Source organism: Chthoniobacter flavus Ellin428 (assembly GCF_000173075.1).
Taxonomy (GTDB): Bacteria; Verrucomicrobiota; Verrucomicrobiia; order Chthoniobacterales; family Chthoniobacteraceae; genus Chthoniobacter; species Chthoniobacter flavus.
Map to the genome: position 1 here is coordinate 57,672 of NZ_ABVL01000003.1, position 57,671 is coordinate 115,342.

Genomic DNA, 57,671 nt, shown 5'->3' on the forward strand with positions numbered 1-57,671 from the left:
ATGGGGGCGCTGTCGACAATCGTCCAGGTTACCCCGTCCGTGGACTCATAGCCGTAAAGCTTGCCGCCAGTGCGAACCACGCGCACCCAGATGTTAGGCGGGGTGCCAGTGCCTTTGGTATAGGAAGCGGTACCGCCGCCGGTCGAACTGCGGCGCCGCCAGGTGAAAGTATTGCTTCCATCGACCCCCATGAAGGCAAACTCCGCGCCAGTCGTGAGCGTGTCGCGGACCATGACTCCGACTCGCGTGTTAGTGCCGGTGTTTTGCGGCACCGTGATCCGCGCCGTGATCTGTCCGTCCCCGCTCATCGTCTGATAGACAAATCGGCAGATGTCCGCGGTGCCGCTCAGGTTGCCCGCGCCTTTGACCGCGAAGACGGAGTTGAAATACTCCGCGCTGCCTTGCACCCCCGGCGTGCCGATATCAACGGTCTGCCACGGCGCCGGGAAGGGTGTCACGGTCAGATTGTCGAAGGTCGCGGTGCCCATTTGCGTATTATCGTGACTGGTCACGGCCAACCCCGCATTGATGCTCGAGGCCATGCTAATGACCGCCGTGCCGACTTGCGTCCACGTCGCGCCGTCCGCCGAGACATAGCCCGTGATCAACGTGCCGCTGCGCGTCAGGCGCACCCAATTGTTCGGCGCGGCGTTCAAGGCTGGTCCCGGCACGGAGGCACTCGATCCGCCGGTGGTGGCGCGATACTGGAAACTGAAGCCATTTCCCGGAGTGATCGCCATCATGGCCTCGGTCGAACCGGCGGCCGTGGTTTCGCGCAGCATCACCCCCGCTTTTGCCCAGGCGTTCGTATTCGTCTGCGAAACGACACGGGCACGAATTTCACCATCCCCACTCAGCGTCTGGGACACGAACTGGAATGCGTCTGCTGAGTTCCAGATGTCAGCTCCGGAGCCGTTCACGGTATAGGTTCCCCCGCTCTGCCCGGCGCTGCCCGGCAGCCCAACGCTGCCGATGTCCGTCGAACTCGAGCCCGCCGGAACCACGCCGTTGACGAAGACATTCAAGGTCGCCGTGGCCGTAGCACCCTGGCTATCCGTCACCCGGACTGTCCACGAGTTGATCCCCACATCCGTGCTAGCCGGCGTGCCGGAAAGCGTGCCATTGGCCGCCACGCTCAGCCAGGCGGGCCCACTCACTTTGGAATAAGTCTGCGTATCCCCCACATCGTGATCGGCCGCCGTGCCAGCCAGCGTTTGCGAATAGGCGCTGCCTTGCATAGCGTTGGGTTGGTTGATCGGGCTGACCATGAAATACGGCGGGTGATTCACCGGCGTCACAGTGACGGTGACGGTCGCCGACGCGGTGGCCCCCACATTGTTGGCGATCGTGTAAGTGAAGCTATCCGTGCCATTCCAATACCTCGCGGGCGTGTAAATCACATTGGATCCGGAGATCGCTACCGTGCCATTCGCGCCTTGAGTCACGGATTGCAGGGTGAGCGCACTGCCGCCCGGGTCGCTATCATTGGCCAGCACCGGAATGGTCACTGCGGTATCTCCCGGCGTGGTCGCGGTATCGGCCACTGCCACCGGCGCGTCACTGAGCAGATGCACATGCACAGCAAACCCATGCTGGGTCGTGACGCGCACGGTCGTGCTCGTCGCCGTCGCCGCGACGATGCTCATGTTCGTATCTGACGAGTCGAGAATCCAAGGTCCGTTGACGGTAATGTCGAGCGTGCGCGCCACACTGGCGTCCGGCGGCAAATTGTAGCCCGATTGGGAGTTGGTAAAATTCAGGTCGGGATCGACCACGCTCATCCAGGCGTCGTTATTGGTGCCAGGCTGCGTCATGACGAGGCAGGGGCGCTGGACGGCGCTGAGCAAGCCGGCGCTTTGGGTGTCGGCGGGCAATGCGGTGGTAGAGAAGACGGCGTAGCCGACCTGGCCGGTCGCATTCCATTTCACCACATGCGCAGTACTATCCTGCTCGATGACCTGGTAAGGCTTGGTCGACGGATTGCCATGCTGGCTGGCCGCGGAAGCCATGGCCGTGGCATTTGTGCTTGGGAAGACGGAGTATTCATAGCTGGCCCCGCTCGGTGCCATCCCGTGGTTGAGCCAGACCTTGGCGAAGTTGCCGGTGGTCAGCGTGCCATTGCCCGATTGATCCTGAGAATTTTGGGTGGCGCGGCTGATGTTGATATCCGCACCCGGTTGCGTGATGTAGCCGGTGCCATAGGCGTCCAACAGCCAGTGCGCATTCGCCCCGCTGGCCGTGCTGCTGTAGGGGAAGGCGGTCAGCGCATTGCCATCGAGCGTGACGGCCGTGGATTGCGAGGCCAACGCGCCCTGGAACAGCGTGGTGACGGTTGGGTCGGAGGTGTCGTTGTCGGCGATGTTCGAGCCGAGGCAGACGATTTCGGAACCAAAGGCAAACCATGACTTGCGCCACATGAATGTGGTATTGGAATTCGCGTCATCATTGCTCTCCTGGAAATTGGCGGCGTAGAGGCCGCTCTGCCCGTCGTGGAAGGCAAGGGCGCCGGAGAAGTTGAGCTGCGAGTAGATGTATTCGTCCGCCGAGTAATATGTAAGCAGAGCGGCTAGCTTGCTGTCCGGCAGCGCGATGGTGGTGGTGCCGGGCGGTTGATTCCAATCCCAGCCATTGATCTGCTCCCCGCTGTTGGCCATGCCGCCATTGTAGAGGATTTCCAGCGCGCCGTAGGATTGATACCGGCCGTAGATGTTGGCGCCGGCGTTCGGGGGGCCAAAGACTTCCGAGGACCAGAAGTAGTGCTCCGGTGCACGCATGGATGCCACCCAGTTGGCGCGCCGGAAGATACCCAACGGGCTGTAGTTATATTGATAGAATCCGTCCGGGGTATTCTCCACGCCATAGGGAACGAAGGTTGAGTAACTATTGGAACCACTCGTCCCGAAGCGGCGGTTGTAATAGCGGGCCACGACCGGATCGGCGCTTTGTCCGTAGAACACTCCACCGAGGACACCGAGCGGTTGCATGTCCCACATGGAAACCGAAACTCCGGTGGAGAATGTCTTCCGTCCGGAGAGCGCGTTGGCGTAGTAGCCCGTGTTGGTTCCCGTATCGTCGGCGGACATGCGCAGCATGGCGAATACGGCCGTCCGCAGACTCTCATAACTGGGCTGATCGATTTGATACCCGGTGCCGCGCAGGTCATAGAGTGCGCTGATCAGCGGCTTGTAGGCGTACATATACCCATTGTAATGGGAGTTGTGGTGGAAGCTGACGCCATCGGGCTTGATAACACCGGCGCAGCCTTGCGTGGGAACGAGCCAGCGCTCCAACCAGCGCTGAAGTCCCTTGAGTTGGCGAACGGCTTCGGTGTCGTTGGGCGTGAGGAACAGGATCGCGCCCAACATGGAATTGATCCCACAGTAGACGTCGTCGGAGTTTGGATCCCAATTCGTGGTCCAGAATTCCCCCGTCGTATAAAAATTCCAGCGAAAATAATCCCAAAGCCGCGCCTTGGTGGCCGGGTCATACGCGGGTGCCGTCAGGATCAGCGCCGTGGGAATATTGACGTAGTTATACCAGATACCAGGAACAAGGTTACTGTTCGCCGCGAACCCCTGATCCATGAAGTGCTGGGCGAGCAGCACCACATCATTGCCGCTCGTCGTTCCGGTGGACGTGCCCCAAACGTAGTCTTTCGCCAGCGTAACCGGCCAGCCAGCGGCATCGATCGACGTGGGATCGTTGACGACCTGGCCTCGGATGCCGTTGGCGTCCTGGACAATATTCATTGCGGCGAAGGAACTCTGGGCCGAGGTCACCGATGAGGCGCTCGGAGCGGAGCCACCCTTGGCGGAGGCCAGCCAGCGACTGCGCAAAGTGGCGAGATCGGAAAGCTCGACCGCGGTGGGCGAGTCGGTCGCGATGTCCGGCGCGTTGCCGTACATGGAATACCAGAGGGAACTCGAATTGTAGCCGGTGGTATCCACGTTCTGCGCATCTTGAACTCGCTGAATACCGCTCCCCACCCAGGTCACCGCATCGAGGTACACGGTACCGCTTCCCGAAGCCGGCGCAGAGATCTGCACGGAGGTGAAAGTCGTCGAGGCATTGGCGATGTGCCCCATGTCATACCGGTAGCTACGCAGCGCACGCCGCCAACCGGTGTAGTTGACATAGAAATCGAACCAATACTGCGCGACGTTACCGTTCATGAACGCGACGTGCAGTTTACCGCCCGGAATGGGCGTGCCGTTCCAGACCCAGAAGTTGCAGGTGTTCTGACCCCAGGCCAGGACGTTCGCGGCGTTGATACCGGGGTTACTGACGGTAATGACATCGCCGCCTGTCCAGTTCCAACGCAGCGACTGCGAACCCATCTTGTAATGGTTGGAAGAAATGGAGAGCGTGCCTGTGCTGGCTGCCCAATTTGCCGGAACCGTGTTTTCCAGATCCTGCTGGGCGTGAAGCAATCCTCCGCCCCCCAAAACCAAAACAAACAGGATCGCAAATACGCGGAGAATCGCACTGCATCGTTTCACCTTGGCGACGCATGGATGCCCTCCTCCTTCTGGGGCGGAAATCGCGGAGAGCGGGCGATCGGCAGCAGGGCCGCGGCCGAATATCGCGAATGCTACGAAAGTAGACGATGCGCGGGAACGCAGTTGGAGGACGAGGGGGAGCTGTTGCATAGTTCTGGGGGCATTGCACTCGACTGGTGTCGGGCTATTCCGCCCGTCGGGCCGAATGGGGGTGGGGAGAATCTGCAGTCATTCCACGTAAAAATGCCCAATCCGTATATAGCGTAAACTCGCCATGCTCCCTCACTTGACTTCAGCCCCATTCGTCACCTCCGTGCGAGGCGCCGTTCCGCGTATAGCGAGTTTTGGCTACAGGCAGAAATCCCGAATTTCCGCCATGATTGGAGTCGATGCCTCCCTCGTCTTCGCCTTCACGCTCCCAGCAGAGATCCATATCCCGCCGCGGCCGGTCGACGGTGGTTGCCTTGCTCGCCAGTGGATTTGCGCTCTTCGTCGGGCAAGCGAATAGCTCCGGCGAGGCGGTCAGCGGGAATCCTGAGCCTGAGTCGCCAGGCATCAACGCCGCCGAAGCGGCGCATTGGCGACTCGTCTGGCGCGATGAATTCGACGGCACTGCGCTCGACGAGACGAAATGGACTGCGCAAGCCACGCCACGCAAAGACACCCAAAACACGCCGGATGCCGTGAGCGTGCGCGACGGTATCATGACGATCACGACCTGGACCGAGGAAGGGAAGCACCGCACCGGTTTCCTGAATTCCCGGGGGAAGTTTGAGACGACCTACGGCTGCTTCGAGGCGCGTATCCGGTTTCACAATTCACCCGGCCAATGGGGAGCTTTCTGGCTCTCCTCGCCATCCCTCGGCAACCCGCTCGGCGACGTGGCCAAGGCCGGCGCGGAGATCGACATCGTAGAGCATCGCGCGGTCTATGGCCTCGGCACCGGTGCCGGCAACGACGCGACCAATCTGCAAGGGATGGCGTTGCACTGGGACGGCTACGGGGAGCACCACCAATCCACGGGCCACCCCGGCCACCCCGCACCCGGGGCGCCGTCTCTGCAGGACAACTGGCATACCTATGCGGTGCTCTGGACGCCCGAGAAATATGTCTTCTACCTCGACGGCCACGAGCAGTGGACCACGGACAAGGCCGTCTCGCAGCGGCCGGAGTTTCTCCTGTTCACCTGCGAAGTGGCGGACCGCGGCTGGGCTGGTGCTGTCCCGGAGGGTGGCTTTGGGAGTCGCCAAAAGAGCCAGACGAAAATGGAAGTCGATTGGGTGCGCGTCTGGCAAAAATCCTCGGAACCGCAGGGGTCACCGGTGTCTGTTTCGTCGCAGCCGCAGGCCCCCGAACTTTATCCGGGGGCTGAATAGGAGACAGACCGATGGAAGACCCAATCCGAGAACAACCCCCTGTCACAGAATAGAGATTTCACCTGGGCTCGGCCCGGAACGTGTGCCTCCAAGCAAGCGCGATTTACCGATGGGGACTTCCGCCCTATCCGTCTGAAAGCCAGCCGGCCAAAAGGAGCGCACGACTCTCTACACAGCGATGGCCCCGAAGGCCTCTCCAGCAGGAAAAATAGAACGTCCGGACCATGCGAACCAAAGTCAGATTCCGGGAACAGACATTTGCTTCGCTCCCATCTCCTCCGCCTCACTCCCCCTATTGCCCGGTGAAAATCGGTAATCCCGCCATCCGGGCGACCGCTTATGTTCATCACGATCCAATGGCTTTGACTGTCGCACGAGCACGGTGCGCCCGTTTTTTGTAGCGAATTCATGTTACACGACAAAATCGCGCCATTGTTCTAAATTCTCTGCGTGCCCCGCCTTTTTTCACCTTCCTTATCCGTCTCAAAAAGATCGTCCTCTCTTTCCTGCCGCCGATGGCTGGCTGGGACGGTGTTGTCGCTGACGGGGCTTCTGTCCTTCGCGCCAAAATCTGAAAGCGCGGAGGCTTCGCCCGAAATCGCGACCAGCGTCTCGGAATCGGAACTCATCCCACCGGGCGTCTCCGCCGCCGACGCCGGCCAATGGCGGATGGTGTGGCACGACGAATTCGACGGCGGCACGCTGGACGAAACCAAATGGAGCTATCGCTCTCTCGGGAAGCGGGAAAATGCCGTGCTCTCCAAAGACTGTATCTCGCTCGATGGCCACGGCTTGCTCCACGTGTGGGTGAAGGACAAGGACGGCGTCTTGCAAAACGGCATGATCGGCACCCAGAAGAAGTTTGAAGCCACGTACGGCATCATGGCCGCGCGCATCCAGTTTCCCCGCCAGCAGGGCCAGCACGGAAGTTTTTGGATGCAGCCCGGCAAGGCCGAAAAAGACGCGAGCGATGCCGCAGGCAGCGGCGCCGAGGTTGATGTGGTCGAATGGTTTGGCGCGGATCGCAAAGACAGTTCCACCGCCTCGAATGTCTATTGGGGAAAACCCGAGGATCGCAAAAAGAATCGGATCGGTCACATGGTCGATTTGCACGGCATCCTCGAGCCGGGCGAACTGACGAGCGATGACTTCCACATCTTTTCCGTCGAGTGGTCGCCCGAGAGTTACATCTTTCGCGTCGATGGCCACGAAACGATGCGCGTCACCGAGGGTGTTTCTCATCAGCCTGAATACCTGATTCTGAGCCTGTTCACTGCCGATTGGGAAGCGGGCCGCCTCGATCGCAGCAAGTTGCCGAACAGCATGGACGTGGATTGGGTGCGCGTCTGGCAGAAGGCCGAAGAATCAACCGCTTCGATCCAGAGATAATTTCTCCATTCCCATCCCCGCTTATGGTCCGTTTAGCGACACCACAGGAAGAATCCGCAACCCACACTGAAGAAGCCGCTCTCGCGACTTTTGCCTCATCCCATTCGCCAACGATCCCTTTCGATCCCGCGTTTGAAACCACGCTGAAAAAGCTGGTCGCCGAAGCAGTGGCGGAGCACATCGCGAAGATCACCGAAATAGCAGCGACGCGGGCGCTCGCGGCCCTCGATCGACCCTCCCGCGTGCTCCCGAACCACACCCCGATCCGGGACCTGCCTTTGCCCACGCGGATCGCCAATGGCCTGCGGCGCATGGGGGTCCGGACGCTGGGAGAACTGACTGCTTTACACGCCGAAGATATCCTGTTGTCGCCCAACCTGGGTGAGCGTTCGCTCGATCAGCTCCGGCACGTCCTCGGCCTCATCGGCCGCAGTCTTTCCGAATCGCGCGGGACCAGATAACTCCGGGCTCCGGTTCAGATTTCAACGCTTACTGGATCTGGCGGTTCACTTGGGCTTCGTGTCTCCCCGGAGAATGGTCCAGATGAGAAGAGCCGCACCGGCCGTCGCGCCGAGGAAAAAGAGAATGGCCAGGCCGGGATATCCGAAGATGCGGAAATCCGTCTGCACTCGCATCAGCATCGCAGCGCCGACAATGAGTGCGGCCAGAATGAGGCCAAGCGTAATCCGATTGGCAACTTTCTGCATTCCAGCCATGAGCAGATCTTCGTCAATGGCTTCCACGTTTAGTCGCAGCTTGTTCGTCGCGAGTAATTCCAGGAGCTGATTCAGGCGCATGGGCAGCTTTTCGATCAATTCCCGGGTCTCGAGCATGGCGGTGAAAAAAGTACCGCTGTTGAAGGTCTTCATCGTTCGCTGACGAAAGATTTCCGCGGCATTGCGGCGAATGGATTCGTTCGGATCGAAATCGGGGGCGAGCGTGCGACCCACCAGATCGAGGTTGAGCAAAGTTTTGCCCAACATGGTGAGCTGGGGCGGCACCCGGATACCAGCATCGGCGGCGATGAGCTTGATCTGCATGACTTCCTTTCCCACCTGCCTTTGGCTCACCGTGGCGTCCTGCTGCTCCGCGACCATTTCGGCCATCCGCCGCCGAAACTGCAGTTCGTCAAAATCCTCTTTGGGCTCGCCGATCCGAATGGCCAGGTCGGCCGCCCGGTCGCTTTGCCCCTCCGACATGGCGAGCAACAACTTCAGCAACTGTTCCTGCAATGTGCCATCGATTCGCGCCGTCATGCCGAGATCCAGCAAGGCAATACGCCCGTCGTTGGTCAGGAAGACGTTGCCGGGATGCGGGTCGGCGTGAAAGAAGCCATCGACCAGGATTTGCTGGAGATAGGCGCGGAATAGTTCCTCGGCGAGGGCTTCGCCATCGATGTCGAGTTTGGCCAGCGGACTGAGTTTGGTGATCTTCCGGCCGGTGACGTACTCCATCGTCAGGACGCGGCTCGTGGAATAGTCGTCGATCGGTTGCGGAACGACGATCTTGGTGAAGCCAGCCAATTTTTCACCGAGCAGCCGGAGATTGCCCGCCTCGAGCCGATAATCGAGCTCCCGCAGGAGCGATTTGCGAAGCTCCTCCACCATTCGAGTGAATCCGTAGCGACGCCCCGCTTCGGTATGATCGTCGAGGATCTGCGCCACTTCCTGCATGGCCTCCAAATCTTCGGCCACTTGCTCGCGCACGTGGGGGGCGTTGAACCTTTACGGCCACGGGACGGCCGTCGCGCAACGCCGCACGGTGGACCTGGCCGAGCGAAGCTCCCGCGATGGGCGTGCTTTCAAATTCCGAAAATGCCTTGGAAAGGCGGGCGCCGATTTCCACCGCGACGATGGCCTCCACCTCGCCAAAAGAGAACGGCTCCACATTGTCCTGCAAACGCGAAAGCGCGTTCATGTACGAAGGCGGAACAAAATCCGCGCGGGTGGAAATCAACTGGCCGAACTTGACGAAAGTCGGGCCGAGCTTTTCCAGGTCCGCGGCCAATTCCTTCGCCTCCGCCGGCACTGGTGGCGGCGAACCGTAGTCCAGCGAATCGTCAATGATCGGGGCGCCTTTTACCAAATCCCCATGCCCGTATTTTACCAGCAACAGCAGAACGTCTTTGTAAAGCTGCAGGTGTTTCGGCTTCAGTGAAATGCCCATACGTTTGTTATTCGCGTGTGCGTGAGGAATCGCCCGTATTTGCCGGCCGGTTATCAACCCAATCGCGACAAGACCATGGAGCGCGCCCCGCCCGAACCGATTTAAATAGCCCCTCACGACATCGTTAATTTCCTGTGTGGGATCTCCACTTCACCACGAACTATTGGCTGACGCGCCTCTGTTTCCAGCGCGGACTGGGGGCGATCTATCTCATCGCATTCCTAATTGCGGCCAATCAATTCATCCCGCTCCTGGGGATGCGCGGTCTGCTGCCGGTCGCTCGCTTTCTGCCCCGTCTTCGGTTCTGGGATGCACCGAGTATTTTTTGGATGAATCACTCCGATCGGTTTGTGACGACCATCATCTGGTGTGGAGTCGTTCTCTCGATCGCCGCCGTAACCGGCTTCTCGGAATCATTTGGCCTCGGTGTTTCGACGGCCGTCTGGTTTCTGCTCTGGCTAATCTATCTATCTCTCGTGAACGCAGGGCAGGTCTTTTACGGCTTCGGGTGGGAAACGATGCTGCTGGAATCCGGTTTCCTCGCCATTTTCCTCGGTTCCTCAGACTCGCCCCCTCCCACCGTGCTGATGTGGCTTATCACCTGGCTGCTCTTTCGGGTCATGTTCGGCGCGGGAATGATCAAGCTCCGCGCCGATCCTTGCTGGCGTAATCTGACTTGTCTCTTTTACCACTACGAGACCCAGCCTTCACCCAATCCGCTGAGCCGCTCTTTTCATCGGCTGCCCCCTGCGGTCCACAAGGCCGGCGTCATTTTCAATCACTTCGTGGAGTTGGTGGTTCCCTGGTTTTACTTCGCGCCTCATCCGCTTTGCAATTTTGCCGGCGCTCTGACGATCTTTTTCCAGCTCACACTGATCTTCAGTGGCAACCTCTCCTGGCTCAACTATCTCACGATCGTCCTTTGCATTCCGTGTTTCGACGATCGCTGCCTCGGCCACTTCCTTTCGGTTCCGTCTTTGGAATCGCAGATGATCAATAGGCCGCATGAGATCGCCGTGGCCTGCCTGGTCGTGCTGGTGATCTGGCGCAGCGTTGAACCCGCTCGCAATTTGTTCTCAGCCCGCCAAGTGATGAACGCGAGTTTTGAGCCGCTGCATTTGGTTAACACCTATGGAGCCTTTGGTGCGGTCACTCGCCAGCGGTTGGAGATCGTCATCAAAGGCACCCTCGCTGGATATCCAGACGACTCGGCTGAATGGCGGGAGTATGAGTTCAAGGCGAAACCGGGCAACCCTCGGCGCCCACCGTCATTCGTTTCGCCCTACCATTACAAGCTCGACTGGCAGATGTGGTTTTTACCGGGTTCCCTCCCCCAATTGAATCCGTGGTTCATGTGCCTCGTGCAGAAACTTCTCCAGGGCGACGCCGGGATTTTAGCGCTCTTGAGACACAATCCCTTTCCCGGCGAACCACCAAAACAGATCCGGGCGGATTGTTACCGATATCAGTTCACGCAGGATGAAGAGCGAAATGCCGGCTACTGGAAACGCTCCTACGCGTGGGAATATCTTCCGCCGATGTCCGAAATCGATTTCGAGGGGGAATAGTGTGCGGCACCAATAAGGGAGCTCTTTGCCATTGGGAGTAAGTGGCCTACAACCTGACGTACGCGCGCGGTGAAATCGCGGCAGTGAGCGCGAAGCGCCCCAACCACCCTCTTTGTCATCCTGAGCGGAGCGGGGAAGCATGGGCGGAGTCGAAGGACCTCCAATATCTGTGGGTTTTCGCGCGGAGCTTCAAGTGCGGCACTGTATCCACGGCCTGATTTCTCTCACCGCCTTCGCCCGGGATATTGGAGGTCCTTCGACTCCGTTCTGTCGCTTAGGCTCCTTCTCTGCGCTCAGGATGACAAAGAGAGTGGTTGGGGCGCTTCGCGCTCACTGCCACGAATTTCACCACCATCATCATTTGTCGCAGTTCACCACGTCGTAAGCCACCCACTCGAACCAGCGGAGAGCTGACAACGGAGGTTTCGGCAGAACCGCGGAACATCTCCGCCACGAAGCTTTTCTATCGGATGAACGCGACAATTCGTTCCCCGAAAACACCCGTGAATTCTTCAACACATTCCGAACGACCGGTGGAATCGGAGTCTTCCGATTCCAAATCAAATAGGGATACCGTCCACGAGCGGCAAAAAGGCCGGGGTTCCCGATGGACAGACTATATTCCTCTGCTGGTCATCGTGGCCGCCGCGCTGGCGGCGGCGGCGGCCAAGGAGATTGCTTATGGCACCTGGCACTGGATGGAGTGGATGCAGGATTTCATGGGATTCTTCCTCGTCATCTTCTCCCTTTTCAAATTCTTCGACATGGAGGGATTCGCCGATGGATTCCAGATGTACGATCTTCTGGCGAAACGCCTGCGCTTTTACGCTCACGTTTATCCGTTCATCGAATGCGGACTTGGTCTGGGCTATCTGGCCCGCTGGCACCTGGAAGCGATTTATGCCATCACCGTGGTGGTAATGATCTTCGGTGCGCTCGGAGTCTGCAATGCGCTGCGCAAAGGGCTCGACCTCGAATGTGCGTGCATGGGCAATGTCCTGAAAGTGCCGCTTTCGACTGTCGCCTTGGTGGAAGACTTGGGAATGGCTGCGATGGCCGCGGCGATGTGGTGGATCGGTCGACCCTAGCGTCTGGCAGAATGACTATTGGGGCGGCTAAATCGGAGAATCGTGCAGCAGTTTTCGACGCACGACGGTGAGCAAACTTCCGGCAAGGATCACTTCTGCCTGCCGGTCACTCAGTTGATGTTTAACCTTCAGCCTTTCCCCTGTCCGCTGATGAGTCACCTCAATCGGTTGGCGCTTGGTGACGCACGTTCGCAGCTCCGGCAGAACGAGAATATCGCCCAGCTCGATGCTTTCCAAATCCCTGGCGTCGGTAAAGATCAGCGGCAGAATCCCGAAGTTGACGAGATTGTGCCAGTGAATGCGCGCGAAACTCACGGCGATGACGACTCGCAGACCCAGATAACGTGGAGCCAGGGCGGCGTGCTCACGACTGGAACCTTGTCCGTAGTTCTCCCCTGCCACGATGATCGATGGACGATGTTGGTGCTCGTCCGTTCGCTTGACGTAATCCTTGTCGACGTCACGGAAGACGAATTGGCTGATCGCCGGAATGTTACTCCGATACGGAAGCACCTGCATTCCCGCGGGCATGATTTCGTCCGTGGAGATGTTATCGCCTACTTTCAAAAGCACCGGGCACTCGAGTTCGTCGGGAAGTGGATCAAAGTCAGGCAAAGGTTGAATATTCGGCCCTTTTTCGAGCGTCGCAGTCGTGCCGGCCGGAGGCGGGGGCTGCATCATCGATGTATTCACGCGCACGGTTTTCGGTTCCGAGAAACGAGGGTATTTCATCGGCAAGGTGCGAGGATCGGTGATGACTCCCAGGAGTGCGGAAGCCGCGGCCGTCTCTGGACTGCAGAGATAGACTTGGTCTTCCCTGGTTCCGGAGCGTCCCGGAAAATTGCGCGGAACGGTGCGCAGACTGATGCGCCCCTGTCGCCGGGGCCTGCCCCCATGCCCGATGCAACCCATTGCAGCCCGCCTGGTGAATGCGCGCACCTGCATGGATCAATTTTCCCGAGAAAGCCGAGTTCCACGAGGTTCTCCAGAATCTGCCGCGAGGTGGGATTCACGTCGAAAGACACTCGATTGTCGATCTGCCGCCCATCCACCATCATCGCCGGCACGGCAAAATCCCGCAGTCCCGGATTGGCTGACGAACCGATGTAGGTTTGATAGATTTCGCGCCCAGCGACTTCATGCACCGGGACGACATTTCCCGGACTGCTCGGGCAGGCGATGAGCGGTTCGAGGCGCGAAAGATCGATTTCGTCCTGCTCATCATAGGCAGCATCCGTATCCGCGAGAATCTCCCGCCATTCGTCACCGCGCTGTTGCGTTTGCATGAATTGCCGCACTGCTTCGTCGGATGGGAATACCGAAGTCGTCGCTCCCAGTTCCGCGCCCATGTTGGCAATCACGTGACGATCCATCGCCGAGAGACATGCTAGGCCGTCTCCGAAATATTCGAAGATGCAACCGACCCCGCCCTTTACGCCATGACGACGGAGCATCTCGAGAATTACATCCTTGGCGCTCACCCAATCTGGCAGCGTCCCGGTAAGACGAATGCCCCAGATTTTCGGCATGCGAACATGGAACGGCAGGCCGGCCATGGCCAGAGCGACCTCGAGACCGCCGGCGCCAATCGCCAACATGCCGAGGGCGCCGGACGCCGGAGTGTGGCTATCCGAGCCAAGCAGTGATTTTCCTGGGACTCCAAAACGCTCCATGTGCACTGGATGGCTCACGCCATTGCCCGGACGGCTGAACCAGAGTCCGTACCGCTGGCACGCACTGCGCAGGAACACATGATCGTCGGCGTTCCGAAAATCGTCCTGCACGAGATTGTGATCGACGTATTGGGCGGATAACTCCGTCCGCACTCGATCCAGTCCCGCCGCTTCCAGTTCCAGCATGACGAGCGTTCCCGTGGCATCCTGAGTGAGTGTCTGATCGATCTTCAGCGCTATCTCGTCGCCAGGGTCCATGCGTCCGGCGACAAGATGACTTTCAATCAACTTTTGGGCGACGTTCCGGCTCATAGATATTCTGATCTTCTGCGCACAAACAGAATGCGGCGCCGCGGATCGTCGAGGGGCGAAGGTTGACGCACGTGAAATTCGTCACCGGAGGCCACCGCGCGCTTCAGGTCCGTCCCCGATTCCAAGGTCCAAAAACAAAAGGAGCTCCACCCTTCCGGGTAAAGCCCCCTTCTTTATTCCTGCTTCTGCGTGAACCTACCAGTGGTGCAGGTGATGGTGCAGCGCCGCCTGGAGACGGCCGCCAAGCGACATTCCCGTGAACCAGGTAGCGCACCCCACACACAGAAACGCCACCAGGGTGAGCGTCATCCAGCTAAAGCCCACCAACGCCAGAATACCCAGCGCGATACTGGCAAAGCCCACGAGCAACTGCGTTCCCGCCGCGCTCGAGGTCGTCTGACGCGCCACATAATCCGTGTGCGTTTCACCCTCCATAAAGGTCGGGTATTTGTTCAACCGGCCGACCGCGCCAATGCCGACGAGCAGGCCGCCGCCCAGGACGATGGCCGCGATGGGCAATAGAGTCGCCGGAACGATGCCGATGAGCGACAAAATACCTAACACGACACCGCCCAACCCGGCGAGGAACTCGCCACCCATGCCTTCGCTCAATTCCCCGAATTTCGCTTCATTAGCCGCATGGGCGCGCAGGTAATCCAGCCGGCTGGCGATGGAAGCGCCACCCAGCAACAAGCCCGCGCCAGCCACGATCGCTGCAATGGCCGTCATGTAAGCCGGTATCACACCCGCCAGGCCCAGGATCGCCAGAACGACTGTCCCAATCCCGGCGATCGCCTCGATACCCATACCGCCACTCAGAAATTCCAGCGATTTGTCTTTTTCAGGCTGGTCCATATACGATCGCGCCTGAGTTGTTTGTTCTCTTATTTCTTGCATTGCTAATTTACCTCCCAATCTATGTTCGTTTGTGACTCCCGGAGTTTTCTCGGGGCCACATAGTTTGGACAATTGGGGCGGGTAATTGTGCGATCTTCGTCACCCAAACTTTTCACTCCGCGGATTTCAGGCCGGCATCCGAGGGATCACGGTGTTAGAGACTGTGAAATCAGCCGGAGATCGGCTGGGGTATCAATATCTCTGATCCCATCGGGGAACGAGACTGCGTCACAATCGTCTGCAAACCGTTGGAACAATTGGCGCGCTCCGTGGTCTCCCTCCAGCGCCGTCAGGGCCGGATAGTAGTTGGCGGCGAAAAGCGCGGGAACGCCGAGGATTCCCGCATAATGCGATGCCACGATCCCGCAACCCGTCACCCTATGTGTCTCAAGGAGGCGGTTGATCAAATCGGCGTCCAGGCCGGGTTGGTCGCAAACCAACAACACCACACAATCCGGCATCAACGCCCGCTCCGCGATCACCGCCATGCCAGCGCGGATCGAACTGGAAAGACCCTCGGCCCATCGTGGGTTGTGCCGAACGGTGACGGGCATACCGGCGACCTCTGAAGCACATCGCTCGCCATGAGCTCCGGTCACTACGATGACGTTGCTACATCGTGAACTCAGAGCGGCTCGCGCCGCATGGCGCAGCAGCGTCTCCCCTCGAAAGCGCACCAACTGCTTGGGCGTGTGCAATCGGCTCGAGGTCCCGGCGGCCAGGATGAGGGCGGCAGCGTTCACGTCAGGACAGGCGATGCCAGCGCCGCTACTTCGGTGGCGTGAATCGGAGCGCGAGAGTCCCGCAGAAAGCCCGCGCGCCGACTGGCGAACACCGCCTTGATTTCCGCCAATATCGAAAGGGCGATTTCGTCGGGGGTATCGGCGCCGATGTTTAAGCCGATCGGGCTATACAGCGAAGCCAGGCTCGCCTCATCCAAAGCAGTGCCATAGGAGGTCAAGTCTCCGAGCAGGCTCTCGCGGCGATTGCGTGGGCCCAGCAATCCAAGATACGGCAGACGCAGGGGCAGGAGTCGCGCAAGATAGGCGAGATCGCGGCCGTAGTTGTGCGTCATGACGACGGCCGCTGTCCGTTGATCGAACGAGAGCGATACAATCTCCTCCGGACCGGCTGCATAAATCGAATAGCGGCCATCGACAGCCGGCGGAGATTGCGATGGATGAATTACGAGGGTCACCTTCCAACCCAGTTGCGCCGCGAATGCACAAACTGGGAGCGCGTCAGGACCAGCGCCAAAGACGTACAATTGCAACGGCGGACGCAATGGATGGAACAAAGCCTCGGAGCTCGCGCCATGCAGTTCGCAGCGGCGGGTCAGGATTCGGTCCGCTTCGAGCGCCGCCTGACCGCCTCGGATGATCGGTTCCCGGAAGCTCCGTCGCGGCGAGTGCATGAATGCCATCGGTGGAAATCGGATAAGAGCCAAACGAAATATCGCTGGGCTCATCGTCCCCGAAAAGAGTGGCACCAATGAGGGTCCGGCGTTGCTGAAAACATCCGCGCGCGGTGGAAAACAACTGCTCGGCGCTCTTTTCCGCGAAGGCCTCGACGAGGATCTCCACCGTGCCCCGGCAGCCCAGTTGGGCCCGCGTATCGAAAGCCAGCAGCTCAGGGCGGCCGCTGCGCAAAGTCTCGGCCGCGTGCTTCGAGACTTCCGCTTCCAGGCATCCCCCGCTCACCAGCCCGAACGTTTCCCCACTATCGTCGATCAACATTCGCGCCCCTGCCCGGCGATACGTCGAACCGGAAGTGCGGACCACGGTGGCCATGCTGAATCGGCGCGAACGGTGCTGTGACCAATGAGCAACGAGGCGGGCGAATTCACTCATGAGACGCGTGCTTCAGACCAGGAGTTTATCCAGGGTGATCGGCAAATCGCGGACGCGCTTGCCGGTTGCATGAAAGACGGCATTCGCGACCGCCGCCGCCGCGCCGGTAATCCCGATTTCTCCCATGCCACGACTGCCCATGGGATTGAAAGCGAAGTCCGGCTCGCCGACGAAATGCACCTCGATCGCCGGAATATCCGCATTCACCGGCACGTGGTAGTCGGCGAGGTTGCGGGTTGCAGGGAGTCCGGTCTGTCGATCGTAGACCGTGTGCTCCTCGAGCGCCATACCGATGCCCATGACCACACCGCCGAGGATCTGGCTGCCCCCGGTTTTGGGATTAATCACCCGCCCACAATCCATCACGCTCACAAAGCGACTGACTCGCACGGACAACAACTCGGGGTCGACGTTGACCTCGCAAAAATGCGCGCCAAAACTTTGAAAACCGAGCTTCTTGTTTTCCTCCTCTTTGATGCCGCCTTGCGCCTCGATCGATTTCAACCCCGCGCCATGGAGAATGTCGTCAAAAGAAACCGATTTGGAGCCGTCACCCAATCGACGTGCGCCGACGAGGGCTATCTTCTTCGCCTCGGCGCCGGCGAGCGGCGATTCTTTGTCGGCCAATGCGAGACCGGCCAATTTTTCGTGCAGCTTTTGGGCAGCGGCGACAATGGCCGAACCGACGGTGGCCGTCGAATTCGAGCCACCGGCCACGGGGCCATAAGGAAAATCCGATGAGCCGAGTTCGAAGACCACATCTTCAACCGGCACTCCGATGGCATCGGCGCTGATTTGAGTGAAGGCGGTATAGGCGCCCGTGCCGAGGTCATGCGAGGCGCACTTGACGATGGTCTTGCCGCCTGCGTGGAGTTGGATGTGCACGTCCGCGTCCCATTTCTTCGCCGGGTACGTCGCCGTGGCCATGCCCCACCCGATCGACAATCGACCGTCTTTCATGGAACCCGGTGCGTGCTGGCGCTTGTTCCAGCCAAACCGTTCCGCGCCGACCTCATAGCATTCGCGCAAATGCTTCGTGGACCACGGGACACCTTTGAGCGGATGGTTGGGCGAATCATTGACCAACCGCAATTGCAATGGGTCCATACCGAGGGCATAGGCAAGTTCATCCATGGCGCACTCGGCCGCATAGGTCCCCGGACACTCCCCGGGTGCGCGCATGAAGGAGGGTTGCGAGACATTGACCGTGTAGACGGTATGACTGAACTCAATGGCCGGAGCGTCGTAGAGAACGTTCGTGGAACCGATCCCGCAGGCCTCGACCCAAGCGCCGACCGGAGAAGTAAGCATCTCGCTCTTGTGGCGGATCGCTTGCAATTTGCCATCCCGGCTGGCCGCCAGCGCGATGGTTTGGAACGTCGGCGGCCGGTGCCCGGTGCCACTGAACATCAGTTGCCGCGTTACCTCAATGCGCACCGGTCGTTTCACGACGAGAGCCGCCATCGCCGCGGCAATCGTGTGGGGCCACACCGGGCCCTTGCAGCCAAAGGCGCCTCCGACGAACGGACAAATGATGCGCACATTTTCTCGAGGCAAATTGAAAGCCTGCGCCACCACCGCTTGCGCCCCCTTCACGTATTGGGTCGCATCGTAAAGCACGAGATGCTGCGCATCCGGCCACTCGGCAATCGTCGCGGAGCACTCCATTGGGTTATGCGTTTCCGTCGGCGTGGAGTAAGTCTCCTCGATCTTGACCAAGTCCGGTTTGGCCAGGGCAGCTGCGATCTCACCTTTGCGCTGTTGCAGCTTTTCTCCAATGCTCTCCTCCGGTTGTTTGGCCGTATCGGGAGCATCTTCCTTGGTCAGCGCGAATCGTTCCACCTCGTAATCCACGCGGAGCAAACCGGCCGCATATCGCGCCTCTTCGAAAGTGGTCGCGACGATCACCGCGATATACTGACCGGCATAGTTAATTTTGGCGTCCGAAAACGGAATGCGTTCCTCAATCCGAATTCCCCCGGAATCCTTCGCATTGGGTGGCTCGGTGAGCTTGGGAACATTCTGATGGGTCAGCACGGCCAATACTCCCGGTGCCTTTTCCGCGGTCGTGACGTCGATGGAGCGGATCGCCCCTTTCGCGATGGTGCTGCCCACCAGAAACCCGCAGGCCAGGTTCGGCGGCCTAAACTCGGCGGGATACCTGGCGGCGCCGGTCACTTTCAAGCGACCGTCCACGCGACTGAGCGGTTGGCCGATGGCATGGGGTTTCAACTCGGTAGACATAACAGCAGTTACGCAATTGCGGTCGCGACATTCAGAGCCCGAACGAGGCAACGTTTCGCCAGTTCGATTTTAAAGCGATTGAACTCATATCCTTTCGCCCCCGCGAGAGCCTCCTCAGCCGCTTTGCGAAAGACATCGGGAGTTGCTTCTTTGCCCTGCAATGCCTGCTCTGCCACCCTGGCGCGCCACGGTTTGTGCGCGACTCCTCCCAGCGCCACGCGGGCCCATTTGATCTGGTTGCCCTCGAGCTCCACGACCACACCCGCACTGACGAGTGCGAAAGCGTAACTGGCCCGGTCCCGGATTTTGAGATAATGCGATCGCGCTGACGAGGAAACCGGCGGCAGATCGACGGCAGTGATGATTTCATCCGGCGCGAGATTGGTTTCCTTCTCCGGCGTGTCGCCGGGCAAACGATGAAAATCCTCAAAGGCGATCTGGCGCTCCCCTTTTCCACTGCGCACCCGGATCACGGCTTCGAGCGCGGCCATGGCCACGCACATGTCGCTGGGATGGGCGGCAATACAATGTTCGCTCTGCCCGAGGATCGCGTGCATGCGGTTGTATCCCTGCAGCGCTCCGCAACCACTGCCGGGCCGCCGTTTGTTGCACTGCGAAAATGCCGGGTCGTAAAAGTAAGGACAGCGGGTGCGTTGTAAAAGGTTCCCGCCAGTGGTCGCCATGTTGCGCAATTGCGGACTCGCCCCTGCGAGCAGTGCCTCGCGCAACAGCGGATAATTCTTAATGACGAGCGGATGCTCGGCGGTGTCAGAGTTCCGGGCCAGGGCGCCAATGCGAATGCCTCCATCCGGAAGAGCTTCGATCTGTGCGAGCGGCAGACGATGGATGTCGAGCAATTGCGCCGGTGTCTCGACACCCATTTTCATCAAATCAATTAAATTGGTGCCGCCACCCAGCAGCTTCGCCTGCGGGTTGCCGGCCAGGTGCTGCGTGGCCTGGGCGAGGTCGGTCTCACGGGAATAAGTGAACGGCGTCATAAGGCAGCGGCTTTCTTTTCCCGAGCCTCGCGAATGGCGGCGACGATGTTCGTATAAGCTCCGCAGCGACAAAGGTTGCCGCTCATCCATTCGCGGATCTCGTCATCCGTGCGAGCGTGATCCTCCTTCAACAAAGCGACTGCCGAGCAAATCTGCCCTGACGTGCAATAACCGCACTGAAAGGCGTCGTGCTCGATAAAGGCTAGCTGAACGGAATGCAGAGCGGAATCCTGCGCCAGCCCTTCGATCGTCGTGATCTCGTCCCCTTCGTGCATCGCAGCCAGGGTGAGACAGGAATTAATGCGACGTCCATTGACCAGCACGGTGCAGGCGCCGCACTGGCCGTGATCGCAGCCTTTCTTGCTGCCGGTCAGTCCCAATCGATCGCGCAGGGCATCGAGCAAGGTGGTCCGCGAGTCGACCGCCAGCGCATGTTCGCTCCCATTGATGCGCAACTTGATGTCTATTTTTTGAGCGGCTTCGGGACGCCCCCGTCCGGGAGCGGTATCGATCGCATATGCTTCGTATTGCATAACAGCAGGAATGGCCGTGGCGCCCACGGCGGTCACCGCCACTCGAGTAACGAACTGCCGCCGGGTTTGCCCCGGCGCCTCAACACCTCCATCGTTCGGAGGAATCTCGGGGCAAGGCTCAGGCGAAGATTCACTCATAGGCTTGAAAAGTGATGCGAAGGCACGCAAGCAGCGCGCTGTTGTCGTTTCGGATCGCTGGGCCGGAATGGCTGCCGGCCCGATAATCACATCCTCCATTTACACTATTTCCCGTGACCACTCTGGCCACAACCAGCGGCGTCAAACCGCGCGAACGTGGGATATGCCTAAAGAAAAGACACTCAAACGTGCAACAAGGGATCGCCGGCAGGGAAAATCTGCCTCCACGCAAGCGGGTGAATTCGTCCGCGAAGAAATTGAGGAAATCCGGGCCGGAAAGCATGGAGCCCGCTCCACGAAGCAGGCCATCGCCATCGGACTCTCGAAAGCGCGCCGTGCCGGCGTGAAATTGCCGCCCCCGAAAAAGGGCAGCGTTTCCGCAGCCACCCGCCACAAGGCGGCGCAGGATTCCGCGAAGGGAAAGAGTCCCCGTCGCAAGCCGGTTTCCCGCATCCGCTCACGCGCCACAACGAAAGCACTGCAGCGGGAGGGAACTTCCGCCGCGTCAAAAAGCGCCCTTTCCCGACAAGCCCGCACGGCGGCTCGGCGACGCACCTCGGCCCAACGGTCGGCGTCCGCCAAAAAGGCGGCGCGGACGCGGGCCCGCCGGCGTTAGGGGCGATACGGGATTTCCCGATGATTCACTCAGGATATCTTCCGAGAGACGTTCGGATGTCGTCTGGCTAAGATGGATTCGCACCGGCGGGCTGGAGATGACCTCCGGAGGGAGTTAGTCGTTGCCCCTCATTCAAGCCCGCCGGTGCTTTTTTAAGCATCAGAACAATCTGATCATTTCCTCGGCAAAAGCGCGGTGACCATGGAGAGCAGGATTCCCAGGCAGCAGATTCCAAGAAAGGTTCGGTGCTTGTCGGTCCAAAGCTGCAGGCTGGTGTTGCAGGAGCGGCTATCGAAGCTCCCATGGGCGCCGTGATCGCCAGGCACCGGGTGAAACAAGTTATCCGGTTGATCGGGATCTTTCGGCTCATTCGTTTGCTGGCTGTCGAACCCGGTGCGACCCAGATAGTGATCCAAAAGACCGGGGAACCATTTGTTACCGACCACCGCTTCCACCGTCGGCAGGCCAACATAGATTTCCCGGCGGTCATGATGAGAGGCGAAGACGATCGCATCCGCCGCGACTTCCGGTTGATAGATCGGCGGCACCGGCTGAGCTTTGTTCGGCATTCGGCTTCTCACCCATCCAAATTGTGGCGTGTTCATCGCCGGCATCTGGACCATGCAGACCTTCACCCTGCTGTGGTCGTGCAGCAATTCACAGCGGAGCGAATCCATGAAGCCCTGGATGGCGTGCTTGCTGGCGCAATAGGCTGATTGCAGCGGAATGCCGCGGTAAGCGAGCGCACTGCCGACCTGGATGATGCGTCCTGAATTTCGCGGCAGCATGCGTTTCAGCGCGGCCAGCGTTCCATACACATACCCGAGATAGTTGACCTCGGTGACGCGCTTGTATTCTTCCGGTCGCATTTCCTTCACCGGCGAAAACACACTCGTCATCGCCACATTCACCCAGACATCGATCGGTCCCAAGGTCCGCTCTACTTCTTCCGCGGCGGCTTCCACGGCCTCCGCATCCGCGACGTCCACCGGTAGCGCCAGGGCGGATCCCCCAAGTTCTTCCACGTCGCGCTTCGCGCCGTCCAGTCCATCCTGGCCGCGAGCGATCAACCCGATGGAAGCACCTTCCCTGGCGAAGGCGCGAGCGGTGGCACGCCCGACGCCGGCGGAGGCTCCCGTGATCACAACCACCCGCGGTTTGGCTGAAGAGTTCATCAGCGCCTCCTCCCTCTCAGGAAGGAAATGAACGTGCTCACCAGCGCCAAAGCGGCGCCTCCCAGGATCGCCACTTCGAGCGGATTCAAGGCCGCGCGCTCCGGCTCACGGCCGGACTGCTCCGGAAGGACCCCAACCGGTCCGCGCGGTCCGCTGTCGAGAGCCATCTTCAAAACTTCCGCCGTGTGCAACGCGCGCCGCTCGGTGAGTTGCGCGATTTGTTCCCGGCACGAGAACCCATCGGCAATAATCAGCGTATCCGGCGAAGCGGATCGGACCGCGGGCAACAGCACCCGCTCCCCACAGGCAACCGACACATCATACTTCTCCTTTTCGAAACCAAACGAACCCGCCATGCCGCAGCAACCGGTGTCTGGCTTGTCCACCTCGAGGCCCATCTTCTCCAGCAGCTTCTCCTCCTGGGTTAACTTCATGATCGCCTTGTGATGGCAATGCCCGTGCAGCAAGGCGTGTCGCTGAAGTTTCGGCGGTTCGAAGCCCGGCGCATGTTTCATGAGATACTCCGCGAGAGTGAAAGTCTGCTGCTGGAGACGCCCGGCCTGTTCGCGATTGGGAAACATCCCATGCAATTCATCGCGGAAGACGGCGACACAGCTCGGCTCCAAACCAATGAGCGGCGTCCCGGCGTCGATCTCATCGCCCAGGCTTTCGAGGATATCCTGGAGCAGCTTTTTCGCGACGGTCAGCATGCCGAAATCGTAAAGCGGTCGCCCACAGCAAAGCATCCGTGGAGGCAGCACGACGTGGCACCCCGCCGCCTCCAGCACTTCCACCGCGGCGATGAGCGTTTCGGGGAAGAAGAAGTTATTGAAGGTGTCCGGCCAAAGAACCACCCGGACGCCCACGCGCGGCGGCGCCTGGCGTTGGGCAAACCATTCCCGGAATGTCTGCGCGGCAAACTTCGGCATCTGCCGCTGTTGCGCGATGCCGCCGAATATCTTGGCCAGCGTGGAGAACGGCGGGGTCTGGGTGAAGAAATTGACGAGCGTCGGCACTTTTGAGGCCAATCGTGCCCACCAATAGATCAATCCCATCGCGTACGCGGGGAGTGGACGCAGACGACCCTCATAATAGTGCGATAGAAACTCCGCTTTGTAAGTCGCCATGTCGACGTTCATCGGACAGTCGGACTTGCACCCTTTGCACGAAAGGCAGAGGTCCAGCGCCTCGTGGACCGCATCGTCCCGCCAGCCATTGCGGCCGATGACTTTGCCCTGGAGCATCTCGAAAAGCGAGCGCGCGCGGCCTCGCGTGCAGTGCTTTTCGTCGTGAGTCACCATGTAACTCGGGCACATCGTGCCCGCGGATTCGCGCCGGCATTTCCCCACCCCGACGCAACGTTCCAACGCGTAGGAAAAGCTGCCCTTGTCGTCGGGAAATTGGAAATGCGTCTTTACCTGCGGCGGATCGTAATGCTCGCCCAGACGGAGATTCTCATCGCGCCGATAGATGTGTCCCGGGCCGGCCACCTTGCCGGGATTCATCTGATTCGCCGGATCCCAGATCGCCTTGAACTGGCGGAAGGCCTCCACCAGTTCGTCGCCATACATGATGTTCAGGAACTCCGCACGCGACTGACCATCCCCGTGCTCGCCGGACATCGACCCGCCAAACTTCACGACCAGTTCCGCGGCCTCCCGCCCAAAGCGCTCATAGGCCCGCACGCCATCCGCTGTCTTCAGCGGAAAATCGATGCGGGTGTGCACGAGCCCCTGGCCGAAATGCCCGTAAAAAGTGCAGAGCCAGCCATACTTGTCGAGGAGCGCACGGAACTCCCGCAGATAGGGGGCGAGATTTTCCACCGGCACGGCGGAATCCTCCCACCCTTCCCAGGTATCCGGCTCATTCGGAACTCGCGCGGAAGCCGGCAGACCAGATTCACGCGCTTCCCAGATGTGCTCTTCCTTGAAGGGCGCATCATAAAGCCGGGAGGTCGGCGCATCCTTGCGGGCGCTGGACGCCGCGATGAAGGCCCGCGCTTTGACATCCGCTTCCTCTTTGGTTTCACCACCAAACTCCACCAGCAACCAACCCTTCCCCGGAGGGAAGAGTTCCAAGTCTTCCGGGTGCATATGCTTTTTCTTCATGCCGTCGACGAACTTGTCGTCGATCCCCTCCAATCCCACGGGGCGGAATTTCCGCGCAAACATTACGTCCTCCGCGGCGAGATAAATATCTGGATAGCCCAGCATGACCAGCGCGCGCATGGGCGGATTCGAAATCAACTGGAGCGTCGCGTCCAACACGAGAGTACAAGTCCCCTCCGTACCAGCCAGGGCGCGGGCAACATTGAAACCCTTTTCGGGCAGCAGTTCGTCGAGATTGAAACCGGATCCGCGGCGCAACAACTTCGGGAAACGGGTCCGAATGAGATCGGCGTAACGATCGCGCAAGGCTTTCAACTGCGCGTAAATGGCGCCACGCCGTCCACCCTCGCGAATGATGCTCTCCAGTTCCGCCTCGCTCGTCGGTCCCACGCGCATGCGCAGGCCATCGTAGGTCAGGATCTCCAGTTCCTCGAGATTGTCCGAGGTGCGCGGCCCGGTGCCGGAGAACTCCGCGTGCACGGAATGGACTCCGCAGGAGTTATTGCCGATCATCCCACCGATGCTGCACCAGGCATGCGTGGAAGGATCCGGACCGAAGCACAGCCCGTGGGTCTCCGTGGCCTTGTTGATGTCATCCAGAGGAATCCCCGGTTCGACACGCGCCAGTCTCTTCTCCGGGTCGATCCACTGAATCCGCCGCATGTATTTGGAAAAATCGAAGATGACGGCGACATTGCAGGTCTGCCCGGCGAGACTGGTGCCGGTGCCGCGGGAAAGAATCGGTGCTCCGTACTTTCGGCAAATCTCCGTCGCGGAAACGACATCACCGGCGTCGCGGGGCATGATCACGCCGATCGGGGTCTGCCGATAGTTCGAGCTGTCCGTGGCGTAAAGAGCGCGATCCCCTTTCGAAAAACGCACTTCGCCGGCGAGCGCGGCGCGCAGTTCCACCTCGAGTTGGGCAACATCGACTTCCACCGGCGGTGAATCGATCGGGTTTGCTACCTCGGGATCTCCGTTGCGAACGGCAGTGGGCGAATTCACGGTTTGCATAAATATTGGGCGGCGTCGGTATGCTTGAACTCCAGCCCCAGCCCGGGCCGGCTCACATCGGGATGAAGCGTTCCCTTCTGCGGATCGGATACACCCTCGAAAAGCAGGCGCTCGATCCGGACATGATCAAAAAAGTATTCGGCGTGGCGCAGGGCACTCACCGCACAGCCCACGTGGAGGTGCAGGGCCGGGGCGCAATGCGCCGAAAGCGGGACCTGAAAGGCATCGCACAGCGCACCCGCTTGCAAAAAGCCGGTGATGCCGCCACATCGCGTGACATCGGCCTGCAACACGTCCACCGCGCCCGCGGCCAGCATCCGGCGGAAGTAGAGGCTGTCGTAACCATATTCCCCCGCGGCGATTTCCATGCACGCCGGCGCGCGTCCCCGCATGAGGCGCAACCCTTCGAGATCGTCGGAGGAAACCGGTTCCTCGAACCAGCGAATATCGAAATCGGCGAAGACCTCCGCCTGCGCGAGGGCGTCCTTGAAAATGTAAGCACCGTTGGCGTCGACAAATAGCTGTGCCCGCGCACCGATCGCCTCGCGCGCATCGGCGATGCGTTGAAGGTCGGCTTCCGAATCCCGGCCGATCTTGATCTTCACCATGGAGATGCCCTTTTCCGTCCAACTCGCGAGCTGCTCCTGGAGTTGCTGTTTCGAATAGTTGCAAAAGCCTCCGCTGCCATAGATCGGGAGCGCCTCCCGGACCTGGCCGAGCAGCTGGACCAAAGACACACCGAGCAGCTTTGCCTTCAAATCCCAAAGCGCCGTGTCCACCGCGGAAATAGCAGTCGCACAAATGCCCCGACTGCCCAGATTGCGGACCGAGGAATGCGCCCGATCCCAAACGGCACGCACGTTCATGACGTCCGCGCCGAGGACCAATTCGCGCAGGGCGTGGTCAATGACCACCGCCGTACTGCGATCGGCGTAGGTGTAGCCGAGCCCGGTCTTTCCGCCCCCGACTAATTCCACGACTACCAGCGTCGTCTTTTTCCAACAATATGTCCCGTCACACTCTTCCGTCTCGGTCGGGATCGTGTAAGCCGCGACACGCAGGTCCTCGATCTTCGGGCTGCGCGGCGACGTATTCATCACCTCAGCTCTTGTGTGGGATGAGACTTTCCACCGCGTCCTTGAAAGCGCCTCGAATCATCGCCGGTGCGGACGTGTCCCGGATGAGTGACTCCGAGAATTTGACCGCCTGCTCGAAAGTAATGTGCGGTGGAAGCGGCGGCACTTCGGGATCGGTCAGCACCTCGTAAACCACCGGGCGATTCGCCGACAAGGCGCGGTCCCAAGCCGGTCCGATCTGATCCGGCTTTTCTACTCGAATCCCCTCCAGGCCGAGCAACTCCGCATAGCGAGCAAAGCCAAACTCCGGCACGATCTGCGACGGATTGTATTTCGGATCTCCCATCATCACGCGCTGCTCCCAGGTGACCTGGTTCAAGTCACGATTCGCGAGCACCAGGACGATGAGCCGCGGATCGCTCCAGTTCTTCCACTCGTGGGCGATGGTGACCAGTTCATTGATCCCATTCATCAACATCGCTCCATCCCCCACCAGTGCGATGGCGACGCGATCGGGGAAAGCAAACTTGGCCGCGATGGCGTAAGGCACGCCCGGTCCCATGGTCGCGAGATTACCGGAGAGCGAAGCCATCATGCCGCGACGAATCTTGATATCGCGCGCATACCAGTTGGCCGCGGAACCGGAATCCGAGGACAGAATGCAGCGGTCCGGCAAACGTTTGGACAACTCCCAAAAAACGCGTTGGGGATTGATCGGATTGGCGTCGTTCATCGCCCGCGCCTCGAGCACCTCCCACCACTCCTTGATCCCCTTCTCGATCCGCTCGCGCCAGGAGCGATCGGTCTTTCGTTTCAACAACGGAATCAAGGCGCGCAAGGTTTCGGCGCTATCGCCGATCAGGCTCACCTCCATCGGGAAACGGATGGAGACCAGCTTCGGATCGATCTCGATCTGCACCCCGCGCGCTTTTCCTTCCTGGGGCAGAAATTCGGAATACGGAAACGATGAACCGACCATGAAGAGCGTGTCGCACTCCATCATCAAATCCCAACTCGGCTTGCTCCCCAGCAACCCGATCGGGCCACAGCAATACGGGAGATCGTCGGGAATCACGGCTTTGCCGAGGAGCGCTTTCGAAACACCCGCGCCGAGCAAGTCCGCAACCTGGATGACTTCGTCCGTGGCGCCGAGCGCGCCGGCGCCCACGAGCATCGCCACTTTTTCCCCGGCATTGAGGACGTCAGCGGCGCGATGCAGATCTACATCCTTCGGAATGATGCGCGGCGAGGAGTATCCCGCACCGGAATGGACGGTCCCATGCTTGCGCGGAGGCGTTTCCATGGCCTCGAGTTCCTGCAGATCGTTCGGCAGGATGATGCAGGTCACCGTGCGCTCGGCCATGGCGATGCGAATGGAGCGATCCACCATGTGGCGAATCTGCGCCGGGGATATGGCCATTTGGGACGTAATGCCCGGGCCACATCCTTGAAGAGCGAAGTGAGATCCACTTCCTGCTGATAGTCGCCCCCCATCGCCGCGCGCGCCTGCTGCCCGACAATGGCTACGACTCCCGCGTGATCCATTCGCGCATCGTAAAGGCCATTCAAAAGATGGATCGCGCCCGGCCCGCTGGTCGCCAGACAGATGCCCACCTCGCCGGTGAATTTGTAGTGCGCGCAGGCCATGAAGGCGGCCATTTCTTCGTGGCGCACTTGAATGTAGTCGATTTTATCACCGGCGCGCGCGATCGCCCCGATGATGCCGTTAATCCCGTCTCCCGGGAAGCCGTAGATGCGCTTCAACCCCCACTCGGTGATGCGCTTGATCAGATGGTCGCTGACAGTTTCGCTCATGGAATTAAAATGGGTTATTCGTTGCAGGGAAAGGCGACGGTGCTGAGCAGCGCGTTCGCCGACTGGCGGGAATCGAGCCGGGTGTGCTGGACGACGACGGGGACATCGCTCTCGATCAAACTCGCGTACGGTGTATCGCGCGGGATCGGCTCCGGATCGGTGAGATTATTGAAGCGGACATGCAGTGTTCGGCGCGCGGGCACCGTGAGGCGATATGGCCCAACCGGTTCGCGCTTTTCGAAAAAAACGGTGATCAAGATATGGGCGTCGGTCTCCGCGGCGTTGAGGAAGCACGCGGCTTCGTGGCTCTCCATTTCAGGTTCAGGACCGTGGCTTTGGCCGGGAATATATCCCTCGGCGATGGCCCAACGTTTTCGACCGACGGCGAACTGGCTCATGCCCCTGTAGTTCGTCACAGGGCAAATGAGAGGATGTCTTTCGGCTTGTTGAATTTTTTGCCGCTTCGCTGTTTTAAGTGGGTGAAAGGGAGGGGAGGTGAAGTTGGAGGCGGCCGGCTTTAAGCAGAGCCATGAGGCGGAAGTTGCGGAAAGAACGAAAGCCGCGAGCCATGCGTTTGGCCAGTTGGAGCAGACCGTTGATCGCCTCGATTACGCCGTTGGTGACACGGGTTTCCAGGAAAGCCACGATCCCGTCCCAATGTTCCATGACGCTGTCGGCCAGTTTGCGAAAGGGGACCAATCGAGATCGTCTGGCACGAGTCACCCACCAGCGCAGGGCCACCGCATCTTCGCCGGCCAGCACGTCCTGGAAGGTTTCGCGCAACATCATGGCCCGGCCCAGTTTGGGATATTGGGTGCAGAGTTGCTGGCGGTGTGCGAGTTGTTCCTCCGAGCGCGTCCAACTGTTGCCTCGGATCGCCCAAAGTTCACCGGCCAGTTCGGCCCCTTCACGGCGCAGTTGCTTGCGCACGTCATCGAGTGCTTTGCCGGCCATCTGCATGAGATGAAAACGATCGAAAACGATCCGGGCCTTGGGCAGATATTGCCGCACTCCTTTGCGATAGGCCGGGCTCATATCCATGGCCACCAACTCGATCTGCTCGGGCACGGCGCCATGCGCCCCCAGTTCGCGGACAAAAGCGCCCACCGCCTCGCTCTCCCGGCCCTCGCTCAAGAAGAGCAGTTCCCGCGTCTGGGCATCCACGAAATTGGTCACATAGCGATGCCCACGCCGCGCACTGGTCTCATCGATCAGCAGCCGGCGCACTTGGGTCCAACTGCGCCGCGCCTGCGCCGCTTCCACATAGTGCGCCACTAAACGCCACAGGCGCGTGTCCTCTTCGCCCAAAAGTGCGCCCACTTCCAAGACCGGCATCTGGGTGCACAGCAGCATCGCCCAAGCTTCGAACATCAAGGTAAACCCACTGCCAGGTCGCGCCCAAGGCACCTCCACCTGCACTACCTTACCCTCCGGCGTCTTCACCCGCGGCACTCGGGCTACCAATTCGGTCTGGTATTGGAAAAAATTCAGATGCCGCCAGCTCTTCTCCACCGTGTCGTGCACCGGGCAAAGCAACTGATGCTCCGCTCCAGGTGCGCAAAATTTGCTCCCAGCCACAAAGTCCAGTTTGAGCGTTAAGCGGTGTGCTTCTTGGTCCAATTGGCAGTCGCTGACTTTCCATTCCGGGGTCAGTTGCAGCGCGAGCGTGAAGAGTTCCTTGGCATCCATTTCCCCCTATTGCCCCTCAATCCCAGCCCCTCGTCAATCTCCCGGTTCCTCACCAGCCGACCTCTGTTCCCCCTAGAGGAGGGGTTCGGGGAACCGTGGTTCCCTGATCCTCTTCCAACCCGCAACGCCGCCATCTTCCCACTCAAAATAGCGAGGAGCCAAAATTCCTTGGCCCGCGGCCCGGCCGAAGAGGAAGAAAGGGATGAAGGATGAAGGCGGAAGGATGATGATCCCGACTATAGTTTTCCCAGCGCTTTCCGTGATTCGGAATCGGTTTCCCAAACCGGCCTACCCCGCCTTCACCAGCGTCACGAGTTCTTGCAGGGAGGCGCGGGCGTCGCCGAAGAGCATGCGGCAGTTGTCGCGGACGAAGAGGCGGTTTTCGATACCGGCGAAGCCTTTGCCCATGGAGCGTTTGAGGACGATGACCATGCGCGCTTTCTCGGCCTCGATGATGGGCATGCCGTAGATGGGACTCGATTTGTCTTCGTGCGCGGCGGGGTTGACGACGTCGTTGGCGCCGATGACCAGGCAGACATCGACCCGCGGCATTTGCGGGTTGATCTGCTCCATCTCGATGAGCTGTTCGTAGGGCACATTGGCCTCAGCGAGGAGGACGTTCATGTGGCCGGGCATGCGGCCAGCGACGGGGTGAATGGCAAAGCTCACTTCGACGCCGCGCTGGGCGAGTTCATCGGCGAGCTGACGGGCCTGGTGTTGCGCCTGCGCGACGGCGAGGCCGTAGCCGGGGACGATGACGATGTGTTGCCCGAGGCCGAGAAGCAGCGCGGCTTCATCGGCCTGGATCGGCTTTACCGTCCCGCCGCTGGCGGTTTCGCCACCGGCACCGGTGCTCGCCTGGCCGAAGGCGCCGAAGAGCACGTTGGTCACCGGGCGATTCATCGCCTTGCACATGGCGAGGGTGAGCAGCGTGCCGGAGGAACCGACGATCGTGCCCGCGACGATGAGGGCGAGATTGGAGATGGCGAACCCATCCGCGGCGACGGCGAGACCGGTGAAGGAATTGAGCAGTGAGATGACCACCGGCATATCCGCACCGCCGATGGGCAGGACCATCAGCCCGCCGAAGAGCAGCGCGAGGACGATGAAGACGACGAAGAGCGGGATGCTATGCAGCGTGCTGGTGAGGAGGACGCCGAGCACGACGACGGCCAGCACCAATCCGCCATTGGCAAATTGCTGGCCGGGATAGGTGAGCGGTTTCTCCAGATGTCCCTCGAGCTTGGCGAAGGCGATGATGCTGCCGGAGAAAGAGACCGCACCGATGACCGAGGCGAAGATCATCGCGGAGACGAAGAAGGTGCTGCCGGGATGACCGGCGAATTCAATCGCCGCGACCAGCGCCGCAGCGCCACCACCGGCGCCATTGAAGAGCGCGACCATCTGCGGCATGGCCGTCATCTTCACGCGATACGCGCCGACCGCGCCAACGATCAGACCGACGAGCACACCCACGACGATGAGCGTCGCATTGACCGCCGAGACGTGCATGAGCGGCAGCGTGGCCACGAGCGCGATGAGCATGCCCACCGCGGCCACGAGATTACCCGCCCGCGCGCTCTTCGGCGAGCTGAGCAGCTTGATGCCGATGATGAAGAGGACCGACGCGGCGAGGAAGGCGAGGGCGATCGGCGTGCTCATCGCTTTTTCTTCCGGAACATTTGCAACATGCGATCCGTGACCATAAAGCCGCCGAACACATTGGCCGCGCCGAGGACCACGGCCACGAAGCCGAGCACGCGCTCGAGGGTGCCGTCCGCGCCGGCCAGCGCGAGCATGCCGCCGACGAGGATGATGCCGTGAATGGCATTTGTCCCCGACATGAGCGGCGTGTGCAGCATCGAGGGCACCTTGAAGATGAGCTCGAAGCCGAGAAAGATCGCGAGGATGAAGACGAAAAAGGTGAGGACTTCGACGCTCATGAGGTTGCGAGGGAGGCGAGTTTTTCGTTCACGATTTTTCCGCCGTGGGTGACAACGCAGCCCTTGATGATCTCGTCGTCGAAATTCAAGCGCAGCACCTTCGCCTCGCGGTCCCAGAATTCCTCGAGCAGCGCGGTGACATTGGCCGAATACATCTGGCTGGCATGCACCGGCACACAGGCGGGCAGGTTGGGCAGGCCGACGATCTTCACTCCGCGACGATCGGCGATCCGCCCAGCTTCCACGCCCTCCACATTGCCGCCGTTCTCCACTGCGAGGTCTACGACCACGCTGCCGGGGCGCATGGCATCGAGCATCTCGCTCGTCACCAGGATGGGCGCGCGGCGGCCGAAGACCTGCGCGGTGGTGATGACGATATCGGACTCCGCGCAGACGCGTTTCATCGCCGCGCGCTGGAGCTTGAGCTGCTCCTCGGTGAGCACGTTGGCGTAGCCCTGCGCGGTCTGGCCGGTCTCGCCGAGATCGATCTTCAAAAAGCGGGCGCCGAGCGAGCGCACCTGCTCCTCTGTCACCGGGCGCGTGTCATAGGCTTCCACCTTGGCACCGAGCCGTTTCGCCGTGGCGATGGCCTGCAACCCCGCCACACCCGCGCCGATGATGAACACGCGCGCAGGCATGATCGTCCCCGCCGGGGTCATCATCATCGGGAAAATCTTGTCCGACTGCTCCGCGGCGATGATCACGGCCGCGTAACCCGCCAGGCTCGCCTGCGAGGAAAGCACATCCATCTTCTGCGCGCGAGTGGAGCGCGGGATCAGTTCCATGCTGATCGCGCTCACGCCGCTGGCCGACAGCTTGGTAATGAGGGCGGGCGAGAGAAAGGGATCGAGCAACCCGGCCAGTACCGTGCCCCGGCGCAACGTGGCGACTTCCTCACCGGAAAGTTTGCGCACCGTGACCACGATATCCGCCGCGGCCAGCAGCTTCGCGCGGTCCGCAACCACCGTCGCCCCCGCCGCCGTGTAAGCTTCATCGCGATGTCCCGAGCCGAGCCCCGCGCCCAATTCCACTTCCACACACGCCCCCAGTTTCACCAATTTCGCCACGTGCTCCGGGATGAGCGCCACACGCGTTTCCCCCGCCTGAGTTTCCTTGGGAACAGCAACCGTGGTCGTCACAAGAAGCAACGCTCCGAGGGAGAAATGCAGTTTGCTCGGACGTGGTCGCGAAGGCCGTGCATGAGGGTTGGTTCGCGATACTATCGGTTCCCAACGCCGTGTCAGTTGCGTTTTTTATTGAGCAGCGCAGGACTGAGGAATGCGCATGATCACCTTCATACCCTCGGCATCGCGGCGCGGCGGCAAACTGTCCCGGAGGGACAACGGAATTTAGCCGGTGTGCAAGCCTGGTGAGCTTCAGGCGAACCAGGCGCAGCCACCGGATCTGCGTCTCTCCACGGGCCCGCCCTGAAGGGGCGGAGGAACATCTCGTTGGCGAAGCATTCCGGCGCCACCTCCGGGGCGCATGCGTGTTGGGCGTGTTCCGGGGGTGTCGCTCGCAAGCTCGCTTTACCCCCGGCTAAATTCCGTTGTCCCTCCGGGACAGTCAGCCACTTACCCGCAGCGACACCTTCGCCAGGCGAAAGGAAGTGGCAAGATCAACCAGACAATCGTATCCGAGCCTGACCCTGGACAACCCCGAAATCAATTCCAAGCGTAGTGATCCAGCCCGTAGATGAGCGCGCTGCCGAGGAAGCCGCTGACGCCGACCAGGAAGGCGCCGAGGAGGAGGGCGCCGCGGAGGCGTTGGCGTTCGGTGGTGCCTTCACGGCATTCGTGGATCATCGCGAGAGCGGCGCAGACAACCGCCCAGATGGCGGTGCCGGTGCCGAGCCAGCGATGCCATTTCAGGATTGGCGCCGCCTGGCCGACATAGCTGGCGAAATAGGCATTGATCCAGCCCAGCGCCGCCGCCGAAATGGCGCCGAGCGCGGCGAGGACGACGAGGAACCGCACGGTCTGCAGCCACGAATCGCGGCGGGTCCACCAGGCGATGCCTTCGGCGAACACGGCGACGAACATGAGCGCCACCGGAAAGTGGGTGGAGACAGGATGCATACGCCCGATGTAGCGCAGCAACCGCTTCCAGAAAGGCATGAGTTGCTTGGCTTCCGCCGTCTTCGGCGCGGCACTCGTGGTTTCACCGGCGACCTGCGGGGCATCGGGGGCGCCGAGTTCGATCCAGCGCTTGACGATGTCCTTTTCGTCCCGGGTCAGCGGCGGGACGTTGGCGTCTTCGCCGGGCATCTCATCGTCCTCGACCATTTTGAAGAGATCGGATTTATCCGGCTTCCCGCGCTCGATGTAGTCCGGGTTGTCGGCCACCCGCTTCAGATCGAGGACGTAGCCGAATTTTCCCTTCGGGCGGGGCAGTTCCGGCCCGTGGCAGTCCAGACACTTGGCTTCAAAAATCTCGCGTACTTTGGTGGCCGCCTTGACCCCTTCCGCCGGGTCATCTGCGGCCCGCACGAAGCTGGCCAGCGCCAGCAATAGAACAGTCAGGGGCAGAAAAAACTTCATTCGGATACAGGGGTAATGAGAAGAGGGACGGGATTCTTAGTGCGGTTTCTCTCGAGCCGCAACTGTGCTGAAAGGCGTTACGTAAAAACGTAAGCATCGGGACTTTCCGTATCATTCTTTCTGGCCAGTGGTCAGCATCTTGCTTTTTACCCCGGACGATGTTCTGTGCCCAAATGTCCCGCTTTGCGCTCCGCCTGGCGCTTTTCTGCGCCGCCGCGCAGTGTGCGCAGGCGCTGGAGCTCGGCGAGACCAAGGCGCAATTGCTAAAGCAAAATGGGGCCCCGGGAGCGGAAGATCACGCGCGCAACCTGGCGGCGTATTTTTGGGAAGGCTGGTCGGCGCAGCTCGAATTTCAGGGCGATGTGGTCGGGAAGATCACCTACCGGCGCAATTGGTATCTGCAGGCTTCGGAAATCGCCTCGCTGCTCGAAGCCAATGGCGGGGTGCGCCGCTGGAAGGAGACTTCGACGGCGACCGGCCTCGCCCGGCAATGGGCGCGCGATGATGGGGCCTCGGCCACGTGCGCGCGGGTGCGACCGTTGAGCATGGTTTTCCAGGCCGCCGGATTGGCGGCCGCTTATCAGCAGGGGCCGAAAGTCGTGGCGCCCGGGACACCGCAGCCGACGGGTGCGCCCGTGGCATTTGCAGCTCCGCCGACTTACACAAAGGCACCCAGTTTCCCGAGACAGCTCACCGCAGTGGAACCGGATCTGCCGGTGGCGGATCCGCCGGCACCAGCGCCCGCACCCGCACCCGCGGCACCGGAGCATCCATTGCCGAAGCTCAAATCGGCCGAGTTGCAGCCAGCGGCCGCGAACGGGGCTCCGGAGCCCAAGCCGGAGTCCCCGGCAGCAAATGCCCCGGCCACCCAATCTCCCGGCGCCGCCACCGGCGATGACCCCAATCTCCTTGGCTATGCGATCGGCTCGCTAACTTGCCTCGTGGCCTTCGTCCTCGGCGGGTTCTATTATTTCAAGTGGCGGTCGCGGACAGCAAAGCCCCCCTCGTTGAAAGTGGCCGCCGTGGATTCTCCCGGTGCCGCTTCAAGTGCACCGGCGGGTCTGGATTCCCTGCGCAGCGATCAGGTCGAATTGCTCATCGGCGAAATCTTTCGACGCGAAGGTTACACCATCGAGCTTTCCGCGGCGCTCAATACCGACGATGGCATCGATCTCATGCTGCGCCGCGATTCGGAAACGACGCTGGTGCAGTGCAAGCACTGGACCGCTGTGCGCGTGACAGCCCGCGAGGCCCGCGACTTTTACGGCGCGATGGCCGCCGGCGGCGCACCGCACGGTATCCTCGTCACCATGGGCATCTTCACTCCGGATGCACTCGACTTCGCACCGGCCAAGGGGATCGAACTCCTGGACGGCAGCGCGGTCGCCGCGAAGATCGCCGCCGTTGCCAAGCCGGGCGAGAACCTCTGCGCCGTTTCCTCGTGGATCGATGATTTCATCGCCCACGCGCGCATCTTCGATCCGGAGTGCCCGGTCTGCCACAACACCATGGTCATCCGGCACAATCGCGCCAATGGCACGCCATCGTGGGGCTGCCGCAACCATCCACGCTGCCCCGGCCGTCGCGAGCCGCGGCTGGATCTGCTGCCGAGCTCGGCGGCGAGTTGAACCGGCCCTTTCGCCTGGAGTGGTCTATGGCCGTCGAATCCAAACACGACGCCGAGACAGCATAGTGGCAACATCCCTGCCGCTGATCGTTCAAAACCCAGCGGCAGGATGCCGCCGCCGCCTTTTCTACCCTTCCTGCTGCAGGCGGCCCATAATGCGCGTGCCGACCTTCACATACGCGAGCAGCACCTCCGGCAGGACCGCATTGGAGAGGTAAAGCGACGCGCCGGCTTCCAGTCCGGCCACGATTTCCCCGGCAGGCGGCGCCTCGGCGTAGACGATGAGATAGACATCCTTGGCGGCATCGCGCATTCGCTCGCAGATCTCGAGTCCGCTCATGCCCGGCAGCTTGGCCCGCAGAATGGCCACCGGCGGATGGCCCGGCTTGCGGAGTTCATTGATGGCGTCGGTCCCCGTGACTGCGACCACCACCTCGAAACCCGCTTGGGAGAGGAAATGGAAAACGGTCAGCGAATGCACCGGGTCGTCATCGGCCAGGAGCACGCGCGGCCGATCTCCCAAACTCTGAACCTGCAGCGGCTTGACCTTCTGCTGTTCAGTTTGGGGAAAAATCTTTGAGACGTCGGGGAATTTCAGCAAGTCGCCGGGCATGGATGGGAATAAAGGCTGCAATCCTAATTGCCGCAACTGGCGTACCAACCGCCCACCAGAACCCAATTCACTGGACGGCCCGAAAACCGGCCAGATTCCCACCAGCGCGCTTGCGCGAAACGTGCTATACCACAGACATGCGTCGCTTCCTTGTCAGTCTTGCGTTCGCCCTCCTCATAACAACCGGGCTGCGAGCGGAAAACCTGGAGCGCGCCTATTGGGTCTGGCATCGCACGCAACCGCTCACGACCGAGGAGAAGGACGACCTCTCGAAACAGGACGTGCACACGCTCTACTGGAGCGTCGGCGAATTGCAGAACCGCCGCGGCACATGGCGATGGAAGGCCGCCCCGCTGCCGCTTAAAGGCCTCGCATCCGGCTATCACCTCGTGCCGGTCGTGCGCCTCAGCAGTGAGGAGAAAGCCCCATTCGCGGCGACGGCGATTCCCGCGCTCACCACGGCTCTGCGCAGCGTCGCCGGCAATGGCGAGTTGCAGCTCGATTTCGATTGCCCGGATCGCTTGCTGGAAGCCTACGCCACGGCGCTGGCCAATCTGCGTCGCACCATTCCGCATCTTTCCATCACCGCGCTCACCCGTTGGCCAAATCTCCGCGGCTTCCCGGCCCTGGCGGCCAGCGTCGAGGAGATCGCCCCGATGTTTTACGACATGCAGGCCGACCCCACTGGCGTAAGCGTCACCGCCCCGCCGCCGCCCCTGCTCGATCCGGAAAAGGTCACCGCCGCGCTGCACACTTGGAGCGTCTGTCCGACCCCCTGGCGCGCGGGCCTGCCGTCGTTTGCGAGGCTCACGGTGTTCGATCACACCGGCCTCTCGCGCGGACAAATTCCCAATTGGGCATGGGACGATTTCTGTTTTCATCAAAACCTCCACACGCTCGGGCCGACATACTTGGGCGTGACGCTCTTCCGCGCCGATCGCGACGTCCGCGTAGCCCGCACGGCTGTGGCGCAGGAAGACATCGTGGTCTCGCGCTTGGTCGATCGTGCGGCGCTGGCGAAGGTCTTTGCCGAGGCCCACGATGCGGGTGCCAAGGGCGCGATCTTCTTCCGTCTCGCCGACGAGACCGATCCGTCCGGCTGGTCGGTAGCCGATCTGACCACGCTTTCCTCGGCAGAACCACCACACCTGGTCTTGCGTGCCGAGTCGGAGGATCGGCTCACGCTGGTCAATGATTCGGAGCACGATCTGCCCGCGCGACTGGCCGGCGCGAAGGGCGATCTCGACCGCGGTTATGCCTTGGAAATCGATGCGCCGGCGCCGCTGTTTCGCGATGCGCTGGCCGGCGATTTCTGGCGCGTGACCAGCCATGCCAATCCCGATGCGCAGAAGCCCACGCCGGTCGCCGTGCCTCTGGCGACGCGTTTGACATTCTGGTTCAGTCATCTACCGGCTCGGTCGCGATTGCAAACCGGCTTGCTTCAACTCGCCCCCGGAGCCACGCTGGCCCAACTTCGCTATCGCATCCTGAATTGCGACGGCGCCACCGCATGGAAACCTGTCCAGCCAGCCGACCCGCTTGTGAAGGAGTAGGTTATTTCTACGGCCCGACGCGACGCGGGGGAGCCGCAACCAAGGAAATTTTTGAACGCAGAGGCCGCGGAGGCGCAGAGAAGAAGTGTCGAGGGGTTGGTGAGGTAAAAGACCGCGCATGGACGCGAAGAGGAAAGCGCCTTCATCTTCCTCCCCTATTCGTGTTCATTGGCGTCCATTCGCGGTTAGAAAATCTCCGCAGGCGGTGGACATTTTTAGGATTGGCACTGCCCAGATTTCGCACGTCAACAACCACCGGAGATGGGTGGACCACGGATTTCACAGATGACACGGATTGGCAGAGGCCGCGGCAGCCTTTCATCCGTGAAATCCGCGCAAGCCGCGGTCAAAAACCCCTCCGGAAAACTGTAAGGAATCGGGCCCGCCGCCCGTAATGAGGATTGCCCATGACTAATGATGCCCACTCTCATTTTGCCGCAACTCGACGGCTCGATTTGCCGCGAGCCCGACGCGTCTTCACGGGATTCGGCTGCAGCGTCGTGGCGCTGGCCTGTGTGGCGCTCACGGCGCAAACCTGGGCCACCGGGGATTTTTACGAGCAACCGCTGCAGACCTTGTCGGACTATCTCAAGCTGGATCAGCTTCCTGCGAAAACGACGGAGCAAGTCATCGACGAAACTTCCAAGGCGCAGCCGGAAGTGCCGGAGGTGAACCACGCCACGGAACTTTTGGCGCTGACGAAGAAGCCCGGCCCGGAGGCGCTCGCCGCAGTCGACAAGATGATCCTCAGCGCACGCGCTCACGGGAGTAACGACCTGCTCAGCCTGCTCCACGATGTGCGCGATGTCTTTGCCGGCGCGGCAGATGCCGCGGAGACCCAGCAATATCTCGAATGGCGCCTCGAGCAGGCGGACCGCTTCGGCATCAACCTCCAGGCGGGAAAACCGGCGACCAAGGACGCTGACACCGAGCGCGCCGAACCGCCGCCGTTGAATCCGGAACTCGTCGCCGATCTTGAGCGGCATCTCGCCAAGGCTTCGCCGGCGCTCAAGCCGCACTGGCTCTATCTCCGCGGCGCGGTGGAATATCGCGCGCACAACATCGCGCAGAGTCAGGTCTTCTTCCAAAAGGTGGTGAAGGATTTTCCGAAGAGCCCGCGCGCCGAGTTCGCGCAATATATGGCCGTCCGCTGCCAGCTCTGGAAATCCCGCAGCCAGAATTACGATCTGGACGCCACTGACGTCGTGCCCGCGGAACGCGCGAAACTAAAGAAGCTGCTGGACGAGTATTTTGCCAAATTCCCACGCGGCCGGCTGTTCGGCGACGCCATGGGTTGGGCGGGCGCCTTCGCCTACGATGGCGGCGACTACGGCGAGGCGGTGCGCTGTTATGCGATGCAGCTCAACTTGCCCGATCATCCGGAACTCGTCGATCCTGCCGCGAAGATGATCGAGCGCTGTCTCTCACACCTCGCCTCGAAGCCCAACGACAAAGCCTTCGCCGAAGTCGCGAAACATCCGCAGGCCGCGCAGGCGCTGGTCTATCTCGTGGTCAACACCGCGGAGTCCGATAACTACAACGGCAAGATCGATCCCGTGGAGGAAGTGCGCGGCTGGCGAAAGAAAGTGCTGCCGCGCCTGGCGGCGGCCATCTCCGCGCAAGCCGCCTCGTATCAAGACGCCGAGTGGAAGCCGCGCTATCTCGCGATGCTCGCCTACGCAGCGAGTGGCGCCGGGCAACAGGATCAGGCGATGAAGCTTCTCCAGTCGGTCGGTGCAGCGGTTGGGAAGAGCGACGACCTGCTCATGGCGCGGGGCGTGATCCAGCACCGCGCGAAGCAGCCGGGCGAAGCCGTGAAAACGCTGGAGACCTTGATCATCCAGTTTCCGAAAAGCCCGCTGGTGAAGGGCGCGCGGCTGCGCCTGGCGCTCGCGCTGACGGACGATCACCGCGCCGGCGAAGCGGTGATCGCCTTGCATTCACTGCTGCCGGCGGACAAAGACCCCACGCCGAGACCCGACGCCGACAAAAAGCCGGAGACCGACAAGGATCAGCCGGAACCGGATTTCGAGGACTCGGATTCGCGGCATTACCAGATCACCTACGGCATCGACGTCGATCAGGTAAACGCACTCATCGACACGCTACTGAATTTCGCGCCCGTGGAAGAACTTGCCGCCGCCGCACAGCAGCCGAATCTCGATCCCGTGCGCCGCCTGGAATTGACCGAGCCCGTCGCGCAACGGCTGCTCGCCAGGGAGCAATTCGACGAGGCGAAGAAATACCTGACGCCTGCGCAATTTGGGCTGGTGGCGGCCAATCTGGAAAAGCTCACAGTCGCCGCGCGCGACGCGAAAGATCCGGCGGCCCATGCGGCGGCGTGCACCAAACTCGGCGATGCCTGGGCGGAAGCACGCGGCAAGCTGCTGACGTATCCCCTCGATACCGATGAGCGGCGCAAGAAGATCTACATCGACTTTGCGACCGATGCGAATGGCCGGCGCGTGGATGCCGCGCCCTTCATCGGCGCCGCAGGGAACTACAAGCTGGACCTCGAAAATCGGGACGAGCTTCGCCACGCGTTCAACTGGTGGCTGGAAGCTTCCGACGCGCAAGCGGGCGCGCAAAACGCGCCGGTGTTGTGGAAGGCGATGAAGGCGATGCCGCTGATCGCGGATGTCTCGCCCTATACTTACGAACGCGCGGTCGCCCGCAAATGGGGCGATACCTCGCGCAAGCTCTACGATCGCCTGCGCACCGAATGCCCCGATTCCGTGGAGGCGAAGCGCTATGCGGTGTGGTGGGATTTCGTCACAATTAAAAACGAAGGCACGACCGACGAACTGAGCCATCCCACCCGCGGCCAGGCGGGTGTGGTTACCGCCGGTTCGGATGCCCTCCTGGGCCAAATCGATGCCGCCGACGATTCCAACGCGCCCGAAGCGCTCACCGCGCAGATCGCCAGTCTCGAAAGCGAAGCCGGCGCGGCGGATGTCACCAAAGTGCGGGCCAAGGCCGAGGCATTGCGAACCCAGGTGCGGCGTGCTTACTCCCGTCTTTACGATGCGCGTTGGGTGAACCTCGTCGACGACCTCGCGCTCTTTCTTTCGGAGCGGGATCCGGGCGCGGAGGTGCGGAAACGTTACGCGACGCTCCGCTTTCGTTTTACGAATCAATCGGCCATCGGTGGCGGCGGCTTTGACGACGACCGCGGCAACAACGACCCGGATAAAACCTTGCAGAATGATATCAACGCCGCGCTGGCCGACCCGGCGACGAAACCGGTGGCGGACTATTTCGAGTTCCTGAATCTCGCGGTGATCGCGAACCACTTCACCTTCGTGAAGCTGAATGAGAAGGACAAGAACCAGCAGGGGCTGGAGAAGGAGGAGGACACCTATCGGTCGCGCGATTATCCGCAGCTCGAAAAGGCGACCCAGGCGTTTCTAGAAAAGTATCCGAAGAGCAAAAAGCGCGAAGCCGCGCTGCTGCTCCACGCACGGGCGACCTATCACGCTTCCGAAGAGGTCGCACTCGACAAGATGGTCACCTGGCCACGGGCGGCACGTTGGGAAGGCGGCTCGGAGCCGACCTACACACAGCAGGAGCCCTTTGATGCGAAGCGCGTGCTCGCCACGTTCGACGCTTACGACCAGGCGTTCCCGCATGGTCGTTATGCGGCGGACATCCGCAGCTACCGCGCGGCGGTGGAATTCCGGCTGGACCATTGGAAGCCCGCGCTGGAACTCACGCTCGCGCAACTCGACGGGCACGACAATCCCGCGCTCAATCACCAGGCCGCCGATCGTCTGGGCGATATCTTCGACCAATTGGCGGACGAGAAAAGCCGTATGGACGTCCTCGCGGTGATCAAGGAAAACAAACGCGCCCGCGAGTTCCTGCTCAAATATCTAACGGAGAATTCGAGTCAGCATGCGCTGCTCTATCTCAAGAGCTGGGTGCGCCAACAACTGGCGGGGAAGTAGTTTTAAACGCAGGGATACCGAAGAAAGAATGGGCGCGCTTGCAGAGAGCGCACGGTCCATATCGCGCGAAGCGCGCCCAAAAACCTGTCATCCTTGAGCGGAGCGGGGAAGCATGGGCGGAGTCGAAGGACCTCTGATCTCCGTGGGTTTTCGTGCGGAGCTTCCCACCCTACGGCGCGTAACCACGCGTCTCTTAGGCACACCACCGTTACCCACGGATATTGATAACACTTCTTCACCAGCCAGGTCGGGAGTATTGCGAAGTGAATAGCGAAGGCGCGTGTTTCAACTCCACCGCACGGCTCCGCGCGAAAACCCACGTAAATTGGAGGTCCTTCGACTCCGCCCATGCTTCCCCGCTTCGCTCAGGATGACGGGCTTTTTTTCTAGCGCTTCGCGCTTCCGTGCCGTGCGCACACCGTGAATCAGGTTCTTCTTCCTTGGCGACGCGAAAATGGCTGCAACTAACCGGCGGCAAGGTCAGGTGCGAGCCCTCATAAAATCCGCGACCGCAGGCAGGTCTTTCGCTTGGTACATGGGACTTGCTGACTGGTTTCGCTGGAACAATTGGCCGTCCTTCCAGACCCACGCTTCGGGATGATACGGTCCGACTTTGGCAGGATCGCTCCACGTGTGGATGGAGAGCAGGCGTGGAGTGAGCGCGGCGGCGATGTGCATCGGGCCGCTATCGACGCTGACCACGAAGTTCGCGCGGCGGATGAGCCAGATGAGCTCGGCAAGCGTGGTGCGGTTGAGGAGGTTTTCGACATTGGCGGCGGCGGGCACGGCTTCTTCACTCCGGCCGACGAGCAGGATACGCGTAGGCGCGAGCGCCTGGCAGAAGGCCGCGACATCGGAGGGCGTGAGCGATTTGCCGGCGCCACGGGAGAAGGGGTGCAGCAGGAGATAAGGCGGCGTTTCCTGGAAACCGACGGGAGCGGTGCCAGCAGGTAGCGGCCACTCGAGCGGTTGCGTGATGGGAATACCAAGCGCGGAGACCAGCGCGAGATAGCGATCGACGGCGTGGGCGATGCCGGTGACATCGACCTTTTGATGGTAGAAAAGGCCTGCCCCTTCCCGGGCATCGGAGAGGCCGACGATGCGGCCACCGGGCGCGCAGCTCTGCCGGGCGATGAGGCCGCTGCGGAGCAGGCATTGGAAATCGAGGACGAGACCGGCCGGATGACGGCGGCCGAAATCACGCGCCCATCCGGGAAAACGCAGGATTCCACGCAGACCGCGGAATTGCTGGCGCGGGAAGATCAGCGTTTCGTCGATGTCAGGGTTGCCTTCGAGGAGCGGCGCCCATTCGGGATTCACCAGCCAGCGCAGGCGAGCATTGGGCCAATGCTTTTTAATCAACGCCACCGCGGGCAGCGTGTGCACGACATCACCGAGGGAGCTCGGCTTGATGATGAGGATGTCGCGGGGCGTCATGCGTTCCGCGACAGCGTTTTGGAGTGCGGCAGTCCCCTGCCGCTTTGGGTATCGGCACTCGAAAGGCGGCGCGGGCCTCCAAGCATTACCCACATCTTCCACGACCGCGACGAAGTCGCCGCGGTGCAGAGGCAGGCTGTCCCGGAGGGACAAAGGAATTTAGCCGGGGGTACAGCGAGCTTGCGAGCGACACCCCCGGAACACGCCCCCCACCCGCATGCGCCCCGGAGGCGGCGCGGGAATCCTTCGCCCGCGAGAGATTCCTCCGCCCCATCAGGGCGGTCCCTTGGAGGAACGCAGTTCCGGTGGCTGCGCCTGTTCGCCTGAAGCTCACCGGCTTGCACACCGGCTAAATTCCATTGTCCCTTCGGGACAGACTGCCGCTTCGCCAGACCAGACTCGATGCACCAACCGAGATAGGGGTGATGCTTAAAAGGGACAGCTGCACTCCAGGAACGCAAGCGTCCGCGGCGCGGCCGTTCGCTCTGCGCAGGATTACAGCTCTTCAGCACGCGCATGCGCGCGCTATTTCCCGAGCGCGAGGCGGTCGGCGAGGCGCTGGGGCAGGCCGGCGGCGACGATCTTGTCTTGCGCGGTCCAGATGTCGTACTCGAGCCGGCGCAGTTCGATCTGCTGTTTGCCCGGCGTGTAGAGGACATAAGCCGCGTGCCAGTCGCCATCGCGGGGCTGACCCACGCTGCCGCAATTGATGAAATACTTTTTCCCCGGCTCAATGGTGAGCTTGTCGAGGAACTGGCTCTTCACCGACCCGTCACGGATGTAAGCGCGCGGCGCGTGGGTGTGACCGTAGAAACACACCTGCGTGTGCTGGTAATTGAAACTCGCCGCAGCATCGAGCTGATTGAAGACGTAGCCCCACTTGTGCGGGGTATCGAGCGTGGCGTGGACGATCGTGAAATCGCGCACCTGCCGCACCATCTTCAAGTCGCGGAGCCACTGTTTATCGGCATCCGTGAGCTGACGCCGGGTCCAGTTGATGGCTTCCTCGGCGAGCGGGTTGAAACCCTCGAGCTCCTCCGAGATGGAAGCCTGTTCATCGTGATTGCCCTTCACCACGGGGCACTCGAGATTGCGAACGATCTCGAGGCACTCGTGAGGATTGGCGTTGTAGCCGACGACATCACCAAGGCACACGTAGTGTGTCACCTCGTGCTTCAGGGCGTCCGCGAGGACGGCCTGGAGGGCCTCGAGGTTGGCGTGAATGTCTCCAAAAATTGCAAAGCGCATGTCAGGGGTTGGGAGCCGGAGGAATATAAATCTTCTGGTCCGCAGGAACATTCAATTTTTCCTGCAAGATGCCGAGCCATTTTAGCAAAGTCGGTAAACGTTCATTTTCGCCTTCTTTGTAGAGCTTAAGTAATGCCTCGTAGGCTTCGCGCTCGTGACCGGGGCATTGGGCCAGTTCGTAATACTGAAAACGGTGGTAAAAGACCGGGGCATTTTTGAAGGCGGCGGTCCTGGCGTAATACTCCGCCGCCTTGCAGTGGTCCTTGAACTTCATCTCGTAGAGCAGCGCCAGGTCGGCGTAGAGATTGTAGACGTCCGGGTTGTTTTCGATCCCGTGCAGGAGGTAATCTTCTCCAAGCTTGAAGTATTCATGCTGGGCCTTCAGGCGCAGGGCCTCCCGGGGCTGTTTCGGGTCCTCAAAGGCGGCGACACTGGCATTGAAGCCCATATGCCAGGCGGCCTGGCTCCAAAAGAGCACGCAACGCGGCTGGAGGGAGGTCACGGCATCGAAATCGACCTTCATGGCCCCCCATTCCGTCCGTTCCCAGAGCACATGGGCGTGAATCCAGAGGACATCCGCCACAAAGGCGCGGAACCCGCTGAGAGCCGCCAGGAAGCCCATTTGCCCGATCTTTTCCCGCAACGAAAGATCCAGCTTGGCCCCGTGGAAATAGGCGGCCTTGTGCTCCTTTTCGAGCTCCGCCTCAAAGGGCATCCGCACTGCCCCAAAAACGAGCAGCACCAGAATGGCGATGACCATCCGCCGTGTCATAGTTCTTTGGCGGAAAAGACGAAGTAGCCGACGAGGAAATAGATGCCGATATAGGTGAGCCCGAGGGACGCCGTCTTGACGAAGAGCACCGTCGAGATCGCATTGCCGACCACAATGTCGTCGACCAGCGTCAGCGAATTCAGGTCGGGAATCAGCAGCGCGACGATGGCCAGGAAGGCCTTGGTCAGCGCCGTGGTCGTTTGCGAAGCCAGGTACGCCTCCCGCGCGATCGCCTGGATGTGGCCGATGAGATAGACGATCACCGACATGATAATGGTGAAGATCGACGACGAGGCGAAGGTCGAGAGCAACAGGGTGAGCGCGGCGCAGAGCGCAGACTTCAGGTAAATGATGACGATGCCCGGCAGCAGGTTCTTGTTGAAGGTCGCGGCGCGGATGTCGGCCAATTGCTCCTGGAGCGCCTGCGCCGGCACGAGGCGCGCGGCGTTGGCCAGGGCATCCTGCTGGCGGGCGTAAAGGATGACGAGGAACACCCCGGTCATCAGTGAAATGGCGACGAAGAGCAGCAGGAGCACCCCGAGGAATTTCCCCAGTAGGTATTCAAACCGCGGGACCGGCTTGGCGAGGATGGTGTAGAGGGTACGGTCCTCGATGTCTTTCGGCAAAAGCATAGCCGTGGCCAGCACGCCGAGCAGCCAGGTGAAGATCGACATCGCACCAAGCGACACGTCCTTCAGCACCTGGAATTGCTCCTGGAAGGTGAACTTCGAGGTGAAAAACGAGCTGCCGATGATGAGCAGCGCAAAAAGCAGGAGGAAATAGAAGACCTTCAGCCGGACGAGCTCGAGCAGGGTGTTCGAGGCGATGGCGGTGACCCGCGCCGGGGAGAAAATCTTGTGCTTCGTAGCGATGGGAGCGGCGGCAGTCATGATTGCTTGGGACCGGTAACGTCCAAAAAGTAGCGCTCCAGCGTCTTCTGCGGCCGGTGTTCGGCGACGAGGCGGCCGGAGGATTTGCCGATCATCTCGCGAATCTGCGCGAGCAATTCCGGCGGGGCATTTTCAAGGATGATCTCGGTCTGGTTTTCGATGGAAATGAGGTCGCCGAGGACGCCTTCGCGGATGAGCACCCCGTGATCGAGGATGCCCACGCGATCGCAAATTTCCTGCACCTGCTCGAGCAAGTGCGAGCAAAGCAGCACGGTGATGCCGCGCTGCTTGAAATCGAGAATCAGGTCACGGATTTCGCGCGAACCCGCCGGGTCGACGCCGGCCGTTGGCTCATCGAGCACCAGCAGGCGCGGCTCCTGAATCATCGCTTGGGCGAGGCCGATGCGCTGGAGCATGCCTTTCGAATACCCACCCAGGCGGCGATCGGCGGCGTTTTCCAGGCCGACCAGCTTCAGCAGTTCCTTCGAGCGGTCCCGGATCTTCGCCCGGCTCAGGCCGCAGAGCTTGCCGTAAAAGTCGAGGGTCTCCGCTCCGGTGAGGTATTTATAGAAATAGGGGTTCTCGGGCAGAAAGCCCACGTCCTCACGGCTTTCCACCGTGTTGGAGTCGCGACCGAAGATCTCGGTCCTGCCGGAAGTCGGCGTGACCAGGCCGAGGACAATCTTCATGGTGGTCGACTTGCCGGAGCCATTCGGCCCGAGCAGTCCATAAACCTGGCCGGCTTCCACAGTAAGACTGAGGTCCTGCACAGCCGTCACCTTCTCCCGCTTGAATGGGATTGGGTAAACCTTCGTAAGATTCTGAATCGAAATCGCGGGGGTGGACATCCTTGACTCTGAGAACTATGCGCCGTGTGCCCTGTACCGCAAGCCTGCGGGTATGGGGGAGTGAAATTCAGTGCACAATATCAAACCCCTTCGCGCCCACCAGCGGGGGGATGGGGATGGCGGTAACGCCCTTGATGTGGCTCTTCAATTCGCTCTCGGCGATGGCCTCGAGGAAGCCTTCGACCTCGTCGTTGTCACCGCTGCACTGCAGCTCCACCCGGCCATCGGACAGGTTGCGCACCCAGCCGACCACGTCGTAACCGCGGGCCATTTGTTTGCAGGTGAAGCGGAAGCCGACGCCCTGCACGCGCCCTTCGTAAAATACCTGGCGAGCGATCATAAAAGAGGGGTTGGCCGCAAAATCGCGGCCATCATTCAGACACTTCGATGGAGCGAAGGTGGGCGGCCGCCACTTCCGGCCACACGCTATTGACCCAGCAGCCGGTGGCCATCTCCACACCATTGCGGAAGAACTGGCGCGGCAGGATCTCGATGTGCCAGCGGAAATCGCGCTCCAGCGTCGTCCAGTGGTCGCCCCGCGTCGAACGGGTGGGCGCGGTGAAAAGCATGAGATTGTAAGGCGGATGATCGAGAGCGCGGTTGAGCTTGCGCAACGCCGTCTTGAGCACGTCGGCGAGCTGCGTGGTCTCCTGCGCGCTCAAGCCATGGAAGTCAGGGCATTGGCGCTTGGGATAGACGGTCAGCTCAAAGGGCGCCCGCGAGGCGTAGGGGCAGAAGACGGAGAAGCCGTTGTTTTCGTAAACCAGGCGTGTGCCGCTGCGGACCTCTTCGCACAGGATGTCCTCGAAGATGGAACGCTTGCGCGTTTCGTAGAAGGCGCGGGCGGTTTCCAGCTTGCGCGCGAGCAGCGGGCTGATCGTGGCCATGGCGAGGAGCTGGCTCACGCTGTGCCGCACGCGGCTGCCGGCGGGGATGCCCACATCCTTCACGATGGCGAAGGAACGCATCCGCGAATCCTTCATGAGATCGAGCATGCGCGTTTTCCACGCGGAGATGATCTGCTCGATCTGGCTCAGCGGCAGGTCTTCGAAAGGTTTGTCGCCCGAATCCTCGATGATGACCTCATGCGCGCCCACGCCATCCATATGGTCGTAAAAGCCATCCGCGCGGCGGGCCGAGTCGCCTTCCACGCGCAGCAGCGGCGCGCGATTCGGCACCACGCGCACGTGCCAGTCGGATTGCGGCGTGGCGAGCAAGGAATGTCCCGCGAGCGACTCCGAGCCCGCGACGAAAGGGCTCTGCCGTGCGGGTTCGTCCTGCACCGAACCGAACGCCGGCGGAATTGGCCGGGCGGCGGAAAAGATCGTCCACGCTTGAGTCAGCGGGTCGAGGCGCATTTCGGTTTTGTCCATTTCGTGAGTGGGAAAAAGGTGTGCGAGCACCTTTCCGGGAATCGCCGCGCGGCGCAAGATTTTCGGCGCGGGCGGTGGCCGTCCTATCCAGGATAGGAGATATAGGAGATATAGGAGGAATAGGAAGTAGGGAAGTTCCGCGCCTACCGGAACGCTCCCAACGTCTCCGCCCAATCCGCGTGCGGGGTGTCGATCAGGATTACCTCATTGGCGTCCGTCTGGTGCAGGCGCAGGACGCGCGGGGCGTCGGCTTCGTAGCTGCGTTCGCTGCGGCGCGCGTTCACCGGCTTGAAGCGCTTCTCCAGCAATTGCTTCTCCGCTTCGAAAAACTCCGTGGCGTCTTTCGCGCTCGCCCAAATCGTCTTCCACACCAGCGCTTCACCATCTGCGTAATAGAGATACCGGTCGCCGCGCCAGCCCGCCGCCGCCGTCTCGCCGGTCATCGCGTCGACCCATTCAGCGAACAAAATCCGCGTGCCCATTTCGCCGACCACATTGTCCGCCGTCGGTGCGTGACCTTTGACCTGCAGATCGTGCCACTCGACGACGATTGGCTCCTCCGGCGGATTCGCCAGGTACTTCTCCGGGTGGAGAATCTGCGCCGTCGAACTCGGCGGATGTGCATACGCCTTGTCAATCTCCTCGTAGCCGCCCCGCCCGTAGAGTGCCGAACAAAACTCCTGACCGCGCAGATACGGAAAGACCAGCATCTCGCGCAAATACCGCGGCGCCGTTTCGAGCTGTTTCATGTTCTGGGTGAAGCTCGCGACCATGCTGTCCTTGAACATCTGCTTGGACATGTTCTTCATCATGTATTCGCTCATGACCAGCGTGGCGTCGCCTTCCACCAGCGCACTCGCGGCCTCGGCCTTGTCGTCGTCGTTCTTGATCTCCAGCGGCATGCGCTTCAGGCCGAAATGCTGATCCTGCAACGCGTGCGTGAGTTCGTGCGCGAGCACCACGCGATTCTGCGCGTTCTCCAGCGTGGCGTCTTCATACATGAAAAGCTTGTGCGCGTGCTGATCGTAAAACGCCGCGACCTGTTCGCTGAGGAGATCGATGTATTTCTCGCGCAGCGGATAGTTCGGCGGCAGCAAGCCGATCGCCGCCATCGCCTCGGCCATTGTGGTGAAATTCCTTTTTCGGAAAACACCTCGGCCAGCTTGCCCGCCATGGTTATCCTTGATGCTGCTTGCGGTTGAGCACCTGGTAATCGATCGGCTCCTTGAACTGCAGCCCGCGAATCTCGGTCACCTGTTCTCCACCGGCTCGCGCAACGCCTTGTTTTCCGCGAGGGCCTTTTGATGTTCGTGCCCGGCGAGAATGTCGCGCAGATGATCGTTCTCCGCGGTAATCTTCGTGACCGCTGCGGGGGAATAACCTTCCGTATGCGCCGCCGGCTCGGCCGTTTTACCCGGCTGCAGAGCCGCCACCGCTTGCGCGAGGCGAGTGTTTTCCTCCAGGAGGATCTGGTATTTCCGCTCCGCCAGCGGATCTTTCTTCTCGCATCCCGCCACGAGCAAACCGACGAGCAACACAGCGCCACAGGCGCGAGAACGGGAGGAGAAAGCCATGCGAGACCGGAAGCTAAAGGCGCGCCAGCTTGCTGGCAACTACAGGGGCAGGCATTCGGACTCCAAGGCCCGGAGGGCCGACGGAATTTAGCCGGTGGCGAAAGCCACCGGAAACGTCCGATATGCGACTCGCCCCGGAGGGGCGGCGGAAATCGTCTACCAGAGATAGCGTTCCTCGTATTCGACCCCGCAACGATCCAATAGCTCGCGATACTCTTCCTGAAACGTCCGTCGGCGATGGTGTTCTTCCTGACGCGCGATGTAATCCCGCATCGCACCGCGTTGCGAGGCGCTCACCGTGAAAGCGCCGTATCCTTCCTGCCATTCGAATTCGCGGAGGTGGATTCCTCATGCACCCAACGCGAGGAGACGGCCTTGATGTCGCGCACCACGTCAGCGAGGCAATGCGTTGCGCGTAAGCCGAGCTGGAGATGGATGTGGTCGTTGACACCGCCGACAATTTCCGCGACGCCATCGAGGCTGCGGACGACTCCACCGAGGTAGCCGTGCAAACGATCGCGCCATTCGGGGGCGATTACCGGCACGCGGTCCTTTGTACTGAAGACGATATGGTAATGGAGGGAGATATGGGTTGAAGGCATCGTGTTTGGCTTTTCAGCATCCGATGAAGCAGGTTCTTTCTAGGGTAGGTTCAATGGCCAACACACTGCCCAATTTCCGCCGCCCCTCCGGGGCGAACGGTTTTGCGGCGAGTCCGGTGGCTTTCGCCACCGGCTAAATTCCGTCGGCCCTCCGGGCCTAAAATGACGAGGAGGAAATGTGCCGCAAGCTTTAAGAGGGTTGAAGAAGCTCGGCATCGCCACAAAGAAAAAGCCGCGCGACGTTGGACGCCGCGCGGCTTGGGTTTGATCTTTGTATCGCCGCTTACGCCGGCTGCGGTTCGGCGCCACCGGGGGCGGGCTTGGCTTTCTTCGAGGTGTCCCCTTCCAGCGGGCTGCGCCAGAGGTTCAGCGGCAACATGCCAATGATGATCAGCGCCAGCATGGTGCCGTCGAAATAGATGAGCGTGTAGAACGCGGCGTCGGTGAAGCCGTAGCTGTGCAGGCCGATGCCGAGCATATTCGTCCCGAACCACGACCACGCGGTGACGATGTTGCCGACGATGGCCAGGACGAGCAGACCACGCTCACGCACCAGGCCGCCCCAGCGCGCGTGCAGGACGAGTGCGTTCCAGAGCACGATAATGATCGCGCCATTTTCCTTCGGATCCCAGCCCCAGAAACGGCCCCAACTCTGATCCGCCCAGATGCCACCGAGCACCGTGCCCACGAAGCTGAACAGCGTGGCAAAGCAAACAATGCCGTAGACCATCCGCGCGAGGCTGCGCTTGAGCTCCGGCGTGATCGCCTCAGTGAAGAAACCGCGGACGACGAAGATGATGCCGAGGAACCCGGCAACGAATGTGGAAGCGTAACCGAGCGTGACGATGACGACGTGCGTCGCCAGCCAGAAATTTGTATCCAACACCGCGCGCAGCATCTCCAGCGTGTCTTTCTCCAGCGAGAGATAGTGAGCGACGATGAGGCACAGGCCGCTGATCACCGAACCCACGACCACGCCGATCGAGTTCCGCCAGAACCCTTCGAGGATGAGCCCGAGCACCGGCGCACCAAAGGCGATGAACGTCGCCGAGGAATACAGATTGATCACCGGCGGACGGCCGATGAGCACCATGCGGAAAATGATACCGATGGTCGTGACTAGCACGCCGAGGCAGAGCAGATACGCCGCCGTGCGCCGCAGCCAATCCCAATCCACCGGACGGAACCAATAAACGATCGCCGCGAGGAAGGCGAAGATCGAGATGTTCATCGAGAGATAGAACAACTGGAGATGATTGAAGAAAGTCTCCTTGCTCGCTTCCTTCAGGTTCGTATCGAGCCGGCCGGCGAGTTCCTGGCGATAGGATTGCAGGTCCTTGTTGAAATTCTCCACGTCGCCCGAGCGGTAATCGGCGCCCATCTTCGCGTAGTAGGCCAGCGCGAAGTTCGGCGTCTCGCCGCGCGCCGCTTCCATCAGCGCCTGCCCGGTGCGTTTCCACCCCATGTCGTCATTGCCAGTCTCCGGCGGCAGGACCATGGCCATGCGCATTTCGAGGCGCTTGCCGAATTCATCGTAATGCTCCATCGAATCGAAGCGCTCCACGTCGCTCATGATTTGACTGAGCGCCTTCTCGTCGTAAGGCTTGCTCGATTGCTGGGCGATCGCCGCCGCACGTCCCGCTTCGCGGTTCTCGAGGAACGCCCCCAGCTCTTCCCGCCAGTCGCGCGCATCCGGCGGCTGCACCGTGGACTTGAGCTGCTGGTAGAGGAACGTCGCGCGCCACAGATTCAGCACCGCCTTGTCGAATTGATTGCGGCTGGAGCTCGCCACTTCGCTGGCGCGCTGCGCTTCCTTGAGCAACGCGTCGGACTTCGGCTGAAGCTGGTTCCAGGAGAAGTGTTTTCCATCCGTCTCGAAGCCCGCTTCCCGCGGCAGCCCGAGCAGGCCCTTCACGTCCGGATGATCGATGCGGAAGATTGGGCGCGTGTCCGCGGAGGCCGGGTTCATCAGCACTTCCATCAGCCACTCCGTCGCGGAGACGATCTTCGGATGCTGATACCATCCCTTCCACGGCTCGTAGTTGGCCGATTGTTTGCCGCGCATTTGCAACAGGGCATTGCGGGCCAGCGAATCCATCGGCTGGCGGCGGCCGCCGTTCAGGATCGGCAGTTGGGCAAATTCGTGGACGGCGAAGCCTTCATCCTTCGGCACCGGAATCTGGCCGATGAGCCAACCGACGAAGACGAGGGTAATGATGAGAGGAAGCCACTTTTTCATGCGGTGCGGGCGGTTCGACGTTTGGTGATAAATCCGACAAGGTGATGCAGGAATTGCCAGAGCATCCCGGCAGCTACCACGATGCACCCGATATAGGGCGCGAGCCAGCTCGGGTTGTGCACGACCTGGAGCACGCTCTGCCCGGGCGACCGGTCGAGCTCATCCTTCGTCATCTGGTATTGGTAGAAAGCGAGCCCGCCGTAGCGCAGGGGGTCATTCATGGAGATCTCCGTCTCGCGGTTTTCTTTGGTCGTCGGATTGGAAATGAGGATGCGGCTGCGGAAATCCTTCGGGATATCGCTGCCCGCGTAGACCTTGTGCGTGGCGTGGAGGAGCTTGATGGAATACGGCAGGTAGTGACGCTCTCCGCGCAGGGAGACATACACCGTCTTGTCGCCTACCTTGATCGGCTGTTCGCGCAATGCCTCCGAGACGAGCCACGTGCCGAGGCTCTTGCCACCGGCCTGGATATCCAGCACGGCGTAGGGGAAGCTGCGCGTGTCCATGTCCTTCACTTCCGGCAACGGACGCAGCGTCATGTGCGCGCCGGCGCCTTCGGTCGAGGCGGGCGGCAGGGATGCCTCGGTCACCGGCTGGCCTGCGCTGACTCGCTCCGCCGCGAGGCGCATCCCGCTGGCCATCTGCGGATCCTTGTCGTCGGACATGTTACTAAAGCGCATGAGCATCCCGGCGCGGAAACGCTGCTTCAGGTCCGCGCGCAGTTTGCCTTCCTTGGCGGGATCGGCGGCCACGCGTTTCGCTGCGGCCACGATATCTTCCACATCCGTTTCGCCGACACCGCGCAGGGCATCGCGCCAAATTTCCGCGCGGCCAGGCGTTTCCGCCACGCGCTGCGCCTGCGGGACGAGTTGGTCGGCGCTGCTGAATTCCGCTTCCAACGTCCCCAGCGCCGCGGTGAGCTTGTTGCCGGCATCCATCGTCTTGGCGATGGAGACGACGTCGCCGTTCCCGCCGTAGGTCTGGAGCTTCACCGTGAAAGGCAGCTTCGAGTTGTTGATCGTCTCGCCCTGCTTGAGCAGCGGCTCCGGCACCGCGACGACCTGCTGCTGGTCCTTGTCGAGATCGGTGGTAAACGCCAGCTCATGATACCGTGCGCGCTCGATGTAATTGTCCGTCTCGCCTTCGTTGAACGTCATGTGCGACTCGACCTGCAGCATGTCCGTGGCGAGCTGGCCCACGAGCAGGATGATGATGCCGACATGCGTGAGCTGAATCCCCAGCTTCGACATGCTCCAGTGGAAGCGCTTGATGTGCGCGGCCAGAAGATTGACGACCAGGCCAACGCCGATCGAGTAACCGCCCGGCCAGACGAACCACGGCATCTTGTAGCCCCACAACGTGGTGCCGATGACGATCCAGTGGCGGAAGTAACGGTTCTGGACCTGATAGAGACCTTCATCGGCCTGGGCGACCGTGCCGATGAAGACGAGAACGATCGCGAGTCCCAGCAGGACGATGGTGACGCGGAGCGAAGTGAGGAATTTCCAAAGACTGCGGTTCATGAGTGGAGTGGAAAAGTGAGATTGAGAGTGAAGGTGGAAGGTGGAAGAGCGCTCTCACTTTCCACTTTCACTTTCACTGCTATGGCTGGTTCTTGACGAATTGGACGAAGGCATCGTGTTCGGCGTTCACGACAGGGGCGTCGCCGACCATTTTATAAAACCACCACTTGCCTTCGCGCGGGACGATGGCGCCGAGCAGGCGGCGGTTTTCATTGGTAAGATCGGCGAGGATCGGGCCGGGCGCGCCGTCGAAATGCGCGCCACCGAGCGTGGTGACACATTCCTGCAGCCCGTTTTCATCGACATCTCCGAGACCGAGCATGCGCCGCCAACGGTTCACATTGCCGAGGGTGCCGCCGGTATCGCTGTCGAAAATGCTCACCGAAACCTCCGCATGGCCGCCGTCTTTCTCCACGGTGAATTTCGCCACCTGCATCTGCCCCGGTGCCTGTTCCTTCCAGCCTTCCGGCGCGACCATGTGCGTGACTGGCGTGCCCGGTTCCGCCGGATTCTTTTCGAGCGAACGCGGCGGAGCAGTCGGCGCGGTCTCGGCCGTCTCCTCGGTGCCCGGCTTCACCTTCACCGTCTTGAGGAAATTCACGAACGCCTCCTTCTGCGACGCGACCGCCTCCGCGCTGCCCTGCAATTTATAAAACCAGCTCCCATCCGGCCGATGTACGAAGGCCGTGATGATCTCCAGCGGCTGCCCGCCTTCGTGCGCGCCGGTCACTTCGAAGAGCCGTCCCGACTCGCCACCGATCTCCACCGGCGAAAGACTCTTCTCCGCCTCCGCGTCGTCGAGCGGCGGCTGACCGACCTGCGAGCGCCACATATTCACGATCATCGCGTCCTTGCCATCCATGCCACTGAGCGGCGTGATGTTCACCGTGGCCTCGCCCTTCGGCGTGGCGATGCTGAAATTCACGAGGCTGAATTGATTCGGCCCCAAATCCTTCCAGCCCGCGGGCAACTGGTAGTCGAGCTTCGGGCGCAGGTGCTTGGCCTTGGCATCGCTGAGCTGCAGCGGCGCCTCCGACGGGACAGGCGACGCTTCCGGCGCGTGCTTTAAAATCGTGTAGACGCGAATCTCCGGTCGCTTGCACGCGGGCAGGCAAAGCGCAACGGCGGCCCCGCAGAGCATGGCGATACGGTAAGAGATAGGACGATTCATGGGAAAGAGGGGCAGGAGCAGTAACCGATCTTCGGCCAGCGCGCCAACGGCTTTTCGCGTACGCAAGTCAATCCTCCGCGCCGGAGCTTCCTTAGCAGAAGGGCGTGGGCGGCCTTCTGGATCTCCGTCGTAATCTTGATCCTTGATCTTAATCCTTAATCCCTGGCTGGCTGGTGAGGATTAAGGATCAACGATCAAAGATTAAGGATTAAGGAGCAAGTAAGGCGCTTCGCGCGACCGCGCTCGCCGGGAAGCGCATTCCCCAACCCTGCGGAGCGGACACACAAGCGGCCCCGCGGCGGCCTATCAACTACCGACTATCAACGATCAACTTCCCAATCCCGCATCGGGGCGTTGGCTGAACCGCAACGGCCCTACCGCCATTCACCGGCGATCCGCCGATTCCTTTTTCACCCAGCTGTGTCCCATGCGCGGTTTCCAAAATCACCTCCCGGTTCTCTCAGGCATGCGTCTCGCTGGTTGCAGACTTGATAATCCGCCGATTTGCGGGATAATACAGGCCCTGCCCGGTTGTATGGTGTCCGCACAGTCAACGCAGCCTACGCGAATCGTCCGGCGTCTTTGGGGAACAACAAAGACGGTAGCCGCGCTTTGTACGCTGGCCGTCCTGGCGACTACCGCCTTCGCCGCGGAAAAGGAGACGACGACTCTGTCGGACACAGCGGATTTTAAGTCCGCTGGGGCGGAAGAGCCGAGCTTGGTGCGCATCGCGCTGACCAATCCAGACGCCACTCCGAAAGACCGCGCGACAGCACAATTACAAGTGCTCGGCCTGCTCGCCCCCAATGATTTCCTCCGCGCCATCGCCTCTGGCAATCAGCCGCTGGTGCGCCTCTTCCTCACCGCAGGCGCCGATGTCGACGCCCGGGGCGACGACCGCCGCACACCGCTGATCGCTGCGGCGCTGGGGCGCAACTGGGACCTCGTCGCTCGCCTGCTCAAGGCCGGCGCCAACCCACGTCTCGCCGACGAACACGGTCTCACCCCGCTCATGGCCGCGGCCATCGGCGGGAATGTGCCCACGATCCATCGCCTGCTCGCCGCCGGCGCGCCGCTCAATGCCATGGACAGCAAGGGCCGGCTGGCCCTCGGTTACGCCGTGGCGCTCCGCCAATCCGCCGCCGTGGCCGCGCTGCTCGACTTGCAGAAGACCCTCCCGCCCGCGGCGAAAGGCGGGGACGATCTCGCCGCCGCCGCGCTGGAAAGCGGCGATCGCGATCTCCTCGAAGACATCCTGCGCCGGCTGCCGGACGGGCTCACCTGGATCCCCGCCGCGCGCGCGGAATTCACCAAGGCCCTCGCCCTCCGCGACACCATCATGGCGCCGCTGCTCATGGAAAAATTCGCCGGCCCGCCCGCCGAGTCCGCGAATTCCCAGCCGCTCCTCGCCTACGCTGTCGCGCGGCACAATCTCGACCAGGTCCGCACGCTTCTCTTCCTCGGCGCCGATCCGAACACCGTCGTCGATCGCCCCACCGATACCGCCTTCCGCGGATGGGTGGGCACCAGCTTCATGCGCTACTATC

Annotated in this window: 42 protein-coding genes and 4 pseudogenes (2 of these 46 cut by a window edge); 11 read left to right on the forward strand and 35 right to left on the reverse strand. The window is 61.2% G+C overall.

Going from position 1 to position 57,671, the window contains the following annotated elements:
- Window positions 1-4,649: the 5' portion of a polysaccharide lyase family 8 super-sandwich domain-containing protein gene (locus CFE428DRAFT_RS05595; protein WP_006978489.1), read on the reverse strand. It extends 100 nt beyond the left edge of the window; the window shows 4,649 of its 4,749 coding nt (coding positions 1-4,649); it begins with the start codon at window positions 4,647-4,649; its stop codon lies off the left edge, out of view.
- Window positions 4,650-4,954: 305 nt separating this feature from the next.
- Between CFE428DRAFT_RS05595 and CFE428DRAFT_RS05605 the strand changes: the two genes are divergently transcribed.
- The 3 genes from CFE428DRAFT_RS05605 to CFE428DRAFT_RS05615 all read left to right on the forward strand — a co-directional run bounded on the left by CFE428DRAFT_RS05605 (window position 4,955) and on the right by CFE428DRAFT_RS05615 (window position 7,725).
- The gene (locus tag CFE428DRAFT_RS05605; protein WP_006978491.1) at window positions 4,955-5,875 is read left to right on the forward strand and encodes a glycoside hydrolase family 16 protein; all 921 of its coding nucleotides are present in this window, start codon (window positions 4,955-4,957) and stop codon (window positions 5,873-5,875) included.
- A 531-nt stretch (window positions 5,876-6,406) separates the two neighbouring features.
- Entirely contained in the window at window positions 6,407-7,264 is an 858-nt protein-coding gene (locus CFE428DRAFT_RS05610) for a glycoside hydrolase family 16 protein (RefSeq protein WP_006978492.1), read from the forward strand.
- 23 nt (window positions 7,265-7,287) lie between these two features.
- Window positions 7,288-7,725, forward strand: coding sequence for a DNA-directed RNA polymerase subunit alpha C-terminal domain-containing protein (locus CFE428DRAFT_RS05615; protein ID WP_006978493.1), 438 nt, complete (start codon window positions 7,288-7,290; stop codon window positions 7,723-7,725).
- A gap of 45 nt (window positions 7,726-7,770) precedes the next feature.
- Here the strand turns inward: CFE428DRAFT_RS05615 and CFE428DRAFT_RS05620 are convergent, their stop codons facing one another.
- Window positions 7,771-8,970, reverse strand: a complete 1,200-nt coding sequence (locus CFE428DRAFT_RS05620) for an ABC1 kinase family protein (RefSeq protein ID WP_006978494.1) — start codon at window positions 8,968-8,970, stop codon at window positions 7,771-7,773.
- A 64-nt stretch (window positions 8,971-9,034) separates the two neighbouring features.
- Window positions 9,035-9,181 (reverse strand): annotated as a pseudogene (locus CFE428DRAFT_RS40950) (AarF/UbiB family protein); the annotation flags it as partial.
- Here CFE428DRAFT_RS40950 and CFE428DRAFT_RS38750 point away from each other — a divergent pair.
- From CFE428DRAFT_RS38750 to CFE428DRAFT_RS05630, 3 genes are all read left to right on the forward strand, one after another.
- Window positions 9,117-9,311, forward strand: coding sequence for a hypothetical protein (locus CFE428DRAFT_RS38750; protein ID WP_202797388.1), 195 nt, complete (start codon window positions 9,117-9,119; stop codon window positions 9,309-9,311). The pseudogene CFE428DRAFT_RS40950 and the gene CFE428DRAFT_RS38750 overlap by 65 nt on opposite strands.
- Before the next feature lie 253 nt (window positions 9,312-9,564).
- Complete coding sequence (locus tag CFE428DRAFT_RS05625; protein WP_006978496.1) at window positions 9,565-10,998, forward strand: lipase maturation factor family protein; 1,434 nt, start codon at window positions 9,565-9,567, stop codon at window positions 10,996-10,998.
- A 503-nt stretch (window positions 10,999-11,501) separates the two neighbouring features.
- Window positions 11,502-12,086 carry a MauE/DoxX family redox-associated membrane protein gene (locus CFE428DRAFT_RS05630; RefSeq protein WP_202797362.1) on the forward strand — a complete coding sequence of 195 codons (585 nt, stop codon included), beginning with the start codon at window positions 11,502-11,504 and terminating at the stop codon, window positions 12,084-12,086.
- A 27-nt stretch (window positions 12,087-12,113) separates the two neighbouring features.
- Here CFE428DRAFT_RS05630 and CFE428DRAFT_RS40955 read toward each other — a convergent pair.
- From CFE428DRAFT_RS40955 to CFE428DRAFT_RS05670, 8 genes and pseudogenes are all read right to left on the reverse strand, one after another.
- Window positions 12,114-14,071, reverse strand: a pseudogene (locus CFE428DRAFT_RS40955) (aconitate hydratase).
- A gap of 195 nt (window positions 14,072-14,266) precedes the next feature.
- Window positions 14,267-14,926 (reverse strand): hypothetical protein, encoded by a 660-nt coding sequence (locus tag CFE428DRAFT_RS05640; RefSeq protein WP_006978500.1) that lies wholly within the window; start codon window positions 14,924-14,926, stop codon window positions 14,267-14,269.
- A gap of 188 nt (window positions 14,927-15,114) precedes the next feature.
- On the reverse strand, window positions 15,115-15,711 hold the full coding sequence (locus tag CFE428DRAFT_RS34970) for a nucleotidyltransferase family protein (protein WP_042724492.1): 597 nt from the start codon (window positions 15,709-15,711) through the stop codon (window positions 15,115-15,117).
- Entirely contained in the window at window positions 15,708-16,265 is a 558-nt protein-coding gene (locus CFE428DRAFT_RS35410) for an XdhC family protein (RefSeq protein WP_237705440.1), read from the reverse strand. The genes CFE428DRAFT_RS34970 and CFE428DRAFT_RS35410 overlap by 4 nt, the downstream gene beginning before the upstream one ends.
- Window positions 16,210-16,818 carry an XdhC family protein gene (locus CFE428DRAFT_RS33035; RefSeq protein ID WP_006978503.1) on the reverse strand — a complete coding sequence of 203 codons (609 nt, stop codon included), beginning with the start codon at window positions 16,816-16,818 and terminating at the stop codon, window positions 16,210-16,212. Before CFE428DRAFT_RS33035 ends, CFE428DRAFT_RS35410 begins: the two co-directional genes overlap by 56 nt.
- Window positions 16,819-16,830: 12 nt before the next feature.
- Entirely contained in the window at window positions 16,831-19,062 is a 2,232-nt protein-coding gene (locus tag CFE428DRAFT_RS05660) for a xanthine dehydrogenase family protein molybdopterin-binding subunit (protein WP_006978504.1), read from the reverse strand.
- A gap of 8 nt (window positions 19,063-19,070) precedes the next feature.
- A complete protein-coding gene (locus tag CFE428DRAFT_RS05665) occupies window positions 19,071-20,060 on the reverse strand; it encodes an FAD binding domain-containing protein (RefSeq protein WP_006978505.1) in 990 nt (329 codons plus the stop codon).
- The gene (locus tag CFE428DRAFT_RS05670) at window positions 20,057-20,593 is read right to left on the reverse strand and encodes a (2Fe-2S)-binding protein (RefSeq protein WP_006978506.1); all 537 of its coding nucleotides are present in this window, start codon (window positions 20,591-20,593) and stop codon (window positions 20,057-20,059) included. The genes CFE428DRAFT_RS05665 and CFE428DRAFT_RS05670 overlap by 4 nt, the downstream gene beginning before the upstream one ends.
- A gap of 301 nt (window positions 20,594-20,894) precedes the next feature.
- Between CFE428DRAFT_RS05670 and CFE428DRAFT_RS40960 the strand changes: the two genes are divergently transcribed.
- Window positions 20,895-21,347 (forward strand): DUF6496 domain-containing protein, encoded by a 453-nt coding sequence (locus CFE428DRAFT_RS40960; protein ID WP_083804997.1) that lies wholly within the window; start codon window positions 20,895-20,897, stop codon window positions 21,345-21,347.
- 173 nt (window positions 21,348-21,520) lie between these two features.
- Here CFE428DRAFT_RS40960 and CFE428DRAFT_RS05680 read toward each other — a convergent pair whose 3' ends face one another.
- The 10 genes and pseudogenes from CFE428DRAFT_RS05680 to CFE428DRAFT_RS05725 form a co-directional block, all read right to left on the reverse strand.
- Window positions 21,521-22,522 (reverse strand): SDR family oxidoreductase, encoded by a 1,002-nt coding sequence (locus CFE428DRAFT_RS05680; RefSeq protein WP_006978508.1) that lies wholly within the window; start codon window positions 22,520-22,522, stop codon window positions 21,521-21,523.
- On the reverse strand, window positions 22,522-25,644 hold the full coding sequence (locus CFE428DRAFT_RS05685) for an FAD-binding and (Fe-S)-binding domain-containing protein (protein WP_006978509.1): 3,123 nt from the start codon (window positions 25,642-25,644) through the stop codon (window positions 22,522-22,524). The genes CFE428DRAFT_RS05680 and CFE428DRAFT_RS05685 overlap by 1 nt, the downstream gene beginning before the upstream one ends.
- Window positions 25,632-26,741 carry an enolase C-terminal domain-like protein gene (locus CFE428DRAFT_RS05690; RefSeq protein WP_006978510.1) on the reverse strand — a complete coding sequence of 370 codons (1,110 nt, stop codon included), beginning with the start codon at window positions 26,739-26,741 and terminating at the stop codon, window positions 25,632-25,634. Before CFE428DRAFT_RS05690 ends, CFE428DRAFT_RS05685 begins: the two co-directional genes overlap by 13 nt.
- 4 nt (window positions 26,742-26,745) lie before the next feature.
- Window positions 26,746-28,535: pseudogene (locus CFE428DRAFT_RS05695) on the reverse strand (thiamine pyrophosphate-requiring protein).
- Window positions 28,536-28,549: 14 nt separating this feature from the next.
- Window positions 28,550-28,933: a sensory rhodopsin transducer gene (locus CFE428DRAFT_RS05700; RefSeq protein WP_042724495.1), complete on the reverse strand. Its 384-nt coding sequence runs from the start codon at window positions 28,931-28,933 to the stop codon at window positions 28,550-28,552.
- 73 nt (window positions 28,934-29,006) lie between these two features.
- Complete coding sequence (locus CFE428DRAFT_RS05705) at window positions 29,007-30,224, reverse strand: ISL3 family transposase (RefSeq protein ID WP_006978514.1); 1,218 nt, start codon at window positions 30,222-30,224, stop codon at window positions 29,007-29,009.
- A 288-nt stretch (window positions 30,225-30,512) separates the two neighbouring features.
- Entirely contained in the window at window positions 30,513-31,886 is a 1,374-nt protein-coding gene (locus tag CFE428DRAFT_RS05710; RefSeq protein WP_006978515.1) for an NAD(P)(+) transhydrogenase (Re/Si-specific) subunit beta, read from the reverse strand.
- The gene (locus CFE428DRAFT_RS05715) at window positions 31,883-32,167 is read right to left on the reverse strand and encodes an NAD(P) transhydrogenase subunit alpha part 2 (RefSeq protein ID WP_006978516.1); all 285 of its coding nucleotides are present in this window, start codon (window positions 32,165-32,167) and stop codon (window positions 31,883-31,885) included. Before CFE428DRAFT_RS05715 ends, CFE428DRAFT_RS05710 begins: the two co-directional genes overlap by 4 nt.
- Window positions 32,164-33,306, reverse strand: a complete 1,143-nt coding sequence (locus CFE428DRAFT_RS05720) for an NAD(P)(+) transhydrogenase (Re/Si-specific) subunit alpha (RefSeq protein ID WP_006978517.1) — start codon at window positions 33,304-33,306, stop codon at window positions 32,164-32,166. The genes CFE428DRAFT_RS05715 and CFE428DRAFT_RS05720 overlap by 4 nt, the downstream gene beginning before the upstream one ends.
- A gap of 525 nt (window positions 33,307-33,831) precedes the next feature.
- Complete coding sequence (locus CFE428DRAFT_RS05725) at window positions 33,832-34,707, reverse strand: DUF2231 domain-containing protein (RefSeq protein WP_006978518.1); 876 nt, start codon at window positions 34,705-34,707, stop codon at window positions 33,832-33,834.
- Window positions 34,708-34,880: 173 nt separating this feature from the next.
- On the opposite strand from CFE428DRAFT_RS05725, the gene CFE428DRAFT_RS33040 reads away from it, so the two are divergent.
- The gene (locus CFE428DRAFT_RS33040; RefSeq protein ID WP_049975556.1) at window positions 34,881-36,335 is read left to right on the forward strand and encodes a restriction endonuclease; all 1,455 of its coding nucleotides are present in this window, start codon (window positions 34,881-34,883) and stop codon (window positions 36,333-36,335) included.
- Between the two features lie 126 nt (window positions 36,336-36,461).
- Here CFE428DRAFT_RS33040 and CFE428DRAFT_RS33045 read toward each other — a convergent pair whose 3' ends face one another.
- The gene (locus CFE428DRAFT_RS33045; RefSeq protein ID WP_006978520.1) at window positions 36,462-36,947 is read right to left on the reverse strand and encodes a response regulator transcription factor; all 486 of its coding nucleotides are present in this window, start codon (window positions 36,945-36,947) and stop codon (window positions 36,462-36,464) included.
- A gap of 137 nt (window positions 36,948-37,084) precedes the next feature.
- Here CFE428DRAFT_RS33045 and CFE428DRAFT_RS05740 point away from each other — a divergent pair, with 137 nt between their 5' ends.
- A complete protein-coding gene (locus tag CFE428DRAFT_RS05740) occupies window positions 37,085-38,500 on the forward strand; it encodes a DUF3142 domain-containing protein (protein WP_006978521.1) in 1,416 nt (471 codons plus the stop codon).
- A 407-nt stretch (window positions 38,501-38,907) separates the two neighbouring features.
- Window positions 38,908-42,447 (forward strand): tetratricopeptide repeat protein, encoded by a 3,540-nt coding sequence (locus tag CFE428DRAFT_RS05745; RefSeq protein WP_006978522.1) that lies wholly within the window; start codon window positions 38,908-38,910, stop codon window positions 42,445-42,447.
- Window positions 42,448-42,927: 480 nt separating this feature from the next.
- Here the strand turns inward: CFE428DRAFT_RS05745 and CFE428DRAFT_RS05750 are convergent, their stop codons facing one another.
- The 13 genes and pseudogenes from CFE428DRAFT_RS05750 to CFE428DRAFT_RS05815 form a co-directional block, all read right to left on the reverse strand.
- Complete coding sequence (locus CFE428DRAFT_RS05750; RefSeq protein ID WP_006978523.1) at window positions 42,928-43,884, reverse strand: glycosyltransferase family 9 protein; 957 nt, start codon at window positions 43,882-43,884, stop codon at window positions 42,928-42,930.
- Window positions 43,885-44,409: 525 nt separating this feature from the next.
- Window positions 44,410-45,132: a metallophosphoesterase family protein gene (locus tag CFE428DRAFT_RS05755; RefSeq protein ID WP_006978524.1), complete on the reverse strand. Its 723-nt coding sequence runs from the start codon at window positions 45,130-45,132 to the stop codon at window positions 44,410-44,412.
- Window position 45,133: 1 nt separating this feature from the next.
- Window positions 45,134-45,892 carry a hypothetical protein gene (locus CFE428DRAFT_RS05760; protein ID WP_042724499.1) on the reverse strand — a complete coding sequence of 253 codons (759 nt, stop codon included), beginning with the start codon at window positions 45,890-45,892 and terminating at the stop codon, window positions 45,134-45,136.
- A gap of 8 nt (window positions 45,893-45,900) precedes the next feature.
- On the reverse strand, window positions 45,901-46,794 hold the full coding sequence (locus CFE428DRAFT_RS05765; RefSeq protein ID WP_006978526.1) for an ABC transporter permease subunit: 894 nt from the start codon (window positions 46,792-46,794) through the stop codon (window positions 45,901-45,903).
- On the reverse strand, window positions 46,791-47,642 hold the full coding sequence (locus CFE428DRAFT_RS05770; RefSeq protein ID WP_006978527.1) for an ABC transporter ATP-binding protein: 852 nt from the start codon (window positions 47,640-47,642) through the stop codon (window positions 46,791-46,793). The genes CFE428DRAFT_RS05765 and CFE428DRAFT_RS05770 overlap by 4 nt, the downstream gene beginning before the upstream one ends.
- A gap of 67 nt (window positions 47,643-47,709) precedes the next feature.
- Window positions 47,710-47,982, reverse strand: a complete 273-nt coding sequence (locus CFE428DRAFT_RS05775; RefSeq protein ID WP_006978528.1) for an acylphosphatase — start codon at window positions 47,980-47,982, stop codon at window positions 47,710-47,712.
- A 31-nt stretch (window positions 47,983-48,013) separates the two neighbouring features.
- The gene (locus CFE428DRAFT_RS05780; protein ID WP_006978529.1) at window positions 48,014-49,015 is read right to left on the reverse strand and encodes a galactose-1-phosphate uridylyltransferase; all 1,002 of its coding nucleotides are present in this window, start codon (window positions 49,013-49,015) and stop codon (window positions 48,014-48,016) included.
- A gap of 143 nt (window positions 49,016-49,158) precedes the next feature.
- On the reverse strand, window positions 49,159-50,139 hold the full coding sequence (locus tag CFE428DRAFT_RS05785) for a hypothetical protein (protein WP_006978530.1): 981 nt from the start codon (window positions 50,137-50,139) through the stop codon (window positions 49,159-49,161).
- Between the two features lie 126 nt (window positions 50,140-50,265).
- Window positions 50,266-50,589 carry a hypothetical protein gene (locus tag CFE428DRAFT_RS05790; RefSeq protein WP_006978531.1) on the reverse strand — a complete coding sequence of 108 codons (324 nt, stop codon included), beginning with the start codon at window positions 50,587-50,589 and terminating at the stop codon, window positions 50,266-50,268.
- Window positions 50,590-50,745: 156 nt separating this feature from the next.
- Window positions 50,746-51,191: pseudogene (tnpA, locus tag CFE428DRAFT_RS05795) on the reverse strand (IS200/IS605 family transposase).
- A 283-nt stretch (window positions 51,192-51,474) separates the two neighbouring features.
- Window positions 51,475-53,430 (reverse strand): cytochrome c biogenesis protein, encoded by a 1,956-nt coding sequence (locus CFE428DRAFT_RS05800; protein WP_006978534.1) that lies wholly within the window; start codon window positions 53,428-53,430, stop codon window positions 51,475-51,477.
- Window positions 53,427-54,953, reverse strand: a complete 1,527-nt coding sequence (locus CFE428DRAFT_RS33050; protein ID WP_006978535.1) for a cytochrome c biogenesis ResB family protein — start codon at window positions 54,951-54,953, stop codon at window positions 53,427-53,429. Before CFE428DRAFT_RS33050 ends, CFE428DRAFT_RS05800 begins: the two co-directional genes overlap by 4 nt.
- A gap of 79 nt (window positions 54,954-55,032) precedes the next feature.
- Window positions 55,033-56,124 (reverse strand): hypothetical protein, encoded by a 1,092-nt coding sequence (locus tag CFE428DRAFT_RS05815; protein ID WP_131989740.1) that lies wholly within the window; start codon window positions 56,122-56,124, stop codon window positions 55,033-55,035.
- 535 nt (window positions 56,125-56,659) lie between these two features.
- Here CFE428DRAFT_RS05815 and CFE428DRAFT_RS33055 point away from each other — a divergent pair.
- On the forward strand, window positions 56,660-57,671 hold the 5' portion of the coding sequence (locus CFE428DRAFT_RS33055; RefSeq protein ID WP_006978537.1) for an ankyrin repeat domain-containing protein. Its footprint extends 539 nt past the window's final position; the window shows 1,012 of its 1,551 coding nt (coding positions 1-1,012); it begins with the start codon at window positions 56,660-56,662; its stop codon lies beyond the right edge, outside the window.

What these genes read in the sequence shown, in the direction of transcription:
- CFE428DRAFT_RS05615 (WP_006978493.1), top strand. Translation starts at nt 7,288, where the DNA reads ATGGTCCGTTTAGCGACACCACAGGAAGAATCCGCAACCCACACTGAA.
- CFE428DRAFT_RS38750 (WP_202797388.1), top strand. Translation starts at nt 9,117, where the DNA reads ATGGCCTCCACCTCGCCAAAAGAGAACGGCTCCACATTGTCCTGCAAA.
- CFE428DRAFT_RS05640 (WP_006978500.1), bottom strand. Translation starts at nt 14,926, where the DNA reads ATGGACCAGCCTGAAAAAGACAAATCGCTGGAATTTCTGAGTGGCGGT.
- CFE428DRAFT_RS33035 (WP_006978503.1), bottom strand. Translation starts at nt 16,818, where the DNA reads ATGAGTGAATTCGCCCGCCTCGTTGCTCATTGGTCACAGCACCGTTCG.
- CFE428DRAFT_RS05660 (WP_006978504.1), bottom strand. Translation starts at nt 19,062, where the DNA reads ATGTCTACCGAGTTGAAACCCCATGCCATCGGCCAACCGCTCAGTCGC.
- CFE428DRAFT_RS05665 (WP_006978505.1), bottom strand. Translation starts at nt 20,060, where the DNA reads ATGACGCCGTTCACTTATTCCCGTGAGACCGACCTCGCCCAGGCCACG.
- CFE428DRAFT_RS05670 (WP_006978506.1), bottom strand. Translation starts at nt 20,593, where the DNA reads ATGCAATACGAAGCATATGCGATCGATACCGCTCCCGGACGGGGGCGT.
- CFE428DRAFT_RS40960 (WP_083804997.1), top strand. Translation starts at nt 20,895, where the DNA reads ATGCCTAAAGAAAAGACACTCAAACGTGCAACAAGGGATCGCCGGCAG.
- CFE428DRAFT_RS05680 (WP_006978508.1), bottom strand. Translation starts at nt 22,522, where the DNA reads ATGAACTCTTCAGCCAAACCGCGGGTGGTTGTGATCACGGGAGCCTCC.
- CFE428DRAFT_RS05685 (WP_006978509.1), bottom strand. Translation starts at nt 25,644, where the DNA reads ATGCAAACCGTGAATTCGCCCACTGCCGTTCGCAACGGAGATCCCGAG.
- CFE428DRAFT_RS05690 (WP_006978510.1), bottom strand. Translation starts at nt 26,741, where the DNA reads ATGAATACGTCGCCGCGCAGCCCGAAGATCGAGGACCTGCGTGTCGCG.
- CFE428DRAFT_RS05700 (WP_042724495.1), bottom strand. Translation starts at nt 28,933, where the DNA reads ATGAGCCAGTTCGCCGTCGGTCGAAAACGTTGGGCCATCGCCGAGGGA.
- CFE428DRAFT_RS05705 (WP_006978514.1), bottom strand. Translation starts at nt 30,224, where the DNA reads ATGGATGCCAAGGAACTCTTCACGCTCGCGCTGCAACTGACCCCGGAA.
- CFE428DRAFT_RS05710 (WP_006978515.1), bottom strand. Translation starts at nt 31,886, where the DNA reads ATGAGCACGCCGATCGCCCTCGCCTTCCTCGCCGCGTCGGTCCTCTTC.
- CFE428DRAFT_RS05715 (WP_006978516.1), bottom strand. Translation starts at nt 32,167, where the DNA reads ATGAGCGTCGAAGTCCTCACCTTTTTCGTCTTCATCCTCGCGATCTTT.
- CFE428DRAFT_RS05725 (WP_006978518.1), bottom strand. Translation starts at nt 34,707, where the DNA reads ATGAAGTTTTTTCTGCCCCTGACTGTTCTATTGCTGGCGCTGGCCAGC.
- CFE428DRAFT_RS33040 (WP_049975556.1), top strand. Translation starts at nt 34,881, where the DNA reads ATGTCCCGCTTTGCGCTCCGCCTGGCGCTTTTCTGCGCCGCCGCGCAG.
- CFE428DRAFT_RS33045 (WP_006978520.1), bottom strand. Translation starts at nt 36,947, where the DNA reads ATGCCCGGCGACTTGCTGAAATTCCCCGACGTCTCAAAGATTTTTCCC.
- CFE428DRAFT_RS05740 (WP_006978521.1), top strand. Translation starts at nt 37,085, where the DNA reads ATGCGTCGCTTCCTTGTCAGTCTTGCGTTCGCCCTCCTCATAACAACC.
- CFE428DRAFT_RS05745 (WP_006978522.1), top strand. Translation starts at nt 38,908, where the DNA reads ATGACTAATGATGCCCACTCTCATTTTGCCGCAACTCGACGGCTCGAT.
- CFE428DRAFT_RS05750 (WP_006978523.1), bottom strand. Translation starts at nt 43,884, where the DNA reads ATGACGCCCCGCGACATCCTCATCATCAAGCCGAGCTCCCTCGGTGAT.
- CFE428DRAFT_RS05755 (WP_006978524.1), bottom strand. Translation starts at nt 45,132, where the DNA reads ATGCGCTTTGCAATTTTTGGAGACATTCACGCCAACCTCGAGGCCCTC.
- CFE428DRAFT_RS05760 (WP_042724499.1), bottom strand. Translation starts at nt 45,892, where the DNA reads ATGGTCATCGCCATTCTGGTGCTGCTCGTTTTTGGGGCAGTGCGGATG.
- CFE428DRAFT_RS05765 (WP_006978526.1), bottom strand. Translation starts at nt 46,794, where the DNA reads ATGACTGCCGCCGCTCCCATCGCTACGAAGCACAAGATTTTCTCCCCG.
- CFE428DRAFT_RS05770 (WP_006978527.1), bottom strand. Translation starts at nt 47,642, where the DNA reads ATGTCCACCCCCGCGATTTCGATTCAGAATCTTACGAAGGTTTACCCA.
- CFE428DRAFT_RS05775 (WP_006978528.1), bottom strand. Translation starts at nt 47,982, where the DNA reads ATGATCGCTCGCCAGGTATTTTACGAAGGGCGCGTGCAGGGCGTCGGC.
- CFE428DRAFT_RS05780 (WP_006978529.1), bottom strand. Translation starts at nt 49,015, where the DNA reads ATGGACAAAACCGAAATGCGCCTCGACCCGCTGACTCAAGCGTGGACG.
- CFE428DRAFT_RS05785 (WP_006978530.1), bottom strand. Translation starts at nt 50,139, where the DNA reads ATGGCCGAGGCGATGGCGGCGATCGGCTTGCTGCCGCCGAACTATCCG.
- CFE428DRAFT_RS05790 (WP_006978531.1), bottom strand. Translation starts at nt 50,589, where the DNA reads ATGGCTTTCTCCTCCCGTTCTCGCGCCTGTGGCGCTGTGTTGCTCGTC.
- CFE428DRAFT_RS05800 (WP_006978534.1), bottom strand. Translation starts at nt 53,430, where the DNA reads ATGAAAAAGTGGCTTCCTCTCATCATTACCCTCGTCTTCGTCGGTTGG.
- CFE428DRAFT_RS33050 (WP_006978535.1), bottom strand. Translation starts at nt 54,953, where the DNA reads ATGAACCGCAGTCTTTGGAAATTCCTCACTTCGCTCCGCGTCACCATC.
- CFE428DRAFT_RS05815 (WP_131989740.1), bottom strand. Translation starts at nt 56,124, where the DNA reads ATGAATCGTCCTATCTCTTACCGTATCGCCATGCTCTGCGGGGCCGCC.